This is a genomic window from Desulfoluna sp. HI9BLuna, assembly GCF_056829775.1.
On record NZ_CP186555.1, the window covers coordinates 2,728,674 to 2,786,344 of the forward strand.

The window sequence follows — 57,671 nt, forward strand, 5'->3', positions numbered from 1 at the left end:
GGGGGTGCCACCCCAGATCATCGATGCGGGCATGAACGAGATCCAGCCCGGGGTGCGGTACTTTGTCAGGCGGGGATTTTACCAGCGGGCGGGAAAGGCGGAAGAGCTCCTGGAAGCGGCCCCCTTCTTTTACTGGCTCACCCACGGCACCCGGTTCGGCACGCGCTCCCACCTCACCTGGATCGGCGATCTCTTCATGGACAGCGCCATCGAAAAGGGGACCTACCCCCTCTCCTCTCCCGTTCCGGAACTCCACGGCAAGCCCGTGTCCATGACCTCCCTCTCACGCATGGGCGTGGCCCTTTTCGACTACCGGGGAAAGCGGGACCCCATCTCCCCGCCGGGGGCCTGTGTGTCCAGCGAGCTGTGGGGAACCGAAGAGAGACGAACCGAGACAAAGGGGGGGCTGAACCGAACCATTGAGAAAAACGCGGGCCACATCTTTGTGGTCAGCCGTCGGCTCCTCTCCGAGTTCATTGAGAGCGTGGACGCCTTTTTCCAGGGGTAACGGGCATGGAAAAAGGCCATTTGAGGGGGCACGGGCTTGAAGGCCTGCGCCTGGCCTGCGTCAGAGAGCGGCCCCTGTCTCCCGGATGAAGATCTTATGATCCACCAGGGAGAGGGACTCGATGGCCCCCTTGATGAAGCGCTGCTCGCCGAAAATATTGATGAGCTTGAGTTCCCCCTCTTCCGTGGGAACGGCCACGTCCACCGACTCCATAATCAGTTTCGGCTCGCCGTCGGTAATGATATAGGCACTGGCTTCACACATGGGATACCTCCGTTTACGCGATTCATCCGGCAACCATTTCTACGTTTATCCATAAGGGCATGAACCCTGCAGGGTCCATGCGCGCGTCAATCGCCGGTGTCATACTGAAACATGCCGGTCTCGCACCGTCAAGAAAAACACCGCATAAGCGGCGCTGGCTGCGAGGGCATCAGTTCAACAGGGTTTTCAACCCCGATTCAATCAACTCATCCACCAGGTGGGGCAAGGGAGCCTTGTGCACCCCCACCACCTCCACGTTGTCCTGGGACAGGGGCAGCAGCACCTTTCTGGCCGAACAGCCGGAGATGGCCTCGGCCATGGCCGGAGTCACCTCCCCCATAAGGGCATGGGCCATGACAATCCCCAAGGGCCCGGTGGCCACATCGCAATGCTGGACGCTCCGGACAATGGCGTTTTCTCCGGACGCCCCACGGTTGGCTCCGGCCTTAAGCATCTGCGCCGTGGCCACGGCGTTTGTGCCCAGGGCGATGATCTCCACCTTCTCGGCAAACAGATCCTTGATTCGTCTGATGATGGCGCTTCCGATGCCGCCCCCCTGGCCGTCAATGACGCAAATTCTCAGCATGGCGAATTCTCATGTGTCTGGCGGTCGATAAAAAAGCCGTCGTTTCCGGTGACAGCCCAAGGCCCTAACCCCCTTCGTTGCATACCCATTGGTATCAAACCCGCCTCCTCCCCGTCAATGCCGTCGCGTAAAAATCGCAGGCCCCGAGATGTGCGGAGCCTCCCACGCCAGACAGTCCCTTTATCCCTCTACTTGGTGCAGGCACCCGGTTTCGGGCAGCCTCGCAACGCAGAGAAACGGGCCCGTTTTTTCCTATCAAAAGGAATCAAGAGTTGAAAAAAAATTGATATTCCGGCAAAAATGAGAATTTAAATTAAGGACGTGCTTGAAAAGGTGATCCTTTTCTATGCACCACCCGGCGAAGGGACCCTGGAGAACACAAGGAGCCCCTCAAAGAAACTTCGCAGCCGGAGCGCCCCTGGCCCGAGAATCCCGTTGTTGCATGTTCCACGGGCAGGGAAAGGAACGTTGTTCCTGCTATCATCCACCATCGGTTCGTTTCCGGCGGCCATGACACACTCCAAACAGCGTGCTGTTCTATGTCTTATATTGAAGCGTTACATCTCATGCGGGACCCCTTCGACGACTACGTGGACGAGGCCTCGTTTTTTCCATATACCAAGCTCATTGAAACCGTCGCCCTGGTGCGCAACCTGATGGAGGCTCCCCACAACGTGGTCCTCATCACGGCTGATCCGGGGGGAGGAAAAACCCTCCTGCTCAAACAGGTGCTGGCCGCAGATGAAGAGAGCTGGAGTGTCTGCACCCTCCAGCTGCCCACAGGCTGCGCCCCGTTGCGGGCCTACACCATGATGCGTGACGACCTGCCCGTCATCATGGTGGACGACGCCCACCGCCTGGAGCCCGACGCCCTGGCCGCCCTCATCAAGCAGACCACCGATGAGGGGGAGCCGCGCCAGTTCAAACAGGTCATCTTAACGGGGCTGCCCCACACGGCCGCCCTTTTGGACACCCTGCGCCACCTGGTTCCCGGCCATGACGGCATCCGTGAGGTTCCCCTGCCCCCCATGGGCCTTGCCGAAATGACGACTTACCTGGAAGGGCGCCTGCAGTCCGCGGGGCACCAGGGAGAACTGCCCCTCACCGACGGTCAGGTGATGCGCATTCACCTCAATTCCGGGGGATACCCCGGAGCGGCCAACGCCGAAGCCGCCAAAGAGCTGGCCCAGGAGTACGCCGGCGCGGCCTCGACGCCGTCCCCCAGAAAAGGGCTGCTGGGACGGTTTTTCAAGCGATAGGCCCTCTGACCCTTACAGACGGGGCCGCCCGCACAAGGGCTGCCCCACCACCGGAGACGCCATGGAGATCCTCGACCTGTCTGCCCCGCTGGATTCCGACACCGCCTGGGCCCCCTGGTGGGCCCGTACCCGTGTCAAACGCCAGGGCCATCGCTTCGGCGCCCTGACCGTCTTTCTTCTCACGGGCCTGACGCCCCGGTTCCTGCGCCGCCGCCTCGGCTGGGCCAACGACACCCTCTCCCTCTCCTCCCACGGCACCACCCATCTGGACGCTCCCTGGCACTACGCCCCGGACGCCGGGGGCAAGCGCGCCATGACCATCGACGAGGTTCCCCTCTCCTGGTGCTTTTCCCCGGGTGTCTGCCTGGACATGAGCCACAAAAAAGACGGGGAGGCCATCACCGAAGCCGACATCACGGCCTGGGAAGAGACCCGGGGGATCACCATCACCGCCGGGACCATCGTGCTCATCCGCACGGGCATGGACCGGCTCCTGGGAGATCCCGCGTACTTTACCGCCGGTCCCTGGGTCACCCGGGGGGCCACGGCCCTGCTCACAAAACGGGGGGTCAAGATCACGGGCATCGACGCCTGGGGGTGGGACGGTCCCCTCTCCCACATGGCAAGGCGCGCCAAAACCGGAAAGGGTGAGTTCTGGGAATCCCACTACCAGGGGGCCGAGACCCCGTACTGCCACCTGGAGCGCCTGGCGGGCCTCCACCGCCTCCCGGACCAGGGCTTTACCGTCTGCTGCTTCCCCTTGAAGGTCAAGGGCGGCTCTGCAGGGCCGAGCCGTGTGGTGGCCCTCATGCCCGACGGCGAGGAAGGGCCCCTCCCATGACACCGACACGGGCTCCCCGCCCTCTCCCCACCCATCGCCGCGCCGGTCCCTTTGCCCGGCTCTGTGCCGCCCTGCTGGTGCTCCTCATGCCCTTGACGGCCCGGGCCGCAGCCCTGGTCGTCACCGACCTTGAAACCAGCCTCTCGCCGGGTTCGTCCCTGCTCTGGCATGCCGACGCCGAAGCAACCCTCACCGTCACCGAGGCGGCCCGTCCCGACACCCTCTTTGCCCCCCTGGAGAATCTGGAATACGCCTTCGGGTTCATGGGCTACCCCCTGTGGGGCCGCCTCACCCTGAGCAACCGGGGCGACGCCCCCTTTGACGCGGTCATCACCATCGACTACCCGCCCTTAGACGAAGTGATCTTCTACCACCCCGGCCCCGAAGGCTTCGAGCGTGAGATAAGCGGCGACACCCACCCCTTTGCCCAGCGGCCCCTGGCCCACCCGGCCGTGGCCTTTCCCGTCACCCTGCCCCCGGGGGAGACCACCGTCTTTCTGCGCATCACCACCCGGGGCGCCATGGTCCTGCCCGTCCGGGTCTGGAACGCCGACGCCTTTCCCGCCACAAACCGTGGTGGCCCGCCCCTGTCGTGGCTCTTCTACGGGGTCATGCTGGCCATGGCCGCCCACGCCCTCTTTGCCTTTCTGGCCACCCGGGAGGGCACCCGGCTCTCCCTGCTGCTCTTTGCTCTTGCCCTGACCCTCCACGCCATGGTCCACGCCGGTCACGCCTTTCAGTTCCTCTGGCCGGAGGCCCCGGACTGGGCCAACACGGCCAACCCCCTGCTTCTTGCGACCGCCACCTTTTTTGCCCTGCTCTTCTCCCGGGGCTTTCTGGAAACCCGCACCCTCTGCCCGGACCTGGACCGCCTCATCAAGGCCGGGTTGATACTCTGCCTGGGCCTGGCCGCCTGCGCCCCGATCCTGGACTACCGCATCATCAGCCAGTGGACCACGGTCACGGGCATCGCCACCGTCCTGGTGATGCTGGCAGGGGGAGCGGCCATGGCCGCCAAAGGGGGCCGCCCCACACGCTTTTTCCTGATGGCCTGGCTCCTCTTCCTGGCCGGGGGCGCCCTCTCGGCAGGAAGCCTCTACGGGGTGGTGCCCTTAGGCCCCCTCTCCCGCTGGGGCCTGGAGATGGGCTACGGCTTCCTGATCCTTTTTCTCTCCTGGGCCATGCACGACAAACAGCAGGCCCGGCAGCGCCAAAGCACCGAGTCCGTCAGGGCCCTCCGGGACTCCGAAGAGACCTACCGCAGCCTGGTGGACAACGCCAGGGACGGCATCGTGGTGGAGGTCGACGGCCGAATCACCTACGCCAACCAGGCCATCATGACCATGTGCGGCTACGAAGGCGAGGCCTTCTACACCGTGCCCGTCATTGACCTGTTCGCCGACGCGGACACGGGGCGGGTTATGATGGATGACAGGCTCCGCGCCCGGCGCCAGGGGCAGAGTCCCTCGGGCCAGTACGAGGCACGGCTCCGCCACAGAGACGGCGATATCATCGACGTCATCATCTCCGAGACCCCCGTCACCATGGGCGGGCGCCCGGCGACCATGGCCATCGTCACGGACATCACCCGGCAAAAGCAGGCCGAAGAGAAGATCAACCGGCAAAACGAAGAGCTCACCGCCCACCGCAACCGCCTGGAAGAGCTGGTGGCCGAGCGCACCGCCCAGCTGGAAAAGGCCATCGGCAGCTCCGAGCTGGCCGTGGAAGAGGCCAAGGAAGCAGCCGTCACCAAGAGCACCTTCCTGGCCAACATGAGCCACGAGATCCGCACCCCCATGAACGCCATCATCGGCATGAGCGACCTGGTGATGCGCACGGACCTCACCCCCCGCCAGCGCGAGTACCTGGGCATCATCCGCTCCTCCTCGGGCTCGCTGCTCCAGATCATCAACGACATTCTGGACTTTTCCAAGATGGACGCGGGCAAGCTCCGGTTCGAGGAGATCCCCTTTCGCCTGGCCGAGGTGGTGGAGGCGGTCACCGACCTGTTCATCGAGAGCTGCGTGAGAAAAGAGATTGAGCTGGTGGTGGACATCGACCCGGAGGTGCCCGACGAGCTCATCGGGGACCCCTTGCGCTTTCGCCAGGTGCTGGCCAACCTTCTCTCCAACGCCTTTAAATTCACCGAGGCAGGGGAGATCGCCATCACCGCCACCTGCCTCCGGCAGGAAGAGCACCACGTGGAGCTCTTTGTGGCCGTCCGGGACACGGGCATCGGCGTGGACCCCAAGCGGTCGGACCGCCTCTTCGAGGTGTTCAGCCAGGCCGATGGCTCCACCACCCGAAAATACGGCGGCACGGGCCTGGGCCTTGCCATCTGCCGCAACATCGTGGAGCGCATGGGCGGGGCCATCTGGGTGGAACAGGTCCACGGCGGGGGAAGCCGGTTCTGCTTCACCGCCCGCATCCGGTTCATGGACACCCACGCCCAGCCCACCCTCATCCCCCATGAGATGCGAAGGGGAGCCGTGCTCCTGGTGGAAGACAACACCGCCACGCGCACCGTCCTGGCCCGCGACCTCACGGGCTTCGGCTTCACCGTGGCAGAGGCCGAAAGCGGGGAAGAGGCCTTGAAGCACTTTCGAAAGGGGAGTTACCCCCCTTTGAGCCTGGCCGTCATCGACCTGCAACTGCCCGGCATCAACGGCATCGACACGGCAACGGACCTGGTGAAAAGCGGCGGGGCAGACAGCCCCCGGGTGATCCTCATCGGCCCCTTTGGCCGGGAAGAGGAGGTGGTCCGGGCCCGGCGCAGCGGCTTTGCCCACTTTCTCATCAAGCCGGTCAAGCCCTCGGCCCTGTTCGACGCCGTCATGGAGATCTTCGGTGCCCCCCGCACGGCCACCGGCCCGACGTCCTCTTCGGCCGCCCCCAGGGACCTGAGGGGCCTGTCCGTGCTCCTGGTGGAGGACAACCCGGTGAACCAGATGGTGGCCAGCGAACTCCTCAAAGGATGGGGCATTGACGTCACCGCCGCCGCCAACGGCCTGGAAGCGGTCAAGAAGGTGGAGACCCACCCCTTCGACCTGGTGCTCATGGACCTTCAGATGCCCATCATGGACGGCCTGGAGGCAACGGCCATGATCCGGGACAACCTGGCCATGCCCGATTTGCCCATCGTGGCCATGACCGCCCACGCCATGCAGGGAGACAAGGAACGCTGCCTCCACGCGGGCATGGACGATTACGTGGCCAAGCCCATTCACCGGGAACGCCTCTTTGAAGTCATCGCCCGCCACACCGTGGGAACCGACGCACCGGCCCACCACGACACGCCCCTTGCCGGAGGATGCGTCCTCGATTTCGACGCCGGGGTGGAACGGTTGGGCTCCGAGGCCCTCTACGACCGGGTGCTCCAGCGTTTCCAAGTCGAGTACCGGGACTTTGCCACCAAACTGGCCGACCTTCTGGACGCCTCAGACCTTGCCGCCCTGCGCATGGAGGCCCACGCCCTCAAGGGGGTGGCCGCCAACATCGCCGCCGACATTCTCTCGGCCGAGGCCGCAGCCATGGAAGAGACCGCGGCCCGGGAGGATCTTTCCAGCGCCCGGGAGCTGGAACCGGCCCTTTCCCGGGCCCTCTCCCACGTGCTCTCCGCCGTGGAGACCCTGGAGCGGCCAGCGGCCCCTGCCCCGAAAGTCCCCGCGTCTCCGCCCGAAAAGGCCCGCGACACCATGGTGGCCCGCCTCCGGGACGAATTGACCGAGGCCGACCCCGTGGGCTCAGCCGAGACCGTGGGGGCGTTGATCCGGCACCTGCAGGGCAAAGAGCAGGAGGCGACCCTTGCCGCCATGCAGGAGGTCGCAGAGCTCATCGACGCGTACGACTTCGACGGGGCCCGGCACCGACTCGCCCTGCTCACCGGATGATCCCCCTTTCCAACCCATGGGGATATGTGGTAGAAAACGAAGCCCCATGGGGGCCTTTACGGCACGGAAGTGCCGCCTGCTTACCCACAACAGACAAACAGATACGAATCGCATGACGAACCCAACCATACTGACCCGTCAAGGGTTCCCCTTTGCCTTTGACCCCGCCGCCTGCGAGACCTGCGGGGGGCGTTGCTGCAACGGGGAGTCCGGAAACATCTGGGTCACCCGGGACGAAAGCCGGGCCCTGGCCGATGCCCTGGGGATGACCCCGGAGGCCTTTGCACGGGACTATTTAAAAAAAGTGGGATACCGCGTCTCCATCGCAGAGCGGCAGGAGGGAGAGAATTTTGCCTGCCTTCTCTACGACAGGAACAAAGGGGGGTGTTCGGCCTACGAGGCCCGTCCCGCCCAGTGCCGGACCTTTCCCTTCTGGGACTACTTTCGGGAGAGGCCCCACGAGGCGGCGGCGGAGTGCCCGGGCGTCATCCTTGACGAAAGCAGCCCGGACCATCGCTGACCATGGGAATAAGAAACCGGCGGCTGGCCGATCAGGCAAGGGAGATGGAAAGGGGCACCACATGAAGGGCCCGGGAAACCTCACGGGTCCGGCCGATGCGCCACTCCCCGCAGGTTGCGGACTCGCCCAGGGCGGCGTCGATTTTGGCCACCAGCCCCTTAAGGTTGATCAGGGGGTGCCGCGTAAAGACCTCGGGCAGGCCGTAGGTGAGGCTGCAGACAAGGCATTTGCCCGGCCTCTGGCTCAGGTGCAGCTCGAACTCAAGGCTCTTGTCCCCTTCGCCTGCATAAACCAGGGAGATATCGTAAGCCCCGTCTTCGGCATCGCCGTAGAGTGCTTCAAAAAACTGGTCGGAAAGATCAGCCGGAAATACCTCAGCGAGAAAATCGGCAGTAAACAGGGACCGAAATGTATCCGTGCTCATGGGTGGGTGCTCCTTGGTCATGTTTGATTATGAGTTACAGGTGATCCCGGTGAGTTACCATCGGAATCCCACATGATTTTTGAAGGAAAGAAACCATATACCACGGAAAAGCCGCCGGTCAAACAAAAAGCGCCCCGAAACCCGGTATCAAGAGCCCGAGGATGTTGACCAACGACGTGTGACAAACCAATCAGGAGTGTGACGATGCTTACCGCATACAGACAAAGCGAGGCCCAACGGCAAGAGATGGGAATTCCCCCGAAACCCCTCACCGACGCCCAGGTGACAGCCCTGTGCGAGCTCCTTGCGGATCCCCCCGCAGGCCAGGAACAAGAGCTCCTGGACCTTCTCACCCACCGGGTCCCCCCCGGCGTGGACCCGGCCGCAAAGGTGAAGGCGGAGTTTCTCGCAGCCCTTGCCCAAGGCGAGCAGAAAAGCCCCCTCATTGCCCCCAAAGAGGCCGTGGCCCTTCTGGGCACCATGGGGGGCGGCTACAACACCGGCGCCCTCTTTGACCTTCTGGCCCACCCCGAGCTGGGCACCCCGGCAGCCGACGCCCTGGCCCGCCTTGTCATCGTCCCGGACGTCTTCGACAAGGTGGTGGAAGCCGCCAACAGCCTGCCCGCAGCGGAGAAAGTCCTCTCGGCCTGGGCCGACGGCCTCTGGTTCACCGAGAAAAAGGCCCTGCCCGAAGCCCTAACCGTGACGGTCTTTAAAGTGGACGGCGAGTGCAACACCGACGACTTCTCCCCGGCCGGAGAGGCCTGGAGCCGCCCGGACATCCCCTTGCACGCCTTGTCCATGCTCACCAGCCGCGACGAAAACGCCCTTGCCACCATCGAAGAGCTCAAGGCCAAGGGCCACCCCGTGGCCTTTGTGGGCGACGTGGTGGGCACCGGCTCCTCCCGCAAGTCCGCCACCAACTCCCTGCTCTGGCACATCGGCGACGAGATCCCCTTTGTCCCCAACAAGCGTGCAGGGGGCGTGGTTCTGGGCGGCAAGATCGCTCCCATCTTCTTCAACACCCTGGAAGACGCAGGGGCCCTGCCCGTGGAGTGTGACGTCACCGCCCTTGCCACCGGCCAGGTGGTCACCATCCGCCCCTACGAGGGCACCGTCACCGATGAAACCGGCACCGTGCTCTCCCGCCTTGCCCTCAAAACCGAGGTGCTCTTTGACGAGGTGCAGGCGGGTGGCCGCATTCCCCTCATCATCGGCCGCAACCTGACGGCCATGGCCAGAAAAGCCAAAGGACTTGAAGACAGCGACCTCTTCCGCGCCACCCCGGTGGCCGCCGACACAGGCAAGGGCTTTACTTTGGCCCAGAAGATCGTGGGCCGCGCCTGCGGCATGGACGGGGTCCGCCCCGGCACCTACTGCGAGCCCAAGATGACCACCGTGGGCTCCCAGGACACCACCGGCCCCATGACCCGGGACGAGCTCACCGAGCTGGCTTGCCTCTCCTTTGCCTCGGACCTGGTGATGCAGTCCTTCTGCCACACCGCCGCCTACCCCCGGCCCGTGGACATCGCCATGCACGACACCCTCCCCGGCTTCATGACCAGCCGCGGGGGCGTGGCCTTAAAGCCCGGCGACGGGGTGATCCACTCCTTTTTAAACCGCATGATCCTGCCCGACACCGTGGGCACCGGCGGCGACTCCCACACCCGTTTTCCCATGGGGATCAGCTTTCCGGCTGGATCCGGCCTGGTGGCCTTTGCCGCCGCCATGGGCCGCATGCCCCTGGACATGCCCGAGTCCGTGCTGGTGCGCTTTACCGGCACCCCCAAACCCGGCATCACCCTGCGGGATATCGTCAACGCCATTCCCCTTGCCGCCATTGAAAAGGGCCTGCTCACCGTGGCCAAGGAGGGCAAGAAGAACATCTTCTCCGGCCGCATCTTAGAGATCGAAGGGCTGGACCACCTCTCCGTGGACGAGGCCTTCGAGCTCACCGACGCCTCGGCCGAGCGCTCGGCAGCAGCCGCCACCATCCGCCTCTCCGAGACCCAGGTAAGCCGCTACCTGAAATCCAACGTGGCCCTCTTAAAATCCATGGTGGCCCAAGGCTACGAAGCCAAAGCCACCTTAGAGGCCCGCATCGACGCCATGGAGGCCTGGCTCAACGCCCCGGCGCTTCTCACCGCCGACACCGATGCCGAGTACGCCGAGGTCATCGAGATCGACCTTGCCACCCTCACCGAGCCGATCCTCGCCTGCCCCAACGACCCCGACGACGTCAAGCGCCTCTCCGAGGTCACCGGGACCCCCATCGACGAGGTGTTCATCGGCTCCTGCATGACCCACATCGGCCACTTCAGGGCCGCCGCCGCCCTCCTCGAAGGAGACGGCGAAGTGCCCGTGCGCCTCTGGATGACCCCGCCCACGGTCATGGACAAAGACCAGCTCCGACGCGAAGGCCTCTACAACCCCTTGTGCCGCGCCGGCGCACGCATGGAGATCCCCGGCTGCTCCCTGTGCATGGGCAACCAGGCCCGCGTGGCCCCGAACACCACCGTGCTCTCCACCTCCACGCGCAACTTCCCCAACCGCATCGGCGACGGCGCCAACGTCTTTTTAGGCTCTGCCGAACTGGCCGCCGTCACCGCCCGTTTGGGCGAACTCCCCGACCCCGCCACCTACTTCTCCGAGATGGCGGCCCTTGAGGGGCGGGAAGGCGAGATCTACCGCTTCATCGATCTCTCGGAGGACAAAGAATAAAAAATCCAGGGGATACATCCCCTGGACCCCAGGGTCGCACACGCTCCGGGGCTCGTTCCTCGTCCCGTCACATGTGCTGACGGGCTGCGCCCGTGGGACATTGCCCGCCATGGGTGATGCTTTCTGGTAAAAAAATCAAAGGGCCCTTTTCCGAAGCGGGAAGGGGCCCTTTTTGATTGACGCTCTAAATACCCGGACAAAAACAGATCGCTTATACGGAACCGCCTCAAAACACCGGCACAGCAGGCCTCCTTGGGGAGACCTGAACCTAGCGTTTAAACTCCCGGCCAAACTGAGACACACCCTCACACCCCACCAGCTCCGCCGCATCCCCCACGCGGAGACCTTCCCGATCAATCAGGAGCCCTGCCTTGTTCAGACGTGTTTTTTTCAAGTATCGCAAGGGACTCTCTCCGGTCACCTGCTGAACAAAGATATGTCAAAAAGTATCCGATTTCCGTGATTCTGTTTATTGAAGCCAGCCGCCTATCGACCTACAATCACATCAAATCGATACCATCAGCCCCATATGACGTCCCATGTCATGGGTCAACGCCATGCCGCTGATGTCACAACACACGCTTTCCATAAGGACGAAGCATGACATCCCGTATCCATAACAATTTTTCCGAAGGCGACTCTTCAAGGGCGAAAGCCCGGTTAAACGGGGCCCTTTTCATGACCTTGCTGGGCCTCACCGGGTGCACCCAGCTCTGCAGCAAGCCCCTCGACATCAACCAGCTAACGGCCCCTGAAGAGTTCAGCCAGTACTCTGACGGGACATTTTTCAACGAGGAAGAAACTCGCCTGGCAAAACCAGGGGGATATGTTGGTATGCTCAAAGCCTATGTCATGGGAAAGGAGACACGATTTCCCGAAACCGAGCCACCGTCTCACCCCCGTGCATCCGCAGAAGCCATCAAAAGACAAGCCAGCGGTCTTCATGCCACCTGGGTGGGACACGCCACCGTGCTTCTTCAGGTGGACGGGCACACCATCCTCACCGACCCCATGTTCAGCAGGCGAACGTTTCCCCTTGTCGGTCCCAAGCGGTTCCTGGCGCGGCCCCCCATCACCATTGACCAGCTTCCCGACATCGACGTGGTCCTCATCTCCCACAACCACTACGATCACCTGGACAAGGCCAGCATCCGGCAATTGATCCCCAAGGTGGGGCATTTCATCGTGCCCTTAAAGGTGGGGAAAAAACTTGCGGCCTGGGGGGTTTCCCCTTCGTCCATCAGCGAACTGGCATGGTGGGATGAAATCTCCCCTGTGCCGGGCCTGACCCTCACCGCCACCCCGGCGCGTCACTTCTCCGGCCGGGGGCTCAGGGACGGCAACAAAACCCTCTGGGCTTCATGGGCCATCTCCGGCCCTTACCACTCGGTGTTTTTCAGTGGCGACTCAGGCTACACCTCGGCCTTTAAAGCCATCGGCGAAAAGCTGGGCCCCTTTGACCTCACCCTCATGGAATGCGGGGCCTACAGCCCATTCTGGCCCGACATCCACATGCAGCCTGAAGAGTCCGTTCAGGCCCACCGGGACGTTCAAGGTGGGGTAATGGTTCCCATCCACTCCGGCACCTTCAACCTTGCGATCCACGACTGGTTCGAGCCCATGGAGCGCGCCCTCAAGGCCGCAGGAAAAAAGGGCGTGCCCCTTGCCACCCCCATGGCCGGAGACACCGTGACCATCGGAAAGGCGCTGCCCCAAACAGCCTGGTGGAGGCCCAAGCAAGCACCCGGCTTTGCCAGTTCCACGGCTCTGGCAACCGAAACCGACTAAACATACCTACGCCGTAAAAAGAGGAAAAAATGAAAAAGTCAGAAAAGAACCCCTTCGGCCCCAAGGGCTGGACCCCTGAACGCCTGCCATCCCTAAAGGGAAAAACATACGTCATCACCGGTGCCAATGTCGGTGCGGGCTTTGAGGCAACGAAAGTCTTTGTCGGCAAAGGCGCAAAGGTGGTGATGCTGTGCCGCAATCCCCAAAAGGCCAAGACAGCCATCGCAAAGATCAAAGACCAGTTCCCTGCTGCAGATGTCTCTTTTATCCAGCTGGACCTGGCCTCGCTGGACTCTGTCCGCCAAGCCGCAGAGACCGTCAACAAAGAGGTTCCCCAGATCGATGCCCTCATATGCAACGCGGCCATCGCCCAGGTGGCAAAGCAAGAGCTCACCGTGGATGGCTTTGAGAGCCAACTGGGGGTGAACCATTACGGGCACTTCCTCTTGTGCGGGCTCCTCTTTAACCATGTGGAAGCCTCCGGGGGACGCATCGTTGTCGTCGGGAGCCTGGGGTACCGGATGGGGCTCAAGCGCATTCAATTTGAAGACCTTGACTTCAATAGCAACTACGTTCCCATGAATACGTACTCTCACAGCAAGCTGGCCCAGATGGTCTTTGCATACGAGTTGCAGCGACGTATCACAGACGCCGGGAAACAGGTGCAGGTGTTGGTGTGCCATCCGGGGGCGGCGCGAACCACCCTGGCCCAGGAAGAAGCCAACCTGACCACAAAAATACTGTTTAAAATCTTGTCTCCCTTTGCGCAATCCGCCGAAAAAGGCTCGTGGCCCGAAGTCCTGTGCGCCACGGAAGAGGGCCTTGAGCCAGAAGCCTTTTATGGCCCCACAAAAAGGGGGGAAATGGCCGGTCCCATCGGCACATGCAGACTCCTTCCCCATGTGCTGGATCGCGGGGTGGCCGAAAAGCTGTGGACCGTTTCTGAAGAGAAGACCGGCCTGGCATGGTCGCCATAGCAAAACGCCGGGTTCAGGGTGCCCAGGCCATTGCAACCTTGAAAATTGCCAATGGGGCACACCAACGGTATGATGAGACGTAAAAGATCCATGTGTCGGATGGTCACACAAAAAAAGCACAGGGATACGTGAGCCTTATGCAAAAAGTGCATTTCGGAAGTATTGCGGACTACCATACATTCTTCAACCTACCGGCCCCCGAGCACCCCATGCTCAGCGTGGTTACCTATGACGGCTCTGACGATGTGAGCCACCATGCATGCATTCCGTCGGAGCCCTTTGCCTTGTCCACGGATTTCTACTCCATCTCCCTGAAAACCCTTGTTTCCGGGGAGCTGCTCTACGGCCGAACCAAGTATGATTTCCAGAACGGGACCATGATCTTCACGGCTCCAAGGCAGGAGCTCGTCGCACGAAATCTTGTGGTCAGCTCACAAAGTGCCACCATCTGTTTTCATGAGGATTTCATCGAAGGACACGCGATACGAAACCGTATTAAAAAATGCGGTTTTTTCTCCTACACGATGAACGAGGCCCTCCACCTCTCCCCCAGGGAAGAGCTGCTGGTTCAGTCCATCTTCAAGGTCGTGGAAGCGGAGTATCAAAACAACCAGGATGAATTCAGCAAAGAGATCATCCTGTCCCAAATCGACACCCTGCTGAAGTACGCAAGCCGATTCTACAAACGCCAGTTTATCCACAGGTCGGATCTGTCAGGAAAGCTCCTTCGAAAGTTCGAGACCAAGGTTGCCAACTACTTTGAGTCCCATCGTTTCCTGGAGGAGGGCCCCCCGAAACCCGCTGACATTGCCAGGGAAATGAAGGTGTCCCCGCGTTATTTAAGCGACACCTTAAAGGTGGAAACGGGAAAAACAGCCAAGGAACTGATCCAGCTCGCCCTCATTGATGAGGCAAAGGACCTGTTGCTCGAGCCTCAGCGCACCGTATCGGAAACCGCGTATCAGTTGGGGTTTGAGTACCCGCAGTATTTTTCCCGCATGTTTAAAAAGAAGGTTGGTATGACGCCCTCTGAGTTCAGAAAGCAGTATGCCGTTCATTAGCCAAGGCGGCGCTTACCCACGGCCGATGCCCTGTCCTTGCCACCTGCTGAAAGCGACTGGGTGATCGTAGATCAGCCAGCACGTCGAATGGAAGGGAAGCTTGTGATTGGGAGAAGCTGAAGGAATTTGCAAAAAAACAAAAAAGCCCCAACAAGTCACCTTGTTGGGGCTTTATAAGCGATGGTGGCGGAGAAAGAGAGATTCGAACTCTCGATGGGCGTTAACCCATACGCCCTTAGCAGGGGCGCGCCTTCAGCCACTCGGCCATTTCTCCGCATCATTTGGCGGAGGAGGTAGGATTCGAACCCACGGAGCTTTGACACTCAACGGTTTTCAAGACCGCCGCCTTCGACCACTCGGCCACTCCTCCACTCAAATTCACTCGGACTAATTACCATTAGATCCGGCAGAGGTCAACAGCTTTGTTGGACTATTTCCCCCAAAGGGAAAACAGCCCGGAACCAGCCCCCAAAACCCCTGATCCCTTCTGTGTGTTGACATCGAAAGATTTTCGCTTATTATTATGAACTGATGACCCCCCGAGGGGCCCACCTGGGACCCTGGCGGGTTTTGCCTATCGCCGCGGCTAAAATGTCGGGGGAAGCCCCCGCAGATGGTAAGCCCGGCGTTTTTTCTGGGGCCTGCCCATACCCAAAGCAAAGGCCCCACCTTATATGATAAAGAGTCTGTACCTTCTGTCCCGACGGCACGCCGGGCGGAACAACCATTCGGAGATAAACCATGGATCAAAAGTACGTCGTTGACAAGGACCTTGAAGCAGGCACCCTGACCCTAAAGGAGATGGCCGAGACCGATGTGGGCAAATTCAGCGTTCTCCACCAGGAGAGCTTTCCCCTGGAGGTCGTGGAGGCTGCCCTGCCCGGGGGTGCCGACGCCCTCATCGCCATGTTCCGCAACCACGACTTCTTCCCCCCCGCCTTCTCCGCCAACACCCTGGCCGAGGGGATCCTCTCCATGTTCGGGGCAGACGAGAAAACCACCGTCAAGATCGCCTTTTGCGACAACGACGCCCTGGAAAGCGCCCAGGAAGAGCCCCAGGAGGCCCTGGTCACCGACGAAAAAGAGCTGGTGGAGATCGACAAGCTCTTAGACGACACCGACGAGACCAGCACCCCCGAAGTGGAGCCGTGATCCGATTTTAAAGAGAAAAAAGGGCCGGGACTTCCGCGGCCCTTTTTTTATGGGCACGCCCCAAAGGGCCCCGCGCCTTGACTTGCGGGGGAAAACTATTTATTACATAATGTTCTTTTAAAATGGGGCTTTTGGCATGGCGTTTACGCCCGGCCGCACCCAAGCGCAAGGCCCCCTGAAAGCCGGGTGACCCCTTGGCGTGCCAAGCCGGCACCCGTATCGACATGAAAAAGGCTGCCCAGGGCAGCCCGCCCGCGCAGGACGACCCACCCCATGGCGACCTCAATTTCCAGACAAGGTGCGGCCACACGGTGTTTTGGCAAGCACGCCTCGGTTGTGTTGGGGTTTCCCCGGACCTTATGGCTGTGCCAGGCCGTCATGAACCCTAACGTAAAGCAGATCCGATGAAGCAGACAATAAAGACGTTGATCGAACAGGCCGCCCGTGCGGCTTTTGAAAAGGGGGCCTTGTCCTCCGATGCCTTCCCCCCCTTCACCGTGGAAGAGCCCAAGGTGGAGAGCCAGGGTGACTTTGCCACCAACATCGCCATGGTCATGGCCAAGGCCCAGAAGATGGCCCCCCGGAAAATCGCCGAGGCCCTGGTGGCCGAGATGGCCCTTGCCGGCAGCATCGTGGACAAGGTGGAGATTGCCGGCCCCGGCTTTATCAACCTCTTCCTGAACAAGGGCGCCTGGCTTGATGCCGTCACCCGCGTGGAAGACAAGGGCGACACCTACGGTGCCTCCACCCTGGGGGCGGGCAAGAAGGTGATGGTGGAGTTTGTCAGCGCCAACCCCACGGGCCCCCTTCATGTGGGCCACGGCCGCGGCGCAGCCGTGGGCGACAGCACGGCCCGCATCCTCTCTTTTGCTGGCTTTGATGTGGACAAAGAGTACTACATCAACGACTCCGGTCGCCAGATCCGCACCCTGGGCCTCTCCCTGTTCCTGCGCTACAAAGAGCTCTGCGGAAACCCCGTGGATTTTCCCGAGGACTGCTACCAGGGGGCCTACATCATCGACATGGCCCAAGGGGTCAAGGCCGACAAGGGCGACGCCCTTCTGGCGCTGCCCGAAGACGAGGCCGTGCTCCTCTGTGCCCGCCACGCCGCCTCCCTGATCCTGGAAGGCATCAAGACCGACCTCGAAGCCTTTGGCGTCCCCTTTGACTGCTGGTTCAGCGAGCAGAGCCTCTACGACAACGGCCTGGTTCCCGAGACCATCGAGACCCTCAAGACCAAGGGCACCCTCTACGAAAACGACGGGGCCCTCTGGTTCAAGACCTCGGAGTACGGGGACGAAAAAGACCGCGTCGTGGTGCGAAGCAACGGGCAGACCACCTACTTTGCCTCGGACATCGCCTACCACATGAACAAGTTCGACCGCGGCTACCAGCGCCTCATCGATGTCTGGGGGGCCGATCACCACGGTTACATCCCCCGCATCAACGCCTCCATCACCGCCACCGGGCACAACAAGGACGATTTTGACGTCATCCTCGTCCAGCTGGTGAACCTTCTGCGCGGGGGCGAGCCCGTGGCCATGAGCACCCGCTCCGGTGAATTCGTCACCTTAAAGGACGTGGTGGACGAGGTGGGGGCCGACGCCGCCCGCTTCATCTTCCTCTCCCGCCACTACGACAGCCCCCTGGATTTTGACCTGGAGCTGGCCAAGAAGAAGACCAACGACAACCCGGTCTTCTACGTGCAGTACGTCCACGCCCGCATCTCCAGCATCCTGGAAAAGGCCAGGGTAGAACGGGACCTCACCGTGTCGGCCGCCCCCATGGAGAGCCTCACCCAGCCCGAGGAGATCGCCCTCATGAAGGCGATGCTCCGCTTCCCCGAGGTGGTGGAGACCGCGGCCAAGCTCATGGAGCCCCACCGCATCTCCTACTACCTCATGGACCTGGCCTCGGCCTTCCACAGCTACTACAACAAGCACAAGGTCCTCACCGACGACGCCGTGCTTTCTGCCGCCCGCCTGAGGCTGGTGGCCTCGGTGCGCCAGGTGATCAAGACCGGCCTGGCCCTTCTGGGTGTGTCGGCACCGGAGAAGATGTAACGTGACTTAAAGGCCCCGGCATCTGCCGGGGCCTTTTCGGACCAATAACCCTTGAGGGAACCATGGCAAACGCGGCAAAGGCAAAACCCAAAGCCCGCCCCCCCTTCATCACCCTGAGCAGCCGGGAGACCCTGGGCTGGAGCACGGCCCTTTTTCTCCTCTTCGGCTGGCTCTTCTTCCTGGGGGTGCTGGTGGGCCGAGGCAGCATCGAGGTGGAGCTCATCCCCACGGCGGTGCAGCGGGAGCTGGCCGTGATCCCGGACAAGCAGGCCATCCCCCAGCCCGACAAGGAGACGTTGCCCCCGGAGGCCGTCCCCCCGGACGTGCCCCTCTCCTTTTACACCGAGGTCAAGCAGAGCGAAGAGGCCATCACCAAATCCAGCCGGATGACCAAGGCCGACAAAACCGTGCTGGCCCCGGGACAGGCGGCGGTTCCCCTTGCGAGCCCCACCCCACCGAAGCCAAAGGCAACGGCAGCCAAGGCCCCCGCTCCGCCCCCTGCGGTGGTAGCACCGGCCCCGAAAAAAACGTCGCCCTCCATGGCTCCGCCCACCTCCGGGTACACCATTCAGGTGGCGGCCCACATTAAGGAGACGGCCGCCGAGGCCGAGGCCCAAACCCTTCGCGAGAAAGGGCTCTCCGCTTACGTCATGGCGGCAAAAAACAGCAAGGGCCAGACCTGGTACCGGGTGCGCGTGGGGCATTTTACCCAGCGCGACCAGGCCAAAGAAGAGCTCACGCGCCTCGCCCGACTCAAACGCAAGGCCTATGTCGTCAAGCTGTAGAAAGGGCCGCGCGGCAACACCGATATGACAGGTCCGGTAAAGGGAGCTCCCTGCAGCCGGACCGGACAAAGGAATCCTTAGTATGAAGATCACGAAAGATGAGGTCCTCTACGTGGCCAACCTGGCCCGACTCAACGTGGACGACAAAGACGTGGAGAAGCTGGCCGCAGAGATCGGGGACATTCTCTCCTATGTGGACACCCTGGAGAAAGCCGACACCGACGGCGTGGAGCCCACCACCCACGCCATCGACCTGACCAACGCCTTCAGGGAGGATGTGGTGCACACCCACCCCGGCGCGGAGGTGACCCTTGCCAACGCACCGGACAAGGAAGATGCGATGTTTGTGGTTCCCAAGGTGGTGGGTTAGATGAAAGGAGAGGCAATGTCACTGCAAGAGATGACCCTGACCGAAGCCCACGGGCTTCTTCGAGATAAAAAGGCAAGCTCCCGGGAACTCACCGAGGCCGTGCTCTCCCGCATTGAGGCCGTGGACGCAAAGGTGGGCGCTTACATCACCGTGGACAAAGAGGGCGCCTTAAAACAGGCCGACGAAGCCGACGCCCGCCTGGCCAACGGGGACGACCATCCCTTAACCGGCCTGCCCGTGGGCCTGAAAGACCTGCTCTGCACCGAAGGGGTGAAGACCACCTGCGCCTCCAAGATGCTGGAAAACTTTGTGCCCACCTACGACGCCACGGTGGTGACCCGCCTCAAAGAGGCCGGAGCGGTCTTTCCCGGCAAGCTCAACATGGACGAGTTTGCCATGGGATCCACCACCGAGCACTCCGCCCTTCAGGCCACCCGCAACCCCTGGGATCTCACCCGCTTTCCCGGCGGCTCCAGCGGGGGCTCTGCCGCGGCCGTGGCCGCCGACCTCTGCCTGGCTTCCCTGGGCAGCGACACCGGGGGATCCATCCGGCAGCCCGCCTCCCACTGCGGCATCGTGGGCATGAAACCCACCTACGGACGGGTCTCCCGCTACGGGCTGGTGGCCTTTGCCTCCTCGTTGGACCAGATCGGTCCCATGACCAAGACCGTGGAGGACTGCGCCCTGATGATGGAGGCCATCAGCGGCCATGACCCCAAGGACTCCACCTCGGTGCCCAAAGAGGTCCCCGCCTTCCGCCAGCTCATGAAAGAGGGGGAAGACAAGGGCCTGGCCGGTATGACCGTGGGCATCCCCGCCGAGTACTGGGAAGCCGACGGGGTGGACGCAGACGTCATGAAGGCGGTCACTGAAGCCAAGGCCACCCTGGAATCCCTGGGAGCGCGCTGCGTGCCCGTCTCCCTGCCCCACACCGAGTACGCCGTGGCCGCCTACTACGTCATCGCCCCGTCCGAGGCGAGCTCCAACCTCGCCCGTTACGACGGGATCCGCTACGGCATGAGCGAGCGCAACGACGAGGGCCTCCTCTCCATCTACAAGACCACCCGGTCTGAAGGCTTCGGGGACGAGGTAAAGCGCCGCATCATCATCGGCACCTACGCCCTCTCCTCGGGCTACTACGACGCTTACTACAAAAAAGCCTCCCAGGTGCGCACCCTCATCCTGGAAGACTTCAAAAAGGCCTTTTCCGCCTGCGATTTCATCATCTCGCCGGCAGCGCCCACGGCCGCAGGGGTCATCGGCGAAGGCGCCGACGACCCCTTGAAGATGTACCTCTCGGACATCTTCACCCTCTCGGCCAACCTTGCCGGCATCCCCGGCATGAGCGTGCCCTGCGGATTCACCGGCGACGGCCTTCCCGTGGGCCTGCAACTCCTGGGGCGGCACTTTGACGAAGCCACCCTCCTCAAGGCAGCCTGGCACTTTGAGCGGGCCGCAGGCCTTGTGGGCAGGCGTCCGGCCCTTTAACCCCACACACCGGGGCCATGAGGGGGCGTGTTCCCCTTGCGGCCCCCAGCACCCCTTCCGGGAGGCGTCCATGTCTGTTGTCCCGCTTAGCGACCGAATGAAAAAGGCCCTCTCCTGGGCCGTGGAAGAGAAGAAGGACCATCCGGACAAAGGCCGCCTCGCCCTGGTGGACGAGGCCGGCATGCGGTTCAACCTCTCACCTGCCGAGTCGGACACCCTGGCCCGGCTCCTGGCCGACGCCCCCCGGACGTAACCGAAACACCAAGGGGCGGCCCTTTCCCATGGGGCCCGCCCTTTTTATGATGCCGGGCCCCCCCGGCGTCTTCTGGAGCCCCCCTATGAGCAAGGTTCGCATCCTCCCGGATATCCTCTCCAACAAAATCGCCGCAGGCGAGGTGGTGGAACGGCCCGCCTCCGTGGTCAAGGAGCTGGTGGAAAACGCCCTGGACGCCAAGAGCCGCTCCATTTCCATCGATGTGGAAAAGGGAGGCAGGCGCCTCATCCGCGTGGCAGACGACGGCTGCGGCATGGCCGCCGACGACGCCATGCTCGCCATCGAGCGCTACGCCACCAGCAAGATTTACACGGACGAGGACCTCTTCAACATCTCCACCCTGGGCTTCCGCGGAGAGGCCCTGCCCAGCATCGCCTCGGTCTCCAAGTTCTCCCTCACCACCCGGGCCCAGGACCTGGACGTGGGCTGCACCGTGGAGATGGAAGGGGGCAAGGTGACCAAGGTCTCGGAAACCGGGGCCCCCAAGGGCACCCTCATCTCCGTGGCCCACCTCTTCTTCAACACCCCGGCCCGACGAAAATTCCTCAAAGGGGAGGGTACGGAGATGGGCCACATCGCCGACACGGTGTCGGCCATTGCCCTGGCCTGGCCCCAGGTGCGCTTTCGCCTCACCCACAACGGCAAGGCGGTCAAGAGCTGGCCGGCCACCGAGGAGCTGCGCCAGCGGGTGGAAGAGGTGCTGGGCCGCGACGTCCGGGGTCACCTGGCCGAGGTCTCCCTCACCCGGGGGGAGCTCACCGTCAGCGGGTTTGTCTCCTCCCCGGAGGTGACCCGCAGCACCACCCAGAAGATCTTTCTCTATGTCAACGGACGGCCTGTCAAAGACCGGGTGGTCCTCAACTCCCTGCTCTCGGGCTACAGGCCCCGCCTCATGAAGGGCCGCTTTCCCATGGGCATGCTCTCCATCACCCTGCCCTGCGACTGGGTGGACGTCAACGTGCACCCGGCCAAAAACGAGGTACGCTTTAGGGATGCCTCCTCCGTGGGCCTGGCCGTGGAAGACGGGGTCAAGGAGGCCCTGGCCCGGGCCGAAGCCGCCTCCCGGCAGTTCGGCAGCGGACGGCCCGCCGCAGGCTTTGCCCCGAGCGCCCCCCCCTCCATGCCCATGCCAAGGCGGGATGACCTCGACGTCCGGGTGGCCGAGCCCAGTGCCCTGTTTGTGGAAGAGCCCGACGCCCCGGAGCTGTGCTCCCCCCTGCCTCCCCAGGCCTGGGAGGAGGCGGACGCCGAGCCCCTCTACGTTCCGGCAGAACCCACAGCCCCCACAGAGCCCCTCCCCCATGTCCCGGAAGAGGTGACGGAGCCCTCGGAACCCGCCCCCCTCCCCCCCACAGGGGACCACGCCGGGCAGTTCGCACACCTTCGGATCATCGGGCAGTACGCCGACACCTACATCCTCTGCGATGCCGGGGACGGCCTCATCCTCATCGACCAGCACGCCGCCCACGAACGGGTGGTGTTCGAGCAGCTCAAGGGCCAGGGGAGCGTTCTCTCCCAGCGCCTGCTGGTGCCCGAAACCGTGGAGCTGGGCTTTCGGGAGGCCGATGCCCTCACCGGCATCCTCGAGGAGCTGGCCCGGTTCGGCCTGGAGGTGGAGCCCTTCGGGGGCACCACCTTTGTGGTGAAATCCGTTCCCGCCATGCTGGCTGCCGACGGCATGGCCCGGCTCATCAGCGAAATCGCCGAAAACATGGTGCGCATGGGCCAGCGGGACACCCTGGAGCGCTGCCTGGACGAGTGCCTCATCCTCATGGCCTGCCACGGGGCCATCCGGGCGGGCCAGGCCCTCTCCACCAAGGAGGTCCACCGCCTCCTCACCGAGCTGGACGCCTGCCGGGACCCGTCCTTCTGCCCCCACGGCCGCCCCACCTGGATCCGCTGGAGCACCGGGAGCCTGGAACGCGCTTTCAAGCGATAGCCCCACCGCCAAAACAAAAAAAGGGGCCTGCACCGCCACTCTCTCATCGCGGTACAGGCCCCTCTTGGAGTCGATTGTCCTTATTTTGTCATGTGCTACAGCCGCATGACGCTTTTTGCAGCACACCCTCGATCGCTCTCTTCAAGCTCAAAGGAGACCCTCTCCCCCTCCGACAGGGTACGGAACCCCGGCATGTCGATGGAGCTATGGTGAACAAACACGTCGGATCCATCTTCCCGTTCAATGAACCCGTACCCCTTCTTGTCGCTGAACCATTTTACTGTTCCTTCTGCCAAAACACCTTCCTCCTTGTTATGGTTGACTCACGACGCTTTCGGCCAGAACTCCAAAAGCGCTTTTTTATCTATCCCGCCTGCCGAAATATACCAGGGGACCCGTAAACAAAGCGATCCACCATGATATCGGCAAGGGGAATGTGTATGCGGTGTCGGTGGTTGGAAGTGGTTGATGGACACTATCTTGAAAAGAGGCGCTGGGCGACAGCTACCCGCGATGTTCAGCATGAAGACTGATGGCCGGGTGTCGTGAACGTTTGCTCCGAAATCGCATGCTGCGGATACGACAAAGGGGCCTTGCTTTGGGGGGGCACCCTCGTTACTTTCGGGAAATCAGAATCTATAGAAATTGTCTTGTGGTCGTGTGCGAATCTCGGGTATTCCTCTTTACGCTACTTTTATGTGTCTTTAACATGGGTTACCGATCTTAATCAAGCAAAAAATCTCAAAAAGTCAATACGGTATAGCAATGGGCGATATGGAAACACATCATATTGATATGGATTTGCCAATTTTTGCCATATGTTGTTGTTTTTCATGGTTTGCGAAATGACCATTCTATTTCGCGAAAAAAGAGGAAAACGGAGAATTTCCAATGAGGCCATCCCTTGGATCCCCCGGAACCCAGCCCCCGGCCATAAACGGCCAGGGGCATTGAAAAACGGGCTTATCCGGCGGCGATGATCTCCTCCAGGGCCCCTTCGATCTCGGAACGGATAACCCCCAACCGCTCTTCGCTCAGGGCTTCAAAACGCAGCACCAGGGCGGGCTGGGTGTTGGAGGCACGCACCAGCCCCCAGCCGTCGTCGTAGAGCACCCGGGCCCCGTCCACATCGATGACGGTGTGGGAGGCCACAAACCGGTCTTTCAGTTTCCCGGCAATGGAGAACTTCACCTCATCGGGGCACTCGCGACGAATCTCCGGGGTGGTGTAGGTCTTGGGCAGATCGGAAAGAAGGGAGGAGAGGGGCTTGCCCTGGTCGGCCACGATCTCCAGGAGGCGCAGGGTGGCGTAGAGGGCGTCGTCGTAGCCGAAGTAGCGGTCGGCAAAAAAGATGTGGCCGCTCATCTCACCGGCCAGCTCGGCCTTGGTCTCCTTCATCTTCTGCTTGATGAGGGAATGGCCGGTCTTCCACATGATGGCGTTGCCGCCCCTGGCGCGGATATCGTCGTACATCACCTGGGAGCACTTCACCTCGGAGATAAAGGTGGCACCGGGCTTTCTGCCCAGGATCTCCCGGGCAAACAGCACCATGAGCTGGTCCCCGTAGATGATGGCCCCGGTTTCGTCCACCACGCCGATGCGGTCGCCATCCCCGTCGTAGCCGATGCCCAGGTCGAGCTTCTTCTCCCGGACCAACTCCACAAGATCGGAGAGGTTGGCGAGCACCGTGGGGTCGGCCTCATGGTTGGGAAAAGTGCCGTCCATCTCGCAGTAAAGGGGGTGCACCTCCAGGTCAAACCGGTCCAAAAGGGGCAGGGCGATGGGGCCGGCAGATCCGTTGCCCGCGTCCACCCCCACCTTCAGGGGACGGGAGAGGGAGACCCGCTCGGAGAGCTCTTTAAGGTAAGGGGTCAGGATGTCGATGGCCTGACGCGTGCCCTCCCCATGGGCAAAGTCTTCGGCATCGATGAGGTCCCGAAGGGCCAGGATCTCCTTGCCGTGGATGGAGTCGGTGCCACAGCAGAGCTTGAAGCCGTTGTACTCGGGCGGGTTGTGGCTGGCCGTGACCATCACGCCCCCTTCCAGGCCCAGGTGATGGATGGAAAAGTAGAGCACGGGTGTGGCGCAGTACCCCAGCTCCGTCACGTCGCAGCCCGTTGAGAGCAGCCCTTGGATCACCTCCTCGGTATACAGATCGGAGGTGGTCCGGCAGTCCTTGCCCACGGCGACCCGGGTCTTGCCCTTCCCCTTGAGGTAGGTCCCCACGGCCTTGCCGATGCACCGGGCGTCGTCTTCGTTAAAATCCTCACCAGCCACACCACGGATATCGTATTCTCTGAAAATAGTCGGGTTCATGGTCACTCCTCAAGCAATGGTTGTGCGTTGGTCATGAAAAAAATCAGGTGAAAGGGGCCTGCCGGGTCACCATCCCACCACCAGGGCGGCAACCCCCACAACAAGACAGTAGGGGGCAAACACATGAAGCTTTCCCCTCCCCACGATGTAGACAAGAAAGCGAAGGGCCAGGTAGCCCGTAACAGCGGCCATGGCCGTGCCGGAAAGGATCACCCACCAGGGTGGCAGAACCGTAGACGAAATGTCCAGGATCGCCAGCAGGCTGGCTCCGACGATGGCCGGAATGGACAGGAGAAAGGAGAAGCGGGCGGCCCGCTCCCGGCTTCCTCCCATGAAAAGGGCCAGGGCAATGGTGGAGCCGGAGCGCGAAAGGCCCGGCAGCACGGCCATGCCCTGGATCAGGCCGATGAGAAGGGCTTTGGGCAGGGTGATCTTCCGGTCCCCCTCCATGGGAATCAGGGCCGTGGCCGACAGAAGCAGGGCGGTGATGCAGAGCATCCCCCCCACAACCAGCAGGGAGGAGAAGATGACGTGGGAGTGCTCCTTGATGATCACCCCCAGCACCGCCGTGGGAACGCTCCCGGCCAGGATCAGGCCTACCATGGCAAGCTCGGAGCGCTCTTCAGGGGAGAGGTCCCCCAGCTTTCCCCGGCAGGCCACGGCAGCCAGTATCGCCTGGCCGAGGGCCGCGATATCCCGGCGAAAAAAGAAGCACACCGCCCCCAGGGTGCCTAAGTGCAGGCAGATATCGAAGAAGAGTTCCGGCTCCTCAAGGCCGAAAAAGCGCTGAAACAGAACGAGGTGACCGGAGCTGCTCACCGGAAGAAACTCGGTGAGCCCTTGAATAAACCCTAAAAAAAGCGAATGAAAAAGTCCCAAAGCCATGCCTTTTGATCTGGCCCCCTGCCCTTATGATCAGACAGGGGGTGCGATTAACACGTATGGAGTCCCCTTCGTCTCCCCCACACCGATGGGAAACAGACCCCGGGAGACTCCCCTTCCATGGGCCGTCGGCCCTAAAATGTCGCCACCACCTCGCCGGTGGTGTCCGTGCTGTAGCCCCCCAGGGCCAGGACGCGCGTTTTGAATCGTTGGGAACGGATGGTGGCCAGAAGGGCCGTCACCATGGGGGTGTCAAGGTAGTCGTTGTCGATGAGCAGGTCGTACTGTTCCGTCACCACGGGAATAAAGTCAAGATCCAGGGCCCGGGCGGCGGCATAAATGCCGAGGCCGGCATCGGCGGTTCCGGAGAGAACGGCCACGGCCACAGACATGTGTGTATACTCATCCCGAGTATAGCCGTCAATCAATTTATCATCAATTCCCAATGTTTTAAGGCGATAATCCAGGAGGATACGGGTGCCGGAGCCCCCCTGCCGGTTGACAAACCGGACACCGTCAGCGGTGAGGTCCTCCATGCCGCGGATCCCCTTGGGGTTTCCCTTGGCCACCATGAGACCCTGCTCGCGGGTGACCAGGTTCACCAGGGTGAGACGGCGATCCGGCAGGTAGGTCTCCACATAGGAGCGGTTGTAGCTGCCGTCGGAGGGGTCCAGAAGGTGAATACCCGCCAGGTGGCAGGTGCGGCGCTTCAGAGCCATGAGCCCCCCCATGCTCCCCACATGGCTGGAGGAGATGCGCACGTCCCCTGCGTCCCGCCGGATCTCGTCGGCCAGAAGGTCCAGGGTGTTGTCGTGGCTCCCCACCACCACCAGGGTGCGCCCCACGGCCGAGGCGGGCCGCAGCAGCTCGCAGGCCACATCGGTGCCTGCGGCAAGCCCCTCCACATGGGCCGGAATCCGAATGATGCCGTCGGCCTCGGTGATGCTGGTCAGGGTCCCTGCGCCCCCGGCGATGGGGGTGGCGATGACCCTCTCCCCCACCCGGCCGAGCTTCACCCGGAGAAACTCCTCCACCCCCAGCTTGGATGCCACCTTGCGGGAGGGTGAGGCCGACAGGGTGGGCTTGGCCTCAAAGGAGCGCCCTGCCAGGGAGGCCAGCAGGGGCGAGAGGCACTGTTCAAAGGCAACAATGGCCGACACCGGATACCCCGGCATGCCGAACACCGGCACCCCTTTCACCTCCCCTGCCAGCACGGGCTTGCCCGGCATGATGGTGACCCCGTGAAAGAGAAGGCGCCCCAGGCCGGTCACCACGGTGCGGGCGTAATCGGCAGAGCCCGCCGACGAGCCCCCGATGATCACGATGGCATCAACCCCGTCCTCGGCCGCCTTGGCCACGCAGGCGGAGATGGCGTCGGGGTCGTCTTCGATGATGGGGTGGGCCAGGGCCTCGCCCCCGTCTTTCTCCACCATGGCGGCCAGCATGTGGGAGTTGGACTCAAAGATGCGCCCCGGCTCCGGGGTGGCCATGCCTTCCCGGTCAAGGGCCACAAGCTCTGAGCCCGTGGGGATGATGAGCACCCGGGGCCGTTCGTGCACGGCCACCGTAAAGATGCCTGCGGTGATCAAGGCCCCCACGCAGTACGGGGTGACCAGGTGGCCCGTGGGGAAAAGAAGCTCGGTGGCAACGATGTCCTCTCCCATCTTTCGGACGTATTGAAAGGGGTAGGCCGGGGCCTCGATCTCCATCTCGGTATCGGAGACAGGGTTGACGGCCTCGATCATGATCACGGCATCGCACCCTTCGGGAAGGCGATGCCCGGTGTTGACGGGAAAGGCGCTCTCCCCCACCACCAGGGTGCGGGGGCGGCCTTCCGAGGCGCCGTAGGTGGCCTCGGCCAGCACGGCAATGCCGTCCATGGCCGCGGCGTGGTACCCCGGGGAAGAGGCCCTTGCAAACACCGGCTCGGCCAGAACGCGGCCTGCGGCCCGGGCCGAGGGGATCGTGACCGTCGGCATGCGCCGAGAGCCAAAGTGGTGCGCAATCCGTTGCTGCGCCTCATCAAGGGAGATCATGTCAAGGTAGACGTTTCTGTCCATGGGGATATGCCCTTTGTTCCTAAGTGATCGTCAAATAACAGGTCGGCATGCGTACCGCCCCGGGCCTATGGCAGCAGGCGAACCGGGACGATGGCGTCCCGGTAGAGCCCCTCGGTGTCGCGGTTGATGCGGATGAGCCCGTGGGCATGGACCATGGTGTGGATCAAGCCGGATTTGCCGGGCAGGGGTTCGGCACGGTAGCCGTCGCCCTCGGCGACAAGGCGGGTGCGGACGAAATCGGTGCGTCCCTGGGCCGAGGCGATGTTGCGGGTCAGGCGAGCCGGCACCACAGGCCGTGCCTTGAAAGACGCACCGGCCGCGGCCAGCAAAAAGGGGCGCACCACCACCTCAAAGACCACCATGGCCGAAGCCACGTGGCCGGGCAGGCCCCACACCGGCTTATCGCCGATACGGGCCAGGATCGTGGGCTTTCCCGGGCTGATGGCAATGCCGTGCACCAGCACCCGGCTCTCCGTCGCCTTTTCCATGGCAGACAGGGTGCGGTCCCGCATGCCCACGGAGCTGCCCCCGGAGATGAGGACCATGTCGCAGGAGGCCAGGGCCTTTTCAAGGAGGGGCTCCAGCTCCCCTTCGCCGTCGCCGGCGATGCCGAAGGAGAGGGGCTCGCCCCCGGCCTCGGTGACCATGGCCGAAAGGGTGTGGGTGTTGATGTCCCGGATCTGCCCCCGAACAGGGACGTCTTCCACGGGGATCACCTCGTCCCCGGTGGAGACGATGCCCACCCGGGGCTTTTTCCGCACGGCCACCGTGGTGCAGCCCGCAGCGGCCAGCAGCCCGGCTTCCGCCGGTCCCACCAGGGTGCCGGGGGCCAGAATCCCGCGGCCCTTTTCAAAGTCTTCCCCCCGGGTAATCACGTGATGGCCGGGGGCCACGCTCCGGTAGACCTCGATGGTGGCCTCGTCCACGCGGTCGGTGTGTTCCACCATCACCACGGCATCGGCCCCGTCGGGGAGCATGCCCCCCGTGGAGATGGCTGCCGCCTCCCCCTGGCCCAGGACGAAATCGGGCTCTTCGCCCATGGCCACGGTTCCGGCCAGGCGAAGCCATGCCGGAGAGCCGTCGGACGCGCCGAAGGTATCGGCCCCCTTGACGGCGTATCCGTCCATGGTGGCCCGGTCAAAGCCGGGGATGTCCACATCCGATGCGATCTCCCCGGCAAGGGTGCGGCCCAGGGCCGCCTCAAGGGGGACCTCTTCGGCGCCTGTCACGGGAAAACTCCCGACGCGGGCGATCACATCATCCAAATCTGAAACGTTGAAAAATCCTGTCATGAAGCGGTGATTCCATGGTTGTGTGGGGTGGGCGATGGGGGTGCGTGCCCGGCATGCCCGGGCGGTCTCTCCTGCGGCAGGGCATGAGTGACGCGGACATCGTTTCCCTACGTGATACCATACCCCTTACCGGAGTTCAAATCAGAGATTTGTAACAGAGCAAAAGGCCTTGCTATGGTTGGAAAAATTGGGTAAGGGATGGCCTTGGCACCGATAAATCCCCCTTACCCCAACCCTATTATGGAGGGTGTTTGTGAAACGGACTCTTTTCCTTTTGTGTCTCCTGCTCATCCCCGTCTCCGCTTTTTCGGAGACAAAAACGGCCCCGGCCCCTGATGCCGCAACCCTTATTCAACGCGTGGCCAGCCGCCTGGGCGCCGAGGGCTTTTCCGCCCGGTTTTTCCAGGAATCGCCCTTGAAGGCCATCGGCATCGTGGAGACCGCCGAAGGACAGGTCTGGTTCCGCAAGCCCAACCGCGTGCGCTGGGAGTACGAAACCCCGGACCGCCTCCACTACGTCACCGACGGCAAGACCCTCTGGGTCCACAGCCTCGACGATGCCCAGGTGTGGACCGGTTCGGCCGAGGCCTTCTTCGGCCAGAACGGCGGTGCCCGTTTCCTGGCCGATGTGGAAACCGTCACCGAGCGCTTCACCCCTGCCCCCCCCACCCGGGAAAAGGAGAGCTTCCGCCTGGAACTGACCCCCAAGCAGGAGAGCGACCCCCTGGGCCGTGTGGTGCTCTTCATCCATGCCGGTACCTACGATATCACCCGGGTGGTCTCCACCACAAAAACCGGAGAAGAGACCACCCTCACCTTCAGCCACCTTGTGCGAACCCTGCCGGAACTGTCCCGGTTCACCTTTGAGATCCCCGAAGGGGCCGTGGTTTCGCCCCTGGAGTAATTCAGCCTCATGTGTCACGGCCCCGGCCGCCCAAGGACCCACAGCAAGGAGTACCCCAAGCAATGGAAGCAACCAAACAAACCATCCGAGCCCTGCTCAAAGAAAAAAACGCCATCCTCCTGGCCCACAACTACGTGCTGCCGGAGGTCCAGGATGTGGCGGATCTCTGCGGCGACTCCCTGGAACTCAGCATCAAGGCGGCCGCCACCGACGCCGAGGTCATCGTCTTCTGCGGTGTTCACTTCATGGCAGAGACCGCCTCCATCCTCTCCCCGGAGAAAACCGTGCTCCTGCCCGTGAAAGAGGCGGGATGCCCCATGGCCGACATGGTCACCCCCGAAGCCCTGGCTGCCCGCAAGGCCGAACTCCCCGGTGTGCCCGTGGTCACCTACGTCAACTCCTCGGCGGCGGTGAAGGCCATCTCCGACGTCTGCTGCACCAGCGCCAACGTGGTCAAGGTGGTGGCAAGCTTAAAGGAGAAAGAGGTCCTCATGACCCCGGACCGCAACCTGGCCCAGTACGCCGCCTCCCAGACCGACAAGACCGTCCACCTCTGGGAAGGGTACTGCCCCTTCCACAACACCTTAACGGCCAAGACCGCCCTGGCCGTCAAGGCCAAGCACCCCGACGCCGTCTTCATGGCCCACCCCGAGTGCCCCCCGGAGGTTCTCGAAGTGGCCGACGTGGTGACCTCCACCTCGGGCATGCTCACCTATGCCGGACAGTCCCCTGCCACCACCTTTATCGTGGGCACCGAGGTGGGCATCCTCTACCCCCTGTCCCAGCAGAATCCGGAAAAGACCTTTATCCCAGCCTCCCTGGAGATGACCTGCGCCGACATGAAACGCATCCGCTTAAACGACATCGTCACCTGCCTTGAGACCTTCTCAGGGGAGGTGAAGGTCCCGGAGGAGATCCGCGTCCCGGCGCTCTCCGCCGTGGAGAAGATGGTCGCCATGAAGTAGTCCCCCATGGGCCGGAAGGGCCTCCCCTTCCGGCCACGGGCCTGATAGTGCCCCGACCAAAGTCATTCGCCTACAAAGCATTATCCCGTCCCGTAAATACCCGCCCAAGCCCGCCCCCAACAGCCATCATCCCCTTTTGACAAGAAAATGAAAAAGGTTGATCATCGCAAGGGGATATGATTTCTCTTACACAGCATACAAAATAATTTGGGTGGGGATAGGGCCCCACGAACACAAAGGAGAGAGAAGACCAATGGCATTGTTTACGGTGGACCAGGCGTTGTGTAACGGAGACGGCATCTGCGCGGCAGAGTGCCCCATGATGATCATCCAGATGAAGGAGGGCACCCCCACCCCGGCCAACGGGGCGGAGAAGATGTGCATCAACTGCGGCCACTGCGTGGCGGTCTGCCCCAAAGGGGCCCTCTCCCTTGCCACCTTGTCCCCTGAGGGCTGCCTTGCCGTGGAAAAGGACTTAAGCGCCTCCCCGGCCCAGGCCGAGCAGTTCCTGAGGAGCCGCCGCTCCATCCGAAACTACAAAAAGACCCCGGTGGACAAGGCCCTCATCGAAGACGCCATCCGCGTGGCGAGCCACGCCCCGTCCGGCCACAACTTCCAGCCCGTACGCTGGCAGGTGATCTACGACACCGACAAGGTCAAAGAGCTCTGCGGCCACGTCATCGACTGGATGAAGTGGATGATCAAAGAGCAGCCCGACACCGCCAAAAAACTCCACCTGGACCTTGTGGTGGCCGGCTGGGACTTCGGCATGGACACCATCAACCGAAACGCCCCCCACCTCATCCTCGTCAACGCCGACAAGCGCAACCCCACGGGCCAGGCAGCCTGCACCATCGCCATGAGCTACTTAGAGCTCATGCTCCCCTCCCTGGGGCTGGGGGGCTGCTGGAACGGGTTCTTCAACGCCGCGGCCATCTTCTGGCCCCCGCTGCAGAAGGCCCTGAACTTAGGTGAGACCACCGGCAACTACGGCGCCATGATGGTGGGCCACCCGAAATTTGCCTACCACCGCATGCCCCCCCGCAACACCCCGGAGGTGGCCTGGGTGTAACCCGGCAACACCGGCTTCCACGCTCAGGTTAGCCGGATAAAAGCGCCTCGGACAGCCAAAGCCCTCCCCCTCGTGCCTCAAGGTGAGGGCTTTGGCAAAGGCGACAAACCGTCTGCCCCCCGGCAGGGCCGTCGGAGTTTTTTTTGGGCCGAACAGTGAAGGAAAAGACCATGCATGAACTGCCGGTGATGAACAGCATCCTGAGGGTGGTGATGAAACACGCAGCCCTGAACCGGGTCACCAAGGTGGCGGCCATCGAACTCAAGGTGGGAAAACTCAGCGACCTGGAAGAAAAATGGATGCAGCACTACTTCGACTTTCTCACCAAGGGCACCCTGGCCGAAGGGGCCAAACTGGAGATCGAGTGGGGGGACGTGGTGATGCGCTGCAGCGGATGCGCCCGGGAGTTTTCCACGGAGCCCGCCCACGACACCTTCGGCGTCTGCCCCCACTGCGGCAACAAGGGAGGCGAAATCCTCTCGGGCAAAGAGTATTATGTCAAAAACATGGTGGCCCAGTAAGGACGCCAGAAAAAAAGACACAAAGGAAAAAACCATGGGCGACAACGTCAGGCTCATCGAAGTCAAAGAAAACGTTCTGGACGACAACGACAAGGTGGCCAAAGAGCTCAGGGCCCGCCTGAAGCAGGAAAAAACCTTTCTGGTGAACCTCATGGCCTCCCCCGGGGCGGGAAAGACCAGCACGGTGATCCAGACCGTCCGCCGCCTGGGCGAAACACTCTCCATCGGCGTGCTGGAGGCGGACATCGACTCCATGGTGGATGCGGAAAAGGTGGCCGAAACCGGCGTCACCGCCGTTCAGATGCGCACCGGCGGCTTCTGCCACCTGGACGCCACCATGGTTACAGACGGCCTCTCGGCCATCGGCTCGGAAAACTTCGACCTCATCATCCTGGAAAACGTGGGCAACCTCGTCTGCCCGGCCGAATTCGACACGGGCTCTGCCGTCAACGTCATGGTCCTGTCGGTGCCCGAAGGGGACGACAAGCCCCTGAAGTACCCCCTGATGTTCTCGGTGTGCGATGTGGTCCTCATCAACAAAATCGACACCTGCGAGCTCTTCGACTTCGACCGCACGCGCTTTGAAGAAGGGGTACGCAAGGTCAACCCGAACTGCACCCTGTTTGACATCTCCTGCCGCACCGGCGAAGGCCTGGACGCCTGGGCGGACTGGCTCAAAGAGCAGGTCAAAACCCACAACAACTGACCCGGCAAGCCCCTTCCCCTCCCTCAGTTATCGCGGGAGAGGAAGGGCCAACGTATTTAAAGATCAAGTTGCCTCCGGCGGGTCGCTTTTTGAAAAAAGCTCCGCAAAAACTCTCCGGTAATTAAAAAGAAGAGGGGCTATGCCCTGTAGGGACGAAACCTCAAAAAACAAAACCTGTTTGTCTAACTTTTCAAACGTTTTACCCCCGGCAGGGCCGCCGGAAGCAAAACTCTAAATGCGTTGACCCTGGCGGAAGGGTGAATCGGGCTTGCATTTTTTTTTCGCATGATATAACAATGTTCACAGTTGATACTATTGATCCGAATGGACGCAACCGTTCCATCGCCCCCCCACAGACCCACAATCGATAGACGAACGGACATCCCGGAGAGCCCATGATCCCGACCCTGTGCCGGCCCACTGCCGCCCCCCCACCTACCCGCTCCACCTCGGCTGCGTTGCGCCTTACCCTGGGTGGCCCCGGGCCTGGGTGCGGGCCCGTCGACGCCATGGCCCCGCTCTCCATCATCAACCACGGATCCAGTCCCTCCTGTGACAACCGCACTGAGCGCTGCCCCTTCCCCGCCGTCCCCGGTGACCGTTACGCAGCCTCCCTCTGTTTTCAAGGGGCCCCCACCTGGTATACGCCCCGACCCGTCGATTTAAGATCCGGAGCAGCAGCACACTGAGACCTGGGAGGGGGCGAAGGCGCGCGCCCCCTCCCGGACACCTCAGCCATCCCATTGTCATTCCAAACGAAACGGTGTAGGAAAGAGACACCCTGTCACGGCTTCCGGTGGCCCCGGAACCCGTCGGAGGGCATTGTCGGACCAATGGGCCTTCCCCCATAAAAGGTGGGCCAATGGAGAATTACGGCCGCTGCTGCGGTGGTGAGCCCCCCTCTTTTCCGATACGCCAGGAACACCTCAACGCGAAACAAGGGAGTCGACCATGGAAACCATCAGAAAATCAGCACGAGAAAAGATGAAGGGATACTGCAGGGTCTGTCCGGTGTGCAACGGTAAGGCCTGTGCCGGAGAAGTACCGGGCATGGGCGGGCTGGGCACGGGCTCGGCCTTCCACGCCAACCTCGAAGCCCTGGACTCGGTACGGTTCAACATGAAACTCGTCCACGGCGTCAAGGCCCCCATTACCCATACCGAATTCTTGGGACTCTCCCTGTCCATGCCCCTTCTGGCCGCGCCCATCGGCGGGGTCTCCTTTAACATGGGCGGAGGCGACGTCACCGAAGGGGCCTACATCGACGCCATCGTGGAAGGGTGCAAGGCCAAGGGGCTCATCGGCTGCACCGGTGACGGGGTGCCGGAGATTATCCACGCCTCGGGCAACGCCGCCATCGAAAAGGCCGGGGGCCACGGCATCCCCTTTATCAAGCCCTGGGAAGAAAAAGAGTTCTTCGACAAGCTGGAGAAAGCCGAAGCAACCGGCGCCACCGTGTTCGGCGTGGACATCGACGCGGCCGGCCTGGTCACCCTGGCCAAGATGGGCCGCCCGGTGACCCCCATGACCGTGGCCGACCTCGAACAGGTGATGAAGGCCACCTCCATGAAGTTCATCCTCAAAGGGGTGATGACCGTCCATGACGCCCTCTGCGCCAAAGAGGCCGGGGCCGAAGCCATCGTGGTCTCCAACCACGGCGGCCGGGTGCTGGACTCCACCCCGGGCACCGCCGAGGTCCTCCCGGAAATCGCCGAGGCCGTGGGCTCCGAAATGACCGTTTTGGTGGACGGCGGCATCCGAAGCGGAAGCGACATCCTGAAGATGCTGGCCCTGGGCGCCCACGGGGTGATGATCGGCCGCCCCTTCTCCATCGCCGCCGTGGGCGGGCTCCAGCAAGGGGTGGAAACCTACATCGACACCCTCCGGACCCAGCTCCTCCAGGCCATGATCCTCACCGGCACCGACAACGTGAACCGGGTGGAGTCGGGGATTCTCCGGTAAAAAGCGCAAAAAAAACGCCCCTGGCGGCCCTGCCGGGGGCCAAACGTTTAAAGCGTTTGACAAACAGGTCTTTTATCGTTTGGGTTGCGATCTTCAAAAAAACCGAGAAAGATCGACCGACACGGAGCGCGGCACTCCAGGGTGCAAGGGTATTCCGGGGGTGATGTAAATACGCGATGGCCCAAACGGATGATCAAGGTCGACGTTTATTTGAAAGGCAGATGTGCTTTACCCCGAAGAATCCGCCTACGCCCATGGCTATGAGTCACCATTCGATTAACGTCAATGGGCTACGGCGCCACAAGGGAGGGGCAAAGCGCACCTGCAACCTGCTTTCAAGGTGGCACACCTTGCCGCCGGAGGCTGTTTTTTTAAGAGCGTGACAAAACGTTATGGCATTGAAATTTACCGGGCCTTCCGCCCATCGAGACGACTACCGCCGCGTCCTTGACGTCAGCCTGCCCCTGGTGGCGGGCATGGCCTCCACCACGGTGATGGAGTTCACCGACCGGATCTTTGTGGGAAACCACTCCGTGGCCGAGGTGGCAGCCGCCACCCCGGCAGGCATCGCCTACTTTCTCCCCCTCTCCCTTTTTCTGGGCACCGTGGGCTACGTGAGCGTCTTTATCTCCCAGTACCGGGGGGCCGGAATGGAGGGGCGCATCGGAAGCTGCCTCTGGCAGGGACTCTGGCTCAGCCTCCTGGCAGCCGTTGTGATGCTCGGCTACTCCTTTTGCGCCCGGCCCCTCTTCGACCTGGCGGGCCACGGGGAGACCATCGCCGCCTATGAGCGCATCTACTTCCGCACCCTCTGCCTGGGGGCTTTTTTCAGCCTGGCAAGCTCGGCCCTCTCCGGCTACTTCTCCGGCATGGGGCGCACCCGGCCCGTCATGGTGGTGAACATCATCGGCATGGTGATGAACATTCCCCTGGACTATGCCCTGATCAACGGCATCGGTCCCTTTCCAGAGCTTGGCATCTTCGGGGCGGGCCTTGCCACGGTGAGCGCCTCGGCCCTCATCTTCTTTCTCTTTGCGGGGCTTGTCCTGGCCCGGGAAGGGGGCCAGGGGCTGGGGTTCACCCGCTGGGTGCCCGTGCCGTCCCTCATGAAAAAAGTCCTCCACTACGGGCTTCCGGGCGGGCTTCACCTCTTTCTGGATATCTTTGCCTTTACCTTCTTTGTCTTCCTGGTGGGCCGCCTGGGGGAGACAGCCCTTGCCGCCACCAACATCGCCTTGTCCATCAACTCCCTGGCCTTCATGCCCCTCTACGCCTTTTCAAGCGGCACCAGCGTGCTGGTGGGCAACCACCTTGGGGGCGGGGAGCTCAAGAAGGCCGAGTCCGTTACCTTTGCCTCCCTGCACCTGGCCCTGGTCTATGTGCTGCCCTTGTGCGCCCTCTTTCTCTTTGCCCCCGAGCCCCTCATCAACCTCTTTGCCCCGGCCGGGGGAAGCCCCGAGGCCTTTGCCCCGGTGCGGGAGGCAGGGGTCGTCTGCCTCCGATTCGTGGTGGTCTACCTCTTCTTCGACACCGTGGGCTTTGTGGCCTCCGGCGCCCTGTCCGGGGCCGGGGATACCCGCTACATCATGTGGGCCACCCTCATCTGCGCCTTCACCCTCATGATCCTTCCCGCAGGCACCGGCGTCCTCGCCCTGGGCCTTGGCCTCACCTTTGCCTGGTGCTGCCCCACCGTCTACATCGCCGGCCTCTGCCTGGCCACCGTGGCCCGCTACATCAACGGCCCCTGGCGTTCCATGCGATTGGTGGAAGCGGACACGACACCAGCCACCAAGGACTGAGCCCTTGGAACCCAAGGTCGACATGTCGCATTCTCTGACAGGCTGCGGTACATGAGAGGTGTCACACCCCGCGCGAATGCCCCGATAGCGGTTGGATGACGGCTGCCGCCATGCAGTCGCCACAGGGTTTCAAGGTGCCCCCACCTTGCCGCCGAAGGCAGTGCGGTCAAAGATGCCTCCGGCGGCCCTGCCGGGGGCCAAACTTTTGCCAATTTAGATGCCTTGGGTTTCACAAACAGATTTTGCTCAATTTGACGAAAATCTTCGCGGAAGCTCTTCCCCTGAGGAACGAAGGGGGAGGGCTTTCGCAACCTGGGGTCCAGGGGTGGCGAAGCCACTTAGGCTAAAAATCCCCTGGCCGCCGGAGGCATGCTTTTCCTGGCTACTTTTAACCATAGAAGGCCTGCTTTTTACATTTCCTTCCAGTCGATGCGGTAGAGGGTTCCGGCGTGATCATCGGAGACAAGGAGGCTGCCGTCCTCCATCACCTCAAGGTCCACGGGGCGGCCGAAGACCTCATCGCCACGGTGCCAGCCTGTGGCAAAGGGCTCGTAGGAGACGGGGGTGTTGCCGGAAAGGCGGACAAGGGAGATGCGGTACCCGATCTTTTCCGAGCGGTTCCAGGAGCCGTGCTCGCAGATAAAGATTTGGTTGCGGTATTCGGGGGGAAACCGTGTGCCGGTGTAAAAGCGCATCCCAAGGGAGGCCACATGGGGTCCCAGGGGCTGGGCAGGCGGGGTGAGGGAGAGCCCGTCGGGCACGGTTTTAAAGCCCGGGTCCGAAAGGTCGGCGCCATGGCGGTAGGGAAAGCCGAAGTGAAGGCCGGGCTGCGGGGCATGGTTCAATTCGTCCGGCGGCAGGTCGTCGCCCAGGTGGTCCCGGCCGTTGTCGGTGAACCAGAGCTGCCCGGTGCCGGGATGCCAGTCCAGCCCCACGGAGTTGCGCACCCCGCGGGCAAACACCCCCACTTTTCCCGTGGCAACATCTAAGGTGGTGATGGTTCCGAACAGGGTGCCGGAGGTGTCGCACACGTTGCAGGGAGCACCCACGGGCACGTAAAGCAACCCGTCCGGACCAAAACGAATCACTTTGAGGCCGTGCCACCGCCTGTCCGGGTAGCGGGCCACCACCTCAGGCTTCGGCGGTGCATCAAGGCGATCCATGATCTTAGGGTAGCGCAGGATGCGGTGAATTTCTCCCACAAAAAGGTCCCCGTCCCGAAAGGCCACCCCGTTAGGGCGGTTGAGGCCGGAGAGAAGCACCCGCACAGACTCAGCCTGTCCGTCTCCGTCGTCGTCACTCACCAGATAGACCCGGTCCCTCCGGGTTCCCACAAACCAGACCCCGGCAGGCCCCCGGGCCAGGGCCCTGGCATGGGGGACCTGGTCGGTGAACACCGAGATGTGAAACCCTTCCGGCAGGTCCATGGCAGGTGCCGCGCCCCCGGGTGACGAAAGCCCGAGCAGGGCAACGAGAATAATTCCAGCCAACCGTTTACGGGGAAAGCACCACAAGCCCCGCCTCCTTCCACCCCTCCACCCCGCCCTTGAGTGCTTTGGCATTGGGAAACCCTCCGGCAATCAATGTGGCCGCAAGACCTGCGGCGCTGTGTTCATCGGGTCAATTGCAATAAAACACCACCTCAGTGGCCCTGGGCATCATGGGCAGGCGCCTCTGGAACCGTTCCAGGGATATGGCCCCGTCCAGGTGCATCTGCCTGAACCTCTCCTCCGCCTCATAGGCACAGACCAGCCAGGCCGCCTTGCGCGCCAGCTTGCCCTGCATCTCCTGAGGGGTCACGCGGGGTATGTCGCTCATGGTCCACCTTATTTGTCATCCATAGAAGGGGTTGAAGAAAACGGGTGCTCTGACAGCGCACCCGACGAAAAACCCCAAAACGGCTTTGGGACGCTACGCCGGAACGGCGGGAGGAGACGCAAAAAAAATCGCGGGACAATAAATGAGAGGACTCATGGAAAGGGTTTGGGTTCTATTTTACCACACCCCTTGTAAAACTCAACGATCCAGAGATGTTGAAAGCCCTTGCCCTCTGCAGCTTTCGGCAGCCACATAGATCATTTCTATAAATCGATACGAAAACATCTATTCAAACAATTTGACATCTTCTCCCGGTTTCGACTTTCCTTCACCCCACCGAATACCCCCAACAATGACCAGTCACAGCCCGGGAGACTCCCATGCACCGAAAAAAACGCGTGATGGTGGTGTGCCACTGCATCCTCAACGCCAACGCCAAAATCCATCCCCTGGCACGAACCGCAGGGATCTACCAGGAGGTCATCGCCCCCTGCCTTGAAAAGGGCGTGGGGCTGGTGCAGCTCCCCTGCCCCGAGCTCTCCTACCTCGGTATGAAGCGCTGGGGCATGACCAAAGAGCAATACGATGTCCCGGCTTTCAGGGCCCACTGCCGCACCCTCCTGGCACCAGTGGTGGACCAGCTGAAACTCCTTGTCGACGACGGCTGCACCATTGAAGGGGTGGTGGGCATAGACGGAAGCCCCAACTGCGGGGTGCGGAAAACCTGCACCGGCTACACAGGGGGCGAGATCACAGGGAGCACCACCCTGCCCGAGCAGATAGCTAACCTCGCCATGGTCAAGGGCATGGGGGTCTTTTTTGAAGAACTCTCCGCCCTGATGCAGGAAAACGGCCTCTGCGCTCCCTTTGACGCCGTGGATGAAAGCTGAAAAAAAGCGCCGCAAAAAACGTTCCCTACACACCAAGCTGTCGAAACGGTTTCGGCAGAGCCTTGAAAAACCGATGTTAAAACCTGTTTATCAAACTTTTCAAAAGTTTGGCCCCCGGCAGGGCCGCCGGAGGCATCAAAAAGGAGAAACCCATGAAACGAATCATATCTGCGCTTTTTGCGTCACTTTTTATCAGCGGCGTTGCCCTGGCATCCGACGGATCTTTGGAAAAGGTCCGGTCCCAGAAGGAAGTGGTGGTGGGCTTTTGCGCCCAGTACCCCCCCTTTGAGTCCAAAAACCTTGAAAACGGTACCTTTGAAGGGTTTGACGTGGACCTGGCCAGAGCCCTGGCCAAGGAGATGGGGGTGTCGGTGCGCTTTGTGGACGCTGAATGGCAGGGACTCCTGGGCGGCCTGGGCAAGGGGGATTTTGACATGCTCCTCACCTGCATGTCCAAGTCCGAGGCCCGCCACGCCAACGCCAACTTCAGCGACGTCTATTACCGCCTGGCAGACGTCATCGTGGTCAGCGCCAAAAACAAGGACATCAAAGGCCTTGCCGACCTCTCGGACAAAACCGTGGGGGTTCAGGTGGGCTCCGGCAGCGAGCAGCTGGCCGACGGCATGAAAGAGCGGTTCAAGAGCCTCAAGCGATACAACTACAACCCCGAGGCCTTTGCCGACTTAAAGTTCGGCCGCATCGACGCGGTGCTGGTGGGCATCACCTACGCCCTGCGCCAGAACAAGGTAGACCCCTCCTTTAAGGTGGTGGGCGCGCCCCTGGCTGAAGCTGAGATCGTGGCCGTGATGAAAAAAGGCGCCGATGCCCTCACCGGTGAGGTCAACGCAGCCCTTGGCCGCCTGAAAGAAAGCGGCGAATACGCCGCCATCCATGACCGCTGGCTGGCCATGTAATCAAAAGCATGCCTTCTATGGTTAAAGTCGGCAAGAAAAGCCTGCCTCCGGCGGCGAGGTGAGCCACCTCGAAAGCTTATTGCCATTGCGCTTTGTCCCTCGTTCCTCGGGCCAAAGCGCAATGGCCTTCGGCCCGGGCTTCGCCCGACAGAAACGCTGAGGGTTTGTGCGGGCTGACTCACACGCCTCGAAGTCACAAGAGACGATGTTACCACGTGTCAATTTTCGCAATCGTTACAGGAGTCACATACAATGGAAGGCTTTCAATTTGACGTGCTGCAGCGGGGCTGGCCCCTTCTCATGGACGGGCTCAAGGTAACCCTGGGCCTTTCGGCAGCCGCCTTTATCCTGGCCCTGGCCCTGGGCATCGGGGTGGGGGTCCTCCGCTCAGAGAGCCCCTTGTTCAGAAGGCTTCTCTCCCCGTATGTGGAGATGTTTAGGGGCACGCCCCTTCTCATCCAGCTCTTTTTTATCTACTACGGCCTGCCGTCCGTCGGCATCACCCTGTCCAGCACTGCGGCGGGGGTCCTGGGCCTGGGCCTCAACGGCGGGGCCTACATCTCCGAGATCATCCGGGGTGCCCTTTTTTCCGTGCCTTCCGGCCAAAAGGAAGCGGCCACGGCTCTGGGCCTTTCCCGCCTCCAGGCCCTGGGCTACGTGGTAATGCCCCAGGCCCTCCGAACGGCCACCCCCCCTTTGGTGAATGCCTTCTCAGCCACCCTCAAGGAGTCTTCCCTGGTCTCGGTGCTGGCCATCACCGAACTCACCCGGGCCAGCCAGCTCATCTACACCCGCACCTTCCGTGCCTTTGAGGTCTACCTTGCCGTGGGCCTCCTCTACTTTGCCCTCATCTACGCGGTTTCCCGCCTCTCCAGGCGCCTGGAACAACAAAAGGCGTTTTCCCCCGCAGCCTGATGCGGGAAGAGAAACGCCTTTTCTTAGAAGGACAAGACAACGCCTCCGGCGGCAAGGGGCTACAGCCCCAGAGTCGCACATGCTCGGCACAAGGCAGGAGACAGCTTAACCCCCTTGCCACCCTGCTCTTTAGCCTTTTGCCTTTCCCCTTTTGCCCTTTCTCCCTTTCACCCCCTCACCTTCCTGATCTTCTCAATGCTCGCATCCGGCCCCAGAAGCACCATCATGTCGCTCTCCTTGAGGATAAAATCCGCGGTGGGGATCATGTGCATCTTCTCCGGCACGAACTCCTTGATGGCCACCACCTGCACCCCGAAGCGGTTGATGAGGTTAAGCTCTTTGAGGCTCTTGCCCACAAAGGGGGCGGGAACGGCCATCTGCACGATGCCGTGGCCCTCGATGAAGGGGAGGTAATCCAGCATGTCCGGGGTGTGGAGTTTTTCGGCCATGGAGATGGCCAGGTCCTTTTCCGGGAAAAAGACCTCCCCCACACCGATCTTGTGGAGAATCCGGGTATGGGGCTCGCTGATGGACTTGGCCATGAGGTTGGTGACCCCGAGCTCCTGAAGGTTCAGCACCGTCAGAATGGAGTTGCTCAGGATCGAGCCGATGCAGACCACCACCCGGTCCATCTCGGCAAGGCCCAGGCCGGCGATGGCCTCCGGGTCCGTGGTGTCGGCCACCAGGGCCCGGCTCACGTGCCCCTTGATCTTCTGGACCAGACCTGCGTCCGCGTCGATTGCCAGGACTTCATGGCCCTTTTCATAGAGGTGACAGGCCAGGTACCATCCGTAGCTTCCAATGCCGATGACCGCAAACTGTTTCATCCTTATATTCGTCTCCCTTGGTTGATCCATGCCGCTCAAAGGCGGCCCCTTTTCGCTTATACCCTTCCTGGGTCCCTTTTTCCAGCACAGGCCCTCCAGGCCCCCGGGCCGATACCGTTTCTGTGTTCCTTTTCCGGACCTTAGTTATAAAAGCAATTTCCATGCCGCCAAATAAAATACTCGCCTCTCGTATCACGCTGATTTAACAACGGAGACACAGGGATCATAAGAAATTGCCTTGACAAAAATGCGCCATTTCTCATAGTATTGAATGGGCATTCATTCATAATCAACCGGGGAGTCGGTTTTCCCCCAAATTCCCAGGCGTATCAACTGGAACCATATGAAATCAGACAAATATCATCTTATCATAGAAGCAGCCATCACCGTCTTTGCCAAGCAGGGCTACTACCAGACCACCGTGGCTCAGATCGCTCGGGAAGCCGGTGTTGCCGACGGCACCATCTACCTCTACTTCAAGAACAAGGAGGACATCCTCCTCCAGATCTTCTCGTTTCGTGCCAAGCAGATTTTTGACCAGTTCTACGATGCCGTGGCCCATTGCGATCATTCCGAAGAGAAGCTCCGCAGCCTGATCCGGAACCAGCTCACCGCCTTCCAGGCCGACAAGGGGCTGGCCGTGGTTTTCCAGGCCGAGTCCCGTCAGGTAAGAAAATCAGACGCCCTCACCGAACAGATAAACCAGATCTCCAAGCAGTACCGCAACCTGGTGGGAGAGATCGTGGAGAAGGGACAGGAGGAGGGGTGCATGCGCAAAGACCTCTACCTCGGCCTGGTCAAGCGCTTCATCTTAGGGGCCGTGGAAGAGGTCATCAACACCTGGGTCCTGGCCGGCGGCCGTTACGATCTGGCCTCCATGGCCGACCCCCTGGTGGACCTGTACATGCGGGGCATCGGCAACACCGAGTCGTAACCGACCACATGAAAGAGAACGGCGGGGCCATCTTGGCCGCGCCTTTAACAACATTAGGTTCTAAGGAGAGAAGGAAACATGGCTCAAGTCATTTCAGAGCGCAGGGACGTGGAGTTTGTCCTGCATGAACAGTTCGAGGTGGGCAACTTAAGCAAAAACGACAGGTTTGCCGAGTTCAACAAAAAAACCGTGGACATGATCGTCAACGAAGCGCGCAACCTGGCCGTCAAAGAGCTTCTCCCCATCAACAAGGACGGGGATGAGCAGGGGTGCACCTTCGATGCCGGCAAGGTCATCGTGCCCGACTCCTTCAAGCGCGTCTACGACCTCTTCAACGAAGGGGAGTGGCTGGCCATGACCGAAGATCCCAAGTGGGGGGGCCAGGGCATGCCCCACGTGGTGGGCCAGGCAGCCGCCGAGTACTTCAACGGGGCCAACTACCCCTTCATGATGTACGGCAACCTCACCCACGGCGCCGGCAAGCTCGTGGAGTCCTTCGGCACCGACGAGCAGAAGGCCACCTACCTGAAAAAACTCTACACCGGTGAGTGGGGCGGCACCATGCTCCTCACCGAGCCCTGCGCAGGCTCCGACGTGGGGGCCCTGGAGACCGTGGCCAAGAAGAACGATGACGGCACCTACTCCATCAGCGGCTCCAAAATCTTCATCTCCGGCGGCGAGCACGAGATGGTGGACAACATCATCCACCCGGTCCTGGCCCGCATCGAAGGGGCACCCGCCGGTACCCGCGGCATCAGCCTCTTTCTCGTGCCCAAGTACCTCGTCAACGAAGACGGCAGCCTGGGCGCCTTCAACGACGTTGTCTGCACCGGCATCGAGCACAAGATGGGCATCCACGGCAACTGCACCTGCTCCCTCACCCTGGGCGGCAAGGGCCAGTGCCTGGGCACCCTCATCGGCGAAGAGAACAAGGGCATGGCCCACATGTTCCTCATGATGAACGAGGCGCGCCTCCACGTGGGCATGCAGGGCTTTGCCTGCGCCACCGCCGCTTACATGTACGCCCTGGACTACGCCAAGCAGAGGGTCCAGGGGGCCAACCTCACCAAGCCCAAGGACGGCGGTGTGCCCATCATCCAGCACCCGGATGTTCGGCGCCAGCTCCTCACCATGAAGGCTTACGTGGAGGCCATGCGAAGCACCATCTACTACATGGGCCTGCTGCGGGACTACACCCACGTGGCCGAAGACGAAGAGACCAAGGCCATGTACGAGGGCCTCATCGAGATCCTCACCCCGGTGGCCAAGGGTTATGTCACGGACCGTGCCTTTGAGATGTGCAGCCACGCCGTTCAGGTTTACGGCGGCTACGGATTCATCGAAGAGTACCCCGTGGCCCAGCTCCTGCGCGACTGCCGCATCACCATGATCTACGAGGGCACCAACGGCATCCAGGCCATGGACCTGCTCGGCCGCAAGCTCGGCATGAAAAAGGGCAAGGTCTTCATGGACCTCATGGGCGAGATCGGCAAAACCGTGGCCGCGGCCAAAGAGTACGAGGTACTGGCCCCCTTTGCCGCCAAGGTGGAGGCCTCCCTCATGAAACTCGGCGAGCTGGCCATGCACATGGGCAAAACCGCCATGAGCGAGAAGGTGCAGAGCGCCTTTGCCTACGCCCACCCCTTCCTGGAGGTGACCGGCGACGTGGTGATGGCCTGGATGCTCCTCTGGCGAGGGACCTCCGCGGCCAAGGGCCTTGAAAAGGCCAAGAAGAAGGACATCCCCTTCTACGAAGGCCAGATCAAGAGCCTCGACTTCTTCACCGGCTGCGTGCTCCCCGTCACCGAAGGCAAGATGGAGATGATCAAGGCCACCAACAGCGCCATCGTGGACATCGCCGAGGAGTCGTTCATCTGCTAACGACGCCCTAACGGTGCGGCACACGGTGCCACAGGCTGACGCGGAGGGGGGCGGCGTTCCCGGGCCCCTCTCCGCCAACCGCCCCAAGGGAGGTAAGCATTGAAAAAAACGGCATAAGCGAACCGGCACAAACATGCTCCATTCATTTTCCGGGTGGGGACCCGGCGAGGCGGGTTTTTCTTGCATTTCTTCCCATGAAATGCCCGAAAACGCCCTTTCGCTTATCTCGATTTTTTGCACAACCAAGGAACATTTATCTCACTCTCCTACTTTTCTTTCGGGGAAAGACGGATTGACACAAAACCTTTGCATTCCTGACAGGAAAGGGTGTAATTACCCAATAAAGCTTACGATTGAAATGGTGAAAGCTTTTTTACTTGACGGAACCGTGTTTGTCATTTACATTTGAAGGGTTATTCATTTTAATTATGGAGTAAAATGGCACGATTACTATGTGCTGTTTGAGGATATTGTATCATTTCAACTAAGGGAGAGAGGGAAAGCTAAGTATGGAACATCTTATTTCACCTGCCCATTCAATGATTTTGGGATTTATCCCAGGATGGCTGATTTCGTTTCTCTATGTGGTTGTCGGTGTGGGTATCTTTGCTTACATCATCGCAAAACGTCTGGCCCCCCTCGTCAAGGCGGCACCTGACAACAGCCGGTTTGGTAACATTCCGGCGCGGCTTAAAAACGTTCTGGTCGTCTGGCTGGGACAGATCAAACAGCCCCGCTACATGTTCGCCGGCGTGCTCCACATCTTGATCTTCTTCGGGTTCCTGACCCTGGCGCTCCGGACCTGCTCCCTTGTGGTCATAGGGATGTTCCCGGATTTTGCCCTTCCCGGGCTGGCTCCGGATCAGCCCCTGGGCGCTGTTTACAACGTCCTGAAGGACTACGCGGCCACCACCGTCTTCTTTGCCTGTCTCGTGGCGGCCATCCGCCGCGGCGTGTTCAAGCCCGCCCGCTACGCGGTGCCCGAGAAGTACGGCCACGACCACACCGCCGAGGCAGTGTTCGTCTGCTGCATCATCATGGGCCTGATGCTCACCGAGAGCCTGTTTGAAGCGGTTCTGGTGGCAGCCGGTCACGAGGCCTTCCTGGCTCCCCTGACCCTGGCCTGGTTCTTCTCCAAGGTCTTTGCCAGCGCGCCCCACGGCCTGCTGCAGTTCCTCCACGTTCTGGCTTACTACTGCCACAACACCCTCTTCTTCTTCTTCCTCTGCTTCCTGCCCCTGGGGAAACACTTCCACGTCATCACCTCGCTGTTCAACGTGCTCTTCATGCGCGTCCAGCGCGGGAACATCAAGCCCGTGGTTTACGGCATCACCGCCGAAGGGCTCGACGAGCTGGAATCCTTCGGTGTCAAGAAGATCGAAGACTTTACCTGGAAACACATGCTGGACTTCTACACCTGTGCCGACTGCGGACGCTGCTCCGACCAGTGCCCGGCCAACCTGGTGGGTCGTCCCCTCTCCCCGCGCTTTATCACCATCAAGGCAAGGGACTACATGTTCAAGAACTATCCCCTGCGCGGTGAGCTGAAAAAGAGCGAGCCCCTCATCGGCTCCATTTATACCGCCGACGAGATCTGGTCCTGTACCACCTGCGGTGCCTGCGAGCAGGAGTGCCCCCTGGGCATCGAGTACATCGACAAGATCGTCGACCTGCGCCGCGGCCTGGTGGACGAAGGCGAAGTGCCCCAGACCCTCCAGAAACCCATGAAGGCCCTCGGCAAGCGAGGCAACCCCTGGGGTAAAGTGGAGAAGAAGCGCGCGGACTGGACCAAGGACAAAGAGTTCGCCGAAGAGTGCAGTGTCAAGGTCATGGACAACGGTGACACCACCGACACCCTCTACTTCGTGGACTCCATCACCAGCTACGACGACCGCATGGTCAACATCGCCAAGTGCACCTCCAAGATCCTGGACGCCGCCGAAGAAGACTTCTTCATTCTCGGCAAGCAGGAGAAGGACAGCGGCAACGAGGTGGTCCGTTTCGGTGAAGAGATGCTCTTCCAGCAGCTGAAAGAGCAGAACGTCGAAGCCATCAACGAGTCCGGGGCCAAGAAGATCATCGCCTCCGACCCCCACGCCTACAACGCCCTGAAGAACGACTACCCCGAGCTGGATCTCCCCGTGGAGCACATCTCCGAGGTCATCGTTAAAAAGGTCAAGGACGGCACCATCAAGCTCAAGCCGGTGGAAGACCCCTCCAAGGTCTACACCTATCACGATCCCTGCTATCTGGGCCGCCACAACGGCATCTACGATGATCCCCGTGACGCCATGGCCGCCATTCCGGGCCTTCAGATGGTAGAAATGGAGAAAAACCGAGACCGCTCCCTCTGCTGCAGCGGCGGCGGGCTCATGCTCTTCTACGAGCCCCATGAAGAAGAGCGCATGGCCGTGCTGAGGGTCCAGATGGCCCACGAAGCCGGTGCCAACGTCATCGTCTGTGCCTGCCCCTTCTGCATGGTCAACATGGAAGACGCCATCAAGGTGGCTGGTCTCGACGATCAGCTGGAAGCCATCGAGCTCACCGAGCTCATTGAGCAGCACATGGAAAAGTAGTCAACCAAAATGGGGCCGCGCGGGCGGCCCCATGTATATTCCTGTGAATCATGTGCCTCTATCCGCCCACAGGGCGTAAGCCCTTGACGGCGCACCAGATACGAGATTGTCAAGATTCGGGTATATATTAACTTTTTGGGAGGAATAACATGGAAATCTTAGTATGTGTCAAAAGAGTTCCCGACTCGGCTGAAAACGAGATCGAAATGAACGCCGAAGGCAACGACATCGAGCGTGACGATCTGGTTTTCTCCGTAAACGAATGGGACAACTACGCTGTCGAAGAAGCCATTCAGATTGTTGACAAGGTCGGCGGCACCGTAACGGTTGTCACCGTTGGCGATGACGAGTCCGACGAAGTGCTCCGTCGTGAAATGGCCATGGGCGCTGCCAAAGGCATCCTCCTGACCGACGACGCCTTCGAGGGTTCCGATTGCAAAGGCGTGGCCACCATTCTTAAGGGCTGCGTGGACAAAGGCAACTACGACCTCATCTTCACCGGCGCCCAGGCCGACGAAGGGGCCGGCGCTGTGGGCGGCATGCTCGCCGCCATGCTCGACTACCCCTATGCGTCCCTGGTCAACAAAATTGAAACCGGTGACGGCAAGCTCACCGTCGGTCGTGAGATCGAGGGCGGCAACCAGGAGATGAACGAAATCGAAATGCCTTGCGTTCTCTCCATCCAGACCGGTATCAACGAGCCCCGTTACGTGGGTATCCGCGGTATCCGTCAGGTCTCCGGTGTTGAAATCCCCGAGTTCGGCGCTGCCGATCTGGGCGTTGACGCCGCCGCCGTAGGCGAAGCCGGTGCCAAGGTCAAGAAGGCCGACTACTTCGTTCCCGAGGCCGGTGATGGCGCTGAGATGCTTGAAGGAAGCAACGAGGAGATCATCGAAAAACTCATCGAAATCCTTAAGGCGAATGGAGGGCTGCAGTAATGGCACAGGTATTTGCATATTTGGTACACACCGATGGCGTTCTTGATGATTCTGCAATGGAACTGGTCGTGGCTGCCAAGGCCGTAGGCGATGATGTCACCGCCATCGTCACCGGTTCCGGTATCGACGCCGTGGCCGACGAAGCCGCCAAGATCTTCCCCAAAGTCATCAAAATTGACGACGCCGCCCTGGCCTACCCCAACGCCGAAGTGGTTCGCAAAGCCCTGCTCACCGTCATCCCCGCAGGGTCCATCGTCCTCTTCGCCAACAACACCTTCGCCATGGACTGCGCCCCCGGCCTTTCCATCAAGATGGATGCTGCCTACGTTTCCGACATCATCGGTCTCGAAGCCGACGGCACCACCCTCAAGACCGTACGCCAGGAGTTCGGCGGCGAAGTCAACACCCACGTGGACGTGGACGCTTCCAACGGCGCTGTCGTGGCCCTTCGCCCCGGCACCTTCGCAGCCGACGAGTCCAAGTCCGCTGGCGGCAGCGTAGAAGCTGCTGCTGCCGGCGATCTGTCCGCCAAGCGCAAGTTCATCGAAATCGTTGAGCCCGAGGCTGGCGACGTGGACATCACCAAAGCCGACCTGCTCGTCTCCATCGGCCGCGGTATCGAAGACGAGGACAACATCGAGATGGCCCACGAGCTGGCCGAAGCCCTCGGCGCAGGCGCCGAAGTTTCCTGCTCCCGTCCCATCGTCGACGCCAAGTGGCTCGAGCCATCACGTCAGGTTGGTACCTCCGGTTGCACCGTCAAGCCCAAGGTTTACCTTGCTTGCGGCATCAGCGGTTCCTTCCAGCACCTGGGCGGCATCAAGGGTGGCTTCATGATCGCCATCAACAAGAGCGAAAACGCCCCCATCTTCCAGGTGGCGGACGTGGGTATCGTTGCCGACATCCTCGAGTTCCTCCCCGAACTCACCGAGGCCGTCAACGACCTCTAAGAGACTTGCGGGGACGTGCCCCCGCTCTCTGACCTGAAAAGCCAAAGGGCGCATCGACCATGTCGATGCGCCCTTTTTGTGTTTGGCGGGATACCACTGCCAGCAGGGCCCCTCTCTCCATAAGTCGCAACAGGGGGAAAGACGGGGGCATTGGATGGTTCGCAGAGGGAGAAAAAGTGTCATACCCACCATGGTACATACCGGCGGCCATGGTCCGTCTCAATTCGACAGCTGAGAGACATTCGCCCTGGTGCATAAATGCACCCTACGCATCACGGGTGACTCCATCTTTTCCGGAGTGTGAGCCGCTTCCGTGCATCGAAGGCTGGCCGGTTAAAGCTGATCATCAACGGATTTCGATAACGTATCCTGTGACATCGAAGCTTGTGAGCCAGTCAGCACAAACGATCGGCGTTTATGTCGGGCGAAGCCCGAGTCGAAGGCCCTTGCGCTTTGGCCCGAGGAACGAGGGGCGAAGCGCAAGGGCAATCAGCTTTCGAGGTGGCTCACCTCGCCGCCGGAGGCATCGCTTTTATTTTCCGTTCTTCTCTTTCCTCTTTTTCACCTCGGCAAGCCAGGCGGCCTGTTCCTTCTGGTAGGCCTCTTCGCTCTGTTCGGGGAGGTTCGGGTCCACGGTGCGTTGGGGGCCGCCGGGCCTGTTTTCAAGGGATCGGAACAGGGAGATGAGGCGGTCCACCTTTTTGGGTGCAATCCCTTTGGCCACGGCAGGCCGGGGGTAGAACCCGGTAAGAAGGATCAGGGAGGGCAGCACCAGAAGGGCCCCGATGGTGGTGGCGGTCATGGTCACGGCCATGAGCAGGCCAAAGAGGACCACGGCCACGAAGTTGGAGGTGGCCAGCACGAGAAAGCCCACCACGAGGGCCAGGGAGGTGTAGCTGATGGCCCGGCCCGACACGGCCAGGGTGCGCAGCAAAGACTCCTCCTTGGAGAGATTGGCTTTGGCGTGGTGGCGGTAGGCCAGGAGAAAATGGATGGTGTCGTCCACCCCGATGCCGATGGTGATGGAGGCGATAATGCTGGTGAGCATGTCCAGGTGGACTCCGAACCAGCCCATGATCCCGAAGTTGATCATCACCGCAGCCCCCATGGGCACCATGGAGAGCAAGGCGGCGTGCACCGATCGGAACCTGACCAGGACAATGCCGAAGATCACGGCCAGGCTCAACAGGAGGCTGGAGAGCTGGCCCTTTACAATGTAATCGGTGACCTTGACGTCGATCTTGGGAAACCCGGTGATGTGGGCGGTGATCCCTTCGGGCAAGGAGTTGTCCAGCCAGGCTTCGATCTCACCCATGATCCGGCCGGTGCGGGTCGTGCCCACCGAGGCCCCGTCCCCACTGTAGAGGCGGCACAACAGGTTCATCACCTGCCAGTCCGGGTCCACATAGGCCTCGAACTCATCGGGCCTGCCGTCGTCGTTGTCGTCTTCGCCCCCGTAGATCTCAAAATAGTCCAGCACATCGCCTGCGGAATCGGGCAGGCGATAAAAGGCCGGGTCGTCCCCGTTCATGGCCCGGTGCATCACCATGAGAAAATCGGTGAGGGAATCTGTGCGGCCGATGCACCAGTCCGCACGCTCCGGCCGGGTCAGCTCCCGGCGGATGGCCTCCACCTGTTTCAGGAAAGCCGGGTCCAGGACCCCGCCGGGGGTTCCGCTGTCGATCAGAAGGTTGAAGCCGGAGCGTCCCTTGAACTTCTCTCCCACGGCCCGGGCGCTCACGCGGATCTCGTCGTTTTTCTTAAAATAGAGGAGAAAATCGGACTCCACCTCCAGGCGGTACATGCCCACCACACAAAGCCCCAGGACAAAAAGGGTGCCCGCCACCACCTTTCGGGGATGCCGGGTCACCAGCCAGGAAAAAAGGTGGATGCAGCGGTCCACGGGGTGGCGTCTGCGTTTTCTCACGGGCGCCTGGGGCACCTTGCCCACCAGGGTGAGAATGGCCGGGATAAGGGAGGACGCCAGGATCACGGAGAAGACCACGCCAACGGCCGAAAGGAGCCCCCACTCCCGCACCGCGGACAGGCGGCTCGTGGCAAGGGTGGCAAAGGCGATCATGGTGGTCACCCCGGCAAAAAGAACGGTCTGGCTGATGTGCTCCATGGCAAGGCAGAGCCCCTCGGAAAACCCCTTCTCCTCCATGAGCCGGGAGTCTGCAAGAAACTGGTTGTAGATGTGGATGGCATAGGAGCTGCCCACCGAGACCATGAGGGGAGGAAGGGAGATCCCCAAAGGGGTGATGGAGTAACCAAACCGCCCCATGAGCCCCATGATCCACACCGTGGAAAGCACCAGGGAACACAGGGGCAGGAGAAACCCCAAAGGGGACCTGAAGTTGATGAAAAAGGTCACCCCCATTACCAGCACCACCAGGGGCAGAAACCGGCGAAGGTCCTTTTGCATGTAGGTGTTGAACCGCACGTTTACCACAGGGGAGCCCTGGGGCATCACCTTGAGGTCCTGCTGGGCCTCACAGATGGCAATAACCTCCCGGGAGATACGATCCACCCGGGGACGCTTGCTGAAGGTCACCACGATGCCGAAATCCGTGATCTCCCCTTGAGCGTTTTCCGCGTAGATCCCGTGGCGAAAGGCCGGGTTGGCCCGCATGCGCTCCAAAACAGCCGACACCTCTTCCCCGGTTGCCGGCATGATCCGCTTTCCGTCATCGTCTTCTTCCAGGAGCTTGCCCGTGAACAAGTCGTCGCCCTCGGCACGGATATCCGAAACACTCATGGGGGAGACCACCCGCTTCACCGGGGCTTCGGCCATGAGGGCCAGGCTCTCTTTCACGGACAGGACAAGGGCATCCAGAGCCTCGGTATCCAAGGGCTGGCCCGCATCCAGCTTGCGGGCCACCAGGCGCTGGAACAGGGGCCATGGGGAAAGGTCCTCCAGAAGGGCCTCGGCAGAGTCCGGGGTCTCTTGGGCCAGGGCCGTCAAGCGCTTTAGACCTGCGTCCATCTCCACGGAAGGGTAGTCCTTGTAGGCCTCAAGGTCCTCCACCAGGCTCTCCACCCGGCCAAAAAAAACAGGGGTCATGGCCTTGCCGGACACCTCGATAATAAAAAACCGGCTGTTGTCCCCGTAGATCTCCTTGGTTGCTTCGTTTTGAAGGTAGTCGCGATCGTCCCGGGGCATAAAGGCCTCCAGGGCGTTGTTGAAAGTCAGAAGCCCCAGGCCAGGGGCCAGGTAGGCCGTGATGATGGCAAGCACCCCCAGAACGAGAAGGGGGTGAGCAATAACAAATCGAATGTAGCGTCTCATAAATTTCACCTGTGTCGAGAAAGAGCAGATACCGTTGATCACCCACTATTTGTACGACAGGTAAAACAAAAGGACAAAATAAAACAGCCCTCTCAGGGCCAAACAGATGCCTCACCGCCAAAGGCACAACCAACAGAAAAATGGCCAGCCTCCGGCGGCCAGGTGGGGGCGCACCTGGGAACCCTGTGGCGAATGCATGGCGGTAGACTTCATGCAACCATTTTCAAAGCATTCGCGTGGGGTGTGACATGTTCGCACCCACGCTTCGTTTTGACCTCCCCGAAGGGTGACCAAAGCGAAATGCGGGTGCATCGAGAAAATATTTTACAAAGTAAAAACGACAACCCCGGATCTAAAAGGTGTACCTGGCCCCAATGTACCAGGTACGACCAAAGGCAGGCCAGACTGTTGACGAGCTGCTCCCGCTGGAAACATAGCGGTAATACGTTTCGTCGAACAGATTGTTGACCCCACCATAGAGGGTAAGCCCCCCCTTCATGGCATAGCGCAGGCTCAGGTCCGTGAGCTCGTAACTGTCCACCAGGTCGTCTTCGGGTTTATCCCCTTTATCGAAATAGTTTTTATACCCGCCGGTATACTTATACGTCATCCCAGCGCTCAACTGCGGGGTCAGATCGTAATCTGCGGTGAGGACCACCTTGTGCTCAGGAACCTTTTCCAGGCCGCTGTCGGTCCAGTCGATCTTCTTGCCTGCATCGATAATGGCTTTCCCCTTGCTGTTGTAATCGGTCTTGCCCATGGACCAGGCGTAGCTTTCCGAAAGCGTCAACCGGCCAAACACGTGTTCCGCGGATACATCCACGCCGTAGCGTTCCGTCTCCAGAAGGTTCAGAGTCTTCCGATCTTTTTTCCAGCTGGCGGCCCCGATGTCATTGACAACCTTAACGCGATTGAGCTCATTGTCCGTGGTGGTGATGTAGGCGATGGCAGAGAGAAAGGTGTTGAGAAAATAATCCCTCATACCGATTTCATAGGTGTCGTAGATCTCGTCTTCGGCTTCCGTGGGCTGGAAGATGCGCGTTTTGCTGTCCACGTACACATCGTCGGTTATCTGAATGCCGTCGGGGGTTGTGAACCCCCGCTCGTACCTGGCAAAAAGGCGTCCCGTGTCGGAATAGAGCCAGGCGGACGACAACTCATAGGCTTCATTTCGCCGTTCGTTGTCGAAGGTGGACGATGTGCCTGCAAACTTGCTTCCCGACCCCTCGGGCTTGGTGGTCTCCCAATCCGTGGCGTCCCACCTCACCCCTTGGGTAAACTCGAAACTGCCAAGACGACTTTTGTTGTGAATAAAAAGGGCCTGGACATCTTTCTCGTAATTGAAAGAGAGGCTTGCCTTCTTACTGTGCTGATACTCTTCGAAGGTCGATTCCTGATGGATACGGTCCACGCCCACCAAAAGATTCTGCTGATCACCGTAGCGCCAGTTCAGCTTAAGCTTGGCCCCTAAGCTCTCATAATCCGTATCCTTTGTCTCATAGTGGGTGTTTCGGAATGTCCCCTCCTGGGAGACAAGGTCTGTCATAAGAGAAAGGTTGTCTGTAAAATTGATGCTGTGGGCTACCTTAAAGCCGTTGGATTCCCTGTCGCTCTGGTTGTACCCATCCACATCCTTGAAGGTGTAATCCCCCGTCACCTCATCGTAGGCAACGATGACTCTTCTCTTAGTGGGGACATACTGTCTGCCCTCCTCCCTCAGTTTTTCTTTGTTTACGTTGTAGACATAGTCCCCTTCCTCTTCAAAGTGGGTGTACTTCACAGAGAGAATCTGATTGTCCGTGAGCCGGTAGGCACCACCCAACCCAAAATAATCACTCTTTCTGAAGGTGTTCTTGAAGTAAAGATCCGAATTTTCTCCAGAGTAGTTGGCCTGGAGAACCAGTTTATCCGAAGGCTGAAAACCAACGTTGGCGAACCAGCGGTGCTCATTCTCAGAGCCGTACTCATACCCTGCGGAGGTCTGGGGCTTGTTCATCCCCTTCAGGTTCGTTGTGATATTAATGACTCCGCCTGCGGTGCCGCTACCGTACAAAACAGCCCCGCCACCTTCAATGATTTCTATCTTTTCGATCTGATCGACGGGAATGATGTTGTAGTCGGTTTTGAAGGGGTGCTGGGTAAGCACTCCAATGGGCGCCCCGTCCACCATGATCTGGATGTTGCGGCTGGCGGTGCGGCTCCCCTGCCCTCGAATATCAATTTCTCCGTACCCGGTCTTATTCACGTTGATGCCCGGAACATCATCTAAAACCTCGGAGAGGCTCTCATAGCCCTTATTCTCCATGTCCGCCCTGGTAATCACCTTGATATTTTTCGTGCTGCTGATGGCTTCTATCTCGATATATTCACCGGTAACCGTACTGTTTTCCATCTGAAACTCTTTGACGGTGTCTTTGCCTCCATTGGGTTGTTGCTCCCCTTCAACTGCCAGCGCACCGGATGAACACATCAGGCCGATAAGGGTACCGGCAACCATCACACTCCTCAACTTCATGTCTGAAACAACTCCTGAAATAGCACTCATAACTGGCCGAGGCTCTATGCCACCGCCATATGGCGACGTGGCAACAGGGTCCATGACCGAAAAATTCAGGTCACCCATTGAAAGAGGCACGCGAGGTAATACGGCGACCCTGATTCTGTACCTTTCGGGCCGGAAAAAGGCACAGTGGCTGCCGGATGACGACACCCCTTTCTATGATGACTTGAAAAACAACGATGAACACTCCGCTGCTAACTCTGGGCGCCAAATAAAATTAGGCACCCCAAATTATCGGACACGGTAGAGGGGTAAGTTTGAAAAGTCAAACTTTTTTTGACCATTGGCCCTTTTGCTTCTTTTTGCACTCCCTAACTTTATACTGCAATCGAAAAAAATTAATTGACACAACATTTACAAGCTTATAGAAGCTGAACTTTCAAGCCGTGAGTCACCAGTCATCGTCGTGTTATGTTTTCTTTTATCTAAAAAACCAAAATTTATTTTCCGATGTTTTCACACCCCTCACAAGTCAAACACCAGAGACGCAACACGTTCAAACAGGCCGGAACAGTCCTCCTGAGAACGGGTCACACCACACCGGCTCCAAACCCCTTCCTCCCACGAAGCCGCCCTCCACGGCTCACCTCATCAGAGAAGGGAAAAAGACCTCGAATAAGAAGTGTGTCGATGTCCTCGGTGACCGGAACGGGCCATGGAGGTGAAACTCTCCTCCAGCTTCTGGCGCCGGGCCCCCAACGGATCTGAAAACGGACTCCGCTGCCCGAAGTCCAGTTCCGTTGGGATCATGGATGTCCCTGCCCTTACTTCTGGGCAGGGACATCCCCACAACCTTTCTTGTTTTCGGCTACTCAGGCCAATAAAACCTACGGTGGCCCTGCTGAGGTCAAATTTTTGCCAATTTTATAGACTGGGTTTCACAAACAGGTCTTAAGGGGGATTCCGGTTGTGTCTCTGACATTGATGAGCCATATGCTTTGGACTCAGCGGCTCTTTAAGCCCTTATTTCCCTCAGCTTCGCTGGGATGAGAAAAAAGGGATGCAACCGAAACGTTTTTGGTCCAGCTTTTTTCAAAAAGCTGGCCGCCGGAGGCAAGCTGAATCGTCAGCTTTTTTATTTTTTCACCCGGGCCCGGGTGACAGCATATTTTCCGAATTTTTCACGGATGGCATCCACGCTGTGCTCCACCTTTTCCCAGCCGTCGTCCTGGGCCTGGCGGCGGGCGACCTGGCCGAAGAGGTCCAGCTGGCTGGGGGCTGCGGATTCGTCGTGGGTGAGCTGGGAGCAGCCGAGACCCACGAGGCGGATGCGCTGGCCTTTCCATTCCCTGTTGAAAAGGGCCACGGCTTCTTCGTAGATGCGGCCGGAGAGGTGGGTGGGGGTGTTCAGGGTGGTTTGGCGGGTGATGCGCCGGAAGTCGGCAAAGGTAAGCTTGATGGCCACGCGCCTTGCAAAAAGGCCCTTGCGGCGGAGCTGGGCTGCCACTTCGTCGGCCTGGGCGAGGAAACGGGTGTGGACAAGGGCCGGGTCGGTGGTGTCCTTATCCAGGGTGGTCTCGCTACTGATGCTCTTGGCTTCGTCAGCCTCGGCCGACACCTGGGAGCGGTCCTGTCCCCAGGCCAGAGCAGTGAGGCGCTCACCGGCAGATCCCATCTTGTTGGTAAGGGCCTGGGCAGGGTACTGCCTGACATCTCCCAGGGTCCGGATGCCCAGCTCTTCGAGGAGGGCCACGGTCCGCTTGCCCGCCCCCGGGACCTTTTTCACGGGCAGGGCCACGAGAAAGGCGTCCATGGCTTCGGGAGAGATCACGTACATGCCGTCGGGCTTG

46 protein-coding genes and 2 tRNA genes (2 of these 48 cut by a window edge) are annotated in these 57,671 nt (G+C 60.8%); 31 read left to right on the top strand and 17 right to left on the bottom strand.

Translation table 11 applies throughout. The annotated features are described in order from the left end of the window. Positions 1-508 carry the 3' end of a hypothetical protein gene (locus tag ACOYW0_RS11100; protein WP_482418504.1) on the top strand. The gene continues 1,223 nt to the left of window position 1, outside the view, so the window shows 508 of its 1,731 coding nt (coding positions 1,224-1,731); its start codon lies off the left edge, out of view; its stop codon occupies positions 506-508. A gap of 60 nt (positions 509-568) precedes the next feature. On the opposite strand, the gene ACOYW0_RS11105 is transcribed toward ACOYW0_RS11100, so the two are convergent. Both ACOYW0_RS11105 and ACOYW0_RS11110 read right to left on the bottom strand, forming a co-directional pair. Then, positions 569-772 (bottom strand): CooT family nickel-binding protein, encoded by a 204-nt coding sequence (locus ACOYW0_RS11105; protein WP_180138051.1) that lies wholly within the window; start codon positions 770-772, stop codon positions 569-571. 169 nt (positions 773-941) lie between these two features. Then, positions 942-1,358, bottom strand: coding sequence for a DUF3842 family protein (locus ACOYW0_RS11110; protein WP_482418505.1), 417 nt, complete (start codon positions 1,356-1,358; stop codon positions 942-944). Positions 1,359-1,897: 539 nt separating this feature from the next. Between ACOYW0_RS11110 and ACOYW0_RS11115 the strand changes: the two genes are divergently transcribed. From ACOYW0_RS11115 to ACOYW0_RS11130, 4 genes are all read left to right on the top strand, one after another. After that, entirely contained in the window at positions 1,898-2,617 is a 720-nt protein-coding gene (locus tag ACOYW0_RS11115) for a hypothetical protein (RefSeq protein WP_482418506.1), read from the top strand. A 61-nt stretch (positions 2,618-2,678) separates the two neighbouring features. Beyond that, positions 2,679-3,458 carry a cyclase family protein gene (locus ACOYW0_RS11120; RefSeq protein WP_482418507.1) on the top strand — a complete coding sequence of 260 codons (780 nt, stop codon included), beginning with the start codon at positions 2,679-2,681 and terminating at the stop codon, positions 3,456-3,458. Next, on the top strand, positions 3,455-7,348 hold the full coding sequence (locus ACOYW0_RS11125) for a response regulator (RefSeq protein ID WP_482418508.1): 3,894 nt from the start codon (positions 3,455-3,457) through the stop codon (positions 7,346-7,348). The genes ACOYW0_RS11120 and ACOYW0_RS11125 overlap by 4 nt, the downstream gene beginning before the upstream one ends. A gap of 112 nt (positions 7,349-7,460) precedes the next feature. Further along, positions 7,461-7,868: a YkgJ family cysteine cluster protein gene (locus ACOYW0_RS11130; protein WP_482418509.1), complete on the top strand. Its 408-nt coding sequence runs from the start codon at positions 7,461-7,463 to the stop codon at positions 7,866-7,868. Positions 7,869-7,899: 31 nt separating this feature from the next. Here ACOYW0_RS11130 and ACOYW0_RS11135 read toward each other — a convergent pair whose 3' ends face one another. Beyond that, positions 7,900-8,292, bottom strand: coding sequence for a pancreas/duodenum homeobox protein 1 (locus ACOYW0_RS11135; RefSeq protein ID WP_482418510.1), 393 nt, complete (start codon positions 8,290-8,292; stop codon positions 7,900-7,902). A 204-nt stretch (positions 8,293-8,496) separates the two neighbouring features. Between ACOYW0_RS11135 and acnB the strand changes: the two genes are divergently transcribed. Then, positions 8,497-11,013: a bifunctional aconitate hydratase 2/2-methylisocitrate dehydratase gene (gene acnB, locus ACOYW0_RS11140; RefSeq protein ID WP_482418511.1), complete on the top strand. Its 2,517-nt coding sequence runs from the start codon at positions 8,497-8,499 to the stop codon at positions 11,011-11,013. A 268-nt stretch (positions 11,014-11,281) separates the two neighbouring features. On the opposite strand, the gene ACOYW0_RS11145 is transcribed toward acnB, so the two are convergent. After that, the gene (locus ACOYW0_RS11145) at positions 11,282-11,434 is read right to left on the bottom strand and encodes a helix-turn-helix domain-containing protein (RefSeq protein ID WP_482418512.1); all 153 of its coding nucleotides are present in this window, start codon (positions 11,432-11,434) and stop codon (positions 11,282-11,284) included. A gap of 179 nt (positions 11,435-11,613) precedes the next feature. On the opposite strand from ACOYW0_RS11145, the gene ACOYW0_RS11150 reads away from it, so the two are divergent. From ACOYW0_RS11150 to ACOYW0_RS11160, 3 genes are all read left to right on the top strand, one after another. Beyond that, positions 11,614-12,801, top strand: a complete 1,188-nt coding sequence (locus ACOYW0_RS11150) for an MBL fold metallo-hydrolase (protein WP_482418513.1) — start codon at positions 11,614-11,616, stop codon at positions 12,799-12,801. 29 nt (positions 12,802-12,830) lie between these two features. Continuing rightward, positions 12,831-13,778, top strand: coding sequence for an SDR family oxidoreductase (locus ACOYW0_RS11155; protein WP_482418514.1), 948 nt, complete (start codon positions 12,831-12,833; stop codon positions 13,776-13,778). Positions 13,779-13,915: 137 nt separating this feature from the next. Further along, entirely contained in the window at positions 13,916-14,839 is a 924-nt protein-coding gene (locus tag ACOYW0_RS11160; RefSeq protein WP_482418515.1) for a helix-turn-helix domain-containing protein, read from the top strand. A 184-nt stretch (positions 14,840-15,023) separates the two neighbouring features. Here ACOYW0_RS11160 and ACOYW0_RS11165 read toward each other — a convergent pair. Next, positions 15,024-15,113: transfer RNA gene (locus ACOYW0_RS11165), tRNA-Ser, on the bottom strand. An 8-nt stretch (positions 15,114-15,121) separates the two neighbouring features. Then, positions 15,122-15,209 (bottom strand) — tRNA-Ser (locus ACOYW0_RS11170). Between the two features lie 371 nt (positions 15,210-15,580). On the opposite strand from ACOYW0_RS11170, the gene ACOYW0_RS11175 reads away from it, so the two are divergent. From ACOYW0_RS11175 to mutL, 7 genes are all read left to right on the top strand, one after another. After that, a complete protein-coding gene (locus ACOYW0_RS11175; protein WP_482418516.1) occupies positions 15,581-15,991 on the top strand; it encodes a hypothetical protein in 411 nt (136 codons plus the stop codon). A 404-nt stretch (positions 15,992-16,395) separates the two neighbouring features. Next, a complete protein-coding gene (gene argS / locus ACOYW0_RS11180; RefSeq protein ID WP_482418517.1) occupies positions 16,396-18,054 on the top strand; it encodes an arginine--tRNA ligase in 1,659 nt (552 codons plus the stop codon). A gap of 62 nt (positions 18,055-18,116) precedes the next feature. Next, complete coding sequence (locus tag ACOYW0_RS11185) at positions 18,117-18,839, top strand: SPOR domain-containing protein (protein ID WP_482418518.1); 723 nt, start codon at positions 18,117-18,119, stop codon at positions 18,837-18,839. An 82-nt stretch (positions 18,840-18,921) separates the two neighbouring features. After that, positions 18,922-19,209 carry an Asp-tRNA(Asn)/Glu-tRNA(Gln) amidotransferase subunit GatC gene (gene gatC, locus ACOYW0_RS11190; RefSeq protein ID WP_482418519.1) on the top strand — a complete coding sequence of 96 codons (288 nt, stop codon included), beginning with the start codon at positions 18,922-18,924 and terminating at the stop codon, positions 19,207-19,209. A 15-nt stretch (positions 19,210-19,224) separates the two neighbouring features. Next, a complete protein-coding gene (gene gatA / locus ACOYW0_RS11195; protein WP_482418520.1) occupies positions 19,225-20,697 on the top strand; it encodes an Asp-tRNA(Asn)/Glu-tRNA(Gln) amidotransferase subunit GatA in 1,473 nt (490 codons plus the stop codon). A gap of 70 nt (positions 20,698-20,767) precedes the next feature. Beyond that, on the top strand, positions 20,768-20,950 hold the full coding sequence (locus tag ACOYW0_RS11200; protein WP_482418521.1) for a hypothetical protein: 183 nt from the start codon (positions 20,768-20,770) through the stop codon (positions 20,948-20,950). Positions 20,951-21,035: 85 nt separating this feature from the next. Then, positions 21,036-22,910, top strand: coding sequence for a DNA mismatch repair endonuclease MutL (gene mutL, locus ACOYW0_RS11205; protein ID WP_482418522.1), 1,875 nt, complete (start codon positions 21,036-21,038; stop codon positions 22,908-22,910). 95 nt (positions 22,911-23,005) lie between these two features. Here mutL and ACOYW0_RS11210 read toward each other — a convergent pair whose 3' ends face one another. The 5 genes from ACOYW0_RS11210 to ACOYW0_RS11230 all read right to left on the bottom strand — a co-directional run bounded on the left by ACOYW0_RS11210 (position 23,006) and on the right by ACOYW0_RS11230 (position 29,460). Continuing rightward, complete coding sequence (locus tag ACOYW0_RS11210) at positions 23,006-23,206, bottom strand: cold-shock protein (RefSeq protein WP_092215676.1); 201 nt, start codon at positions 23,204-23,206, stop codon at positions 23,006-23,008. Between the two features lie 667 nt (positions 23,207-23,873). Beyond that, positions 23,874-25,226 (bottom strand): phosphomannomutase/phosphoglucomutase, encoded by a 1,353-nt coding sequence (locus ACOYW0_RS11215; RefSeq protein WP_482418523.1) that lies wholly within the window; start codon positions 25,224-25,226, stop codon positions 23,874-23,876. Positions 25,227-25,292: 66 nt separating this feature from the next. Then, a complete protein-coding gene (locus ACOYW0_RS11220; protein ID WP_482418524.1) occupies positions 25,293-26,111 on the bottom strand; it encodes an undecaprenyl-diphosphate phosphatase in 819 nt (272 codons plus the stop codon). Between the two features lie 131 nt (positions 26,112-26,242). Next, positions 26,243-28,168 (bottom strand): molybdopterin biosynthesis protein, encoded by a 1,926-nt coding sequence (locus tag ACOYW0_RS11225; protein ID WP_482418525.1) that lies wholly within the window; start codon positions 28,166-28,168, stop codon positions 26,243-26,245. A gap of 65 nt (positions 28,169-28,233) precedes the next feature. Further along, positions 28,234-29,460 (bottom strand): molybdopterin molybdotransferase MoeA, encoded by a 1,227-nt coding sequence (locus ACOYW0_RS11230; protein WP_482418526.1) that lies wholly within the window; start codon positions 29,458-29,460, stop codon positions 28,234-28,236. Between the two features lie 253 nt (positions 29,461-29,713). On the opposite strand from ACOYW0_RS11230, the gene ACOYW0_RS11235 reads away from it, so the two are divergent. The 7 genes from ACOYW0_RS11235 (at position 29,714) to ACOYW0_RS11265 (ending at position 37,389) form a co-directional block, all read left to right on the top strand. Next, a complete protein-coding gene (locus ACOYW0_RS11235; RefSeq protein WP_482418527.1) occupies positions 29,714-30,364 on the top strand; it encodes a LolA family protein in 651 nt (216 codons plus the stop codon). Positions 30,365-30,426: 62 nt separating this feature from the next. Next, positions 30,427-31,329 (top strand): quinolinate synthase NadA, encoded by a 903-nt coding sequence (gene nadA, locus ACOYW0_RS11240; protein WP_482418528.1) that lies wholly within the window; start codon positions 30,427-30,429, stop codon positions 31,327-31,329. Between the two features lie 253 nt (positions 31,330-31,582). Continuing rightward, positions 31,583-32,401, top strand: a complete 819-nt coding sequence (locus ACOYW0_RS11245; RefSeq protein WP_482418529.1) for a nitroreductase family protein — start codon at positions 31,583-31,585, stop codon at positions 32,399-32,401. A 170-nt stretch (positions 32,402-32,571) separates the two neighbouring features. Continuing rightward, the gene (hypA, locus tag ACOYW0_RS11250; RefSeq protein WP_180138094.1) at positions 32,572-32,922 is read left to right on the top strand and encodes a hydrogenase maturation nickel metallochaperone HypA; all 351 of its coding nucleotides are present in this window, start codon (positions 32,572-32,574) and stop codon (positions 32,920-32,922) included. Positions 32,923-32,956: 34 nt separating this feature from the next. After that, the gene (gene hypB / locus ACOYW0_RS11255; RefSeq protein ID WP_482418530.1) at positions 32,957-33,628 is read left to right on the top strand and encodes a hydrogenase nickel incorporation protein HypB; all 672 of its coding nucleotides are present in this window, start codon (positions 32,957-32,959) and stop codon (positions 33,626-33,628) included. Positions 33,629-34,579: 951 nt separating this feature from the next. Continuing rightward, positions 34,580-35,590 (top strand): alpha-hydroxy-acid oxidizing protein, encoded by a 1,011-nt coding sequence (locus ACOYW0_RS11260; protein ID WP_482418531.1) that lies wholly within the window; start codon positions 34,580-34,582, stop codon positions 35,588-35,590. A 392-nt stretch (positions 35,591-35,982) separates the two neighbouring features. Beyond that, positions 35,983-37,389 carry an MATE family efflux transporter gene (locus tag ACOYW0_RS11265; RefSeq protein WP_482418532.1) on the top strand — a complete coding sequence of 469 codons (1,407 nt, stop codon included), beginning with the start codon at positions 35,983-35,985 and terminating at the stop codon, positions 37,387-37,389. Positions 37,390-37,799: 410 nt separating this feature from the next. Here the strand turns inward: ACOYW0_RS11265 and ACOYW0_RS11270 are convergent, their stop codons facing one another. Both ACOYW0_RS11270 and ACOYW0_RS11275 read right to left on the bottom strand, forming a co-directional pair. Further along, entirely contained in the window at positions 37,800-38,903 is a 1,104-nt protein-coding gene (locus ACOYW0_RS11270) for a PQQ-dependent sugar dehydrogenase (protein ID WP_482418533.1), read from the bottom strand. A 106-nt stretch (positions 38,904-39,009) separates the two neighbouring features. Continuing rightward, positions 39,010-39,207 (bottom strand): rhodanese-like domain-containing protein, encoded by a 198-nt coding sequence (locus ACOYW0_RS11275; protein WP_482418534.1) that lies wholly within the window; start codon positions 39,205-39,207, stop codon positions 39,010-39,012. A 380-nt stretch (positions 39,208-39,587) separates the two neighbouring features. On the opposite strand from ACOYW0_RS11275, the gene ACOYW0_RS11280 reads away from it, so the two are divergent. From ACOYW0_RS11280 to ACOYW0_RS11290, 3 genes are all read left to right on the top strand, one after another. Continuing rightward, positions 39,588-40,097 carry a CD3072 family TudS-related putative desulfidase gene (locus ACOYW0_RS11280; RefSeq protein WP_482418535.1) on the top strand — a complete coding sequence of 170 codons (510 nt, stop codon included), beginning with the start codon at positions 39,588-39,590 and terminating at the stop codon, positions 40,095-40,097. Between the two features lie 152 nt (positions 40,098-40,249). Then, positions 40,250-41,011, top strand: coding sequence for an ABC transporter substrate-binding protein (locus ACOYW0_RS11285; RefSeq protein ID WP_482418536.1), 762 nt, complete (start codon positions 40,250-40,252; stop codon positions 41,009-41,011). Positions 41,012-41,263: 252 nt separating this feature from the next. Continuing rightward, positions 41,264-41,926 (top strand): amino acid ABC transporter permease, encoded by a 663-nt coding sequence (locus tag ACOYW0_RS11290; protein ID WP_482418537.1) that lies wholly within the window; start codon positions 41,264-41,266, stop codon positions 41,924-41,926. A 167-nt stretch (positions 41,927-42,093) separates the two neighbouring features. On the opposite strand, the gene ACOYW0_RS11295 is transcribed toward ACOYW0_RS11290, so the two are convergent. Beyond that, positions 42,094-42,753, bottom strand: coding sequence for a potassium channel family protein (locus ACOYW0_RS11295; RefSeq protein WP_482418538.1), 660 nt, complete (start codon positions 42,751-42,753; stop codon positions 42,094-42,096). Between the two features lie 343 nt (positions 42,754-43,096). Between ACOYW0_RS11295 and ACOYW0_RS11300 the strand changes: the two genes are divergently transcribed. The 5 genes from ACOYW0_RS11300 (at position 43,097) to ACOYW0_RS11320 (ending at position 50,032) form a co-directional block, all read left to right on the top strand. Next, positions 43,097-43,687 (top strand): TetR/AcrR family transcriptional regulator, encoded by a 591-nt coding sequence (locus ACOYW0_RS11300; RefSeq protein ID WP_482418539.1) that lies wholly within the window; start codon positions 43,097-43,099, stop codon positions 43,685-43,687. 78 nt (positions 43,688-43,765) lie between these two features. Continuing rightward, a complete protein-coding gene (locus tag ACOYW0_RS11305; RefSeq protein WP_482418540.1) occupies positions 43,766-45,568 on the top strand; it encodes an acyl-CoA dehydrogenase in 1,803 nt (600 codons plus the stop codon). Positions 45,569-46,077: 509 nt separating this feature from the next. After that, positions 46,078-48,144, top strand: a complete 2,067-nt coding sequence (locus ACOYW0_RS11310) for a (Fe-S)-binding protein (RefSeq protein WP_482418541.1) — start codon at positions 46,078-46,080, stop codon at positions 48,142-48,144. Positions 48,145-48,293: 149 nt separating this feature from the next. Beyond that, positions 48,294-49,082, top strand: a complete 789-nt coding sequence (locus tag ACOYW0_RS11315; protein ID WP_180138121.1) for an electron transfer flavoprotein subunit beta/FixA family protein — start codon at positions 48,294-48,296, stop codon at positions 49,080-49,082. Then, positions 49,082-50,032, top strand: coding sequence for an electron transfer flavoprotein subunit alpha/FixB family protein (locus ACOYW0_RS11320; RefSeq protein WP_482418542.1), 951 nt, complete (start codon positions 49,082-49,084; stop codon positions 50,030-50,032). The genes ACOYW0_RS11315 and ACOYW0_RS11320 overlap by 1 nt, the downstream gene beginning before the upstream one ends. A gap of 532 nt (positions 50,033-50,564) precedes the next feature. On the opposite strand, the gene ACOYW0_RS11325 is transcribed toward ACOYW0_RS11320, so the two are convergent. From ACOYW0_RS11325 to dinB, 3 genes are all read right to left on the bottom strand, one after another. Further along, positions 50,565-53,321, bottom strand: coding sequence for an efflux RND transporter permease subunit (locus ACOYW0_RS11325; RefSeq protein WP_482418543.1), 2,757 nt, complete (start codon positions 53,319-53,321; stop codon positions 50,565-50,567). Positions 53,322-53,673: 352 nt separating this feature from the next. Then, on the bottom strand, positions 53,674-55,836 hold the full coding sequence (locus tag ACOYW0_RS11330; protein ID WP_482418544.1) for a TonB-dependent receptor: 2,163 nt from the start codon (positions 55,834-55,836) through the stop codon (positions 53,674-53,676). Between the two features lie 1,120 nt (positions 55,837-56,956). Continuing rightward, positions 56,957-57,671, bottom strand: the 3' portion of a protein-coding gene (gene dinB, locus ACOYW0_RS11335; RefSeq protein ID WP_482418545.1) for a DNA polymerase IV. 458 nt of this gene lie beyond the right edge of the window; the window shows 715 of its 1,173 coding nt (coding positions 459-1,173); its start codon lies beyond the right edge, outside the window; it ends in the stop codon at positions 56,957-56,959.

Excerpts from the sequence above, each read along its gene's own strand:
- ACOYW0_RS11105 (WP_180138051.1), bottom strand. The coding sequence starts at position 772 with ATGTGTGAAGCCAGTGCCTATATCATTACCGACGGCGAGCCGAAACTG.
- ACOYW0_RS11110 (WP_482418505.1), bottom strand. The coding sequence starts at position 1,358 with ATGCTGAGAATTTGCGTCATTGACGGCCAGGGGGGCGGCATCGGAAGC.
- ACOYW0_RS11115 (WP_482418506.1), top strand. The coding sequence starts at position 1,898 with ATGTCTTATATTGAAGCGTTACATCTCATGCGGGACCCCTTCGACGAC.
- ACOYW0_RS11120 (WP_482418507.1), top strand. The coding sequence starts at position 2,679 with ATGGAGATCCTCGACCTGTCTGCCCCGCTGGATTCCGACACCGCCTGG.
- ACOYW0_RS11125 (WP_482418508.1), top strand. The coding sequence starts at position 3,455 with ATGACACCGACACGGGCTCCCCGCCCTCTCCCCACCCATCGCCGCGCC.
- ACOYW0_RS11130 (WP_482418509.1), top strand. The coding sequence starts at position 7,461 with ATGACGAACCCAACCATACTGACCCGTCAAGGGTTCCCCTTTGCCTTT.
- ACOYW0_RS11135 (WP_482418510.1), bottom strand. The coding sequence starts at position 8,292 with ATGAGCACGGATACATTTCGGTCCCTGTTTACTGCCGATTTTCTCGCT.
- acnB (WP_482418511.1), top strand. The coding sequence starts at position 8,497 with ATGCTTACCGCATACAGACAAAGCGAGGCCCAACGGCAAGAGATGGGA.
- ACOYW0_RS11150 (WP_482418513.1), top strand. The coding sequence starts at position 11,614 with ATGACATCCCGTATCCATAACAATTTTTCCGAAGGCGACTCTTCAAGG.
- ACOYW0_RS11155 (WP_482418514.1), top strand. The coding sequence starts at position 12,831 with ATGAAAAAGTCAGAAAAGAACCCCTTCGGCCCCAAGGGCTGGACCCCT.
- ACOYW0_RS11160 (WP_482418515.1), top strand. The coding sequence starts at position 13,916 with ATGCAAAAAGTGCATTTCGGAAGTATTGCGGACTACCATACATTCTTC.
- ACOYW0_RS11175 (WP_482418516.1), top strand. The coding sequence starts at position 15,581 with ATGGATCAAAAGTACGTCGTTGACAAGGACCTTGAAGCAGGCACCCTG.
- argS (WP_482418517.1), top strand. The coding sequence starts at position 16,396 with ATGAAGCAGACAATAAAGACGTTGATCGAACAGGCCGCCCGTGCGGCT.
- ACOYW0_RS11185 (WP_482418518.1), top strand. The coding sequence starts at position 18,117 with ATGGCAAACGCGGCAAAGGCAAAACCCAAAGCCCGCCCCCCCTTCATC.
- gatC (WP_482418519.1), top strand. The coding sequence starts at position 18,922 with ATGAAGATCACGAAAGATGAGGTCCTCTACGTGGCCAACCTGGCCCGA.
- gatA (WP_482418520.1), top strand. The coding sequence starts at position 19,225 with ATGTCACTGCAAGAGATGACCCTGACCGAAGCCCACGGGCTTCTTCGA.
- ACOYW0_RS11200 (WP_482418521.1), top strand. The coding sequence starts at position 20,768 with ATGTCTGTTGTCCCGCTTAGCGACCGAATGAAAAAGGCCCTCTCCTGG.
- mutL (WP_482418522.1), top strand. The coding sequence starts at position 21,036 with ATGAGCAAGGTTCGCATCCTCCCGGATATCCTCTCCAACAAAATCGCC.
- ACOYW0_RS11215 (WP_482418523.1), bottom strand. The coding sequence starts at position 25,226 with ATGAACCCGACTATTTTCAGAGAATACGATATCCGTGGTGTGGCTGGT.
- ACOYW0_RS11220 (WP_482418524.1), bottom strand. The coding sequence starts at position 26,111 with ATGGCTTTGGGACTTTTTCATTCGCTTTTTTTAGGGTTTATTCAAGGG.
- ACOYW0_RS11225 (WP_482418525.1), bottom strand. The coding sequence starts at position 28,168 with ATGGACAGAAACGTCTACCTTGACATGATCTCCCTTGATGAGGCGCAG.
- ACOYW0_RS11230 (WP_482418526.1), bottom strand. The coding sequence starts at position 29,460 with ATGACAGGATTTTTCAACGTTTCAGATTTGGATGATGTGATCGCCCGC.
- nadA (WP_482418528.1), top strand. The coding sequence starts at position 30,427 with ATGGAAGCAACCAAACAAACCATCCGAGCCCTGCTCAAAGAAAAAAAC.
- ACOYW0_RS11245 (WP_482418529.1), top strand. The coding sequence starts at position 31,583 with ATGGCATTGTTTACGGTGGACCAGGCGTTGTGTAACGGAGACGGCATC.
- hypA (WP_180138094.1), top strand. The coding sequence starts at position 32,572 with ATGCATGAACTGCCGGTGATGAACAGCATCCTGAGGGTGGTGATGAAA.
- hypB (WP_482418530.1), top strand. The coding sequence starts at position 32,957 with ATGGGCGACAACGTCAGGCTCATCGAAGTCAAAGAAAACGTTCTGGAC.
- ACOYW0_RS11260 (WP_482418531.1), top strand. The coding sequence starts at position 34,580 with ATGGAAACCATCAGAAAATCAGCACGAGAAAAGATGAAGGGATACTGC.
- ACOYW0_RS11265 (WP_482418532.1), top strand. The coding sequence starts at position 35,983 with ATGGCATTGAAATTTACCGGGCCTTCCGCCCATCGAGACGACTACCGC.
- ACOYW0_RS11275 (WP_482418534.1), bottom strand. The coding sequence starts at position 39,207 with ATGAGCGACATACCCCGCGTGACCCCTCAGGAGATGCAGGGCAAGCTG.
- ACOYW0_RS11280 (WP_482418535.1), top strand. The coding sequence starts at position 39,588 with ATGCACCGAAAAAAACGCGTGATGGTGGTGTGCCACTGCATCCTCAAC.
- ACOYW0_RS11285 (WP_482418536.1), top strand. The coding sequence starts at position 40,250 with ATGAAACGAATCATATCTGCGCTTTTTGCGTCACTTTTTATCAGCGGC.
- ACOYW0_RS11290 (WP_482418537.1), top strand. The coding sequence starts at position 41,264 with ATGGAAGGCTTTCAATTTGACGTGCTGCAGCGGGGCTGGCCCCTTCTC.
- ACOYW0_RS11295 (WP_482418538.1), bottom strand. The coding sequence starts at position 42,753 with ATGAAACAGTTTGCGGTCATCGGCATTGGAAGCTACGGATGGTACCTG.
- ACOYW0_RS11300 (WP_482418539.1), top strand. The coding sequence starts at position 43,097 with ATGAAATCAGACAAATATCATCTTATCATAGAAGCAGCCATCACCGTC.
- ACOYW0_RS11305 (WP_482418540.1), top strand. The coding sequence starts at position 43,766 with ATGGCTCAAGTCATTTCAGAGCGCAGGGACGTGGAGTTTGTCCTGCAT.
- ACOYW0_RS11310 (WP_482418541.1), top strand. The coding sequence starts at position 46,078 with ATGGAACATCTTATTTCACCTGCCCATTCAATGATTTTGGGATTTATC.
- ACOYW0_RS11315 (WP_180138121.1), top strand. The coding sequence starts at position 48,294 with ATGGAAATCTTAGTATGTGTCAAAAGAGTTCCCGACTCGGCTGAAAAC.
- ACOYW0_RS11320 (WP_482418542.1), top strand. The coding sequence starts at position 49,082 with ATGGCACAGGTATTTGCATATTTGGTACACACCGATGGCGTTCTTGAT.
- ACOYW0_RS11325 (WP_482418543.1), bottom strand. The coding sequence starts at position 53,321 with ATGAGACGCTACATTCGATTTGTTATTGCTCACCCCCTTCTCGTTCTG.
- ACOYW0_RS11330 (WP_482418544.1), bottom strand. The coding sequence starts at position 55,836 with ATGAAGTTGAGGAGTGTGATGGTTGCCGGTACCCTTATCGGCCTGATG.